Below are 56927 nucleotides of genomic sequence, written 5' to 3' on the forward strand. Positions count from 1 at the left end.
GACGGAGACCGTGATGATGGCCTGCGGCATGCCCCAGATCAGCTGCGCGTTGGAGTACGCGAGGAAGCCGGCGCCGTTCCTGCCCGACTCCTCGCCGGCCGCGGTGGCGAGCTGGGTGACGACCAGGACGCCCGCCTGGTTGGCGAGGACGAAGAGGACCGTCCACTTCGCGAGCTTGACGGTCTTGCCGAGGCCGTGGCCCTTCCAGTCGAAACGGGGCCGGAAGCGGAAGCCCGCCTCGCGCAGGTACGGGATCATCGCGAGCGCCTGGACGACGAGGCCGAGCAGGGTGCCGATGCCGAGGAGGCGGATGCCCTCGTCGGGGATGGTCTGCACACCCATGTGGGACTCGGCGGAGGTGCCGTACACCCAGATGAACAGGCCGAAGGTGATGATCATGACGATGTTGTTGAGGACCGGGGTCCACATCATCGCGCCGAACTTGCCGCGGGCGTTGAGGATCTGGCCCATCACCACGTGCACGCCCATGAAGAAGATCGTGGGCAGGCAGTAGCGGGCGAAGGTCACCGCGACGCTGTTGGCGGCGGCGTCGTCGGCGATGGTGTTCGACATCAGCCGGATCAGCACCGGCGCCGCGAAGACGGCGGCGACGACGATCAGGCCGAGCGCCACCATGACGAGGGTGAGCAGGCGGTTGGCGTACGCCTCTCCGCCGTCCTCGTCGTCCTTCATCGAGCGGACGAGCTGCGGCACGAAGACCGAGTTGAGACCGCCGCCGACCGTCAGGATGTAGATCATCGTCGGCAGGGTGTACGCGATGGTGAAGGTGTCGCCGAGCAGCGCGGCACCGAGGGCGCCGGTGATGACCAGGGAGCGGACGAAGCCGGTGAGCCGGGAGACCAGCGTGCCGGCGGCCATCACGGCGCTCGACTTCAGCAGCCCGGAGGCGCGGCCGGTCTTCTTCGGCGCGGGAGCGGGCAGCGGGTCGGGCTCCGCGGCGGGGGCGGGCACCTGGCCCTGGCCCTGCTGGTCCCGGTAGAGGTGGGCGAAGGCGTCCTGTTCGGGCCGCTCCTCCTCGCTCGCCCGGGTCACCAGGTCGTCGACGCCGGTGAACTGGACCGTGCGGGCGTCGTCGCCGTACGGGAGGTGGCGGGACGGGCCGTCGGGCTCGGGCGCCGGGGTGTGGGCCCAGACCCGGGGGTCGGGGGCGTGGTGGGGCGCGGTCGGCTGCTGGTAGAGCGGCTGCGGTTCCGGGTACGTGCCCGGCGGTGGCGGCGGGTGGGCGGCGCGGTCGTAGAGCGCCTCGGTCACCGGGTCCTGCGCGGACAGGTCCTGCGCCCGGTAGGGGTCGTGGGCGTAGGCGTCCTGGACGTAGGGGTCCTGGGGGTACGGGTTCTCGGCGTAAGGGTTCTCGGAGGGCGCGGTGGCCGGGGGCTGCGCCGGGGCGGGGTACGGGTTCTGCCCGTAGGGGGCCTGTGCGTAGGGAGTCTGCCCCTGAGGGTTCTGTCCGTAGGGAGCCTGCCCGTACGGGGTCTGCTCGTGCGGGCTCTGCCCCTGAGCGGCCCTGCCCTGAGGGTGCTGGGGAGCCTGCCCGTACGGGTCCTGCTGCGGGTACCCGGGGTGCTGCTCCTGCCCGTGCGGCGGGGGCGGCGGTACGGGCTGCCCGTCGCGCGCGGGGGGTGCCGGGGGCGTACCGCCGGACGGCGCGGCGCCGCCCGCACCCTGGCCGCGGTCAGCGTCGTACGGCGCGTTCATGGATACCCCACCTCATCGTCCCCGGCCGACCGGCCACGACATCGCTCAACGGTCCACTTTCTCACTCGGGCCCGACGGGTCGCCGCTTTCGGGGCCGGTGTCCGTGTCCGGGTCACTCGGGTGCTCGGTTCCGCCCGCCGTGTCGGCGCCGGACCGGTCGTTCGCGGGACCGGGCGCGGCGAGCGCCTCCCCGGCCGGGGACTCCTGCCGCGCATCCGCCTCGGACGCCGGCACCGGGACCTTGACCGGCTCCGTCCCGCCCCCGGCTTCGGGGTCGGCTTCCAGGCCGGCTTCGGGGTCGGCCTCCGCCTCGGTCTCCGCGGCGCGGGCGGCCAGGCGCTTGCGCTGGCTGTACATGCGGACGCCGGCGAGGACGAGGAGCAGCACACCGCCGGCGATGACCAGCATCACCGTCGGGGTCATCTCGGAGACCTTCACGGAGAAGGTCATCGGCGAACCGTAGGGGGTGCCGTCCACGGTGTAGAGCTGGGCGGTCATCGAGACCTGGCCGTTGGCGTTGGCCGAGGCGGGGAACTTCACCGACTGGCTGTGCCCGGCGCGGACCGTGATGGGCAGCTCGGCCGAGGTCTCGCCGTCGACCTTCAGACGGGTGCCGTTGCTGGACGTCAGGCGCAGGACCAGCCCCTCCACGTCCTGGAGCAGCTTGTTCTGCACCGTGACGGGGATGGTGGCGCTGCGGCCGGAGAGGGTGAGGTCGGACTTGTCGACGAGCAGGACGCCCTTGGTGAGCCGCTGGAGGACGTCCTCGACCTCGACCCGGTAGATCGCCGCCTCGCGCGCGCGCCCGCGCCAGGAGGCGGACATCTCGCGGTTGATGGCGTTGCCGACCGGCGGGACGACCCTCGTCGCGTCGGTGAGGATGACCTTGAAGTCGTCCAGTTCGTCGCGGGTGGTCTTCATGTCCCGGAACGCCTGCACCGGCAGCTCGCTGTCGCGGAGCTTCTTCGGGTACTGCGAGGCGCGCGGCACCGTCGTGGAGGCGTCCGGGTCGGGCTTGGCGGCGGCCGCGGCGACCAGGTCGAGCGGCTGGGTCCAGCGCTTGGCGCCGAGACCGCGTACGGCGGAGGCCATCGCCTGGGCCTGGGCCACGCTCGGCCGGCGCTGCGGGGCGACGACGACGCTGCGCTGGTCCTGCGGCTGCTCCAGGGTGATGGCGAGGGTCTGGGCCAGGAACTCCTGGACGGCCAGCGTCGAGGTCTCGGCCCGGACCATGTCGCCCTGGAAGGCCGTCGACAGCTCCGCGTCGCTCACCACCGCCGTGGTCCCGCCGCCGAGGGGGCGGGCCGCGGTCGGCGTGTACGGGAGGCCGTCGTCCTGGATGCTGTCGCTGCGGGCGATCACCTTGCGGGCGCCGGCCGAGGTCGCGACCGCCATGATCGACGGGTCGACGGCGCCTTCGACGGGCCAGGCGAAGTCGGTGGCGGGCTGGACGTGGAGGATCGTCTCCACGGTCGGTCCGGCCAGCTGCGTCGCCGACTGGAGGTGCTGCAACGAGCCGGGGACGGTCTTGCCGCGGTGGGCGAGGGAGGCGAGGTCGGGATCGGCGAAGGGCAGCGCGACGACCTTGCGGCCCTGCACCGCCTTCTCCAGCATGCCGAGCCAGCGCTCCGCCAGCTTTCTGTTCGCCTCTGTGCCGGCCGTGTGCCCGGTGCCGTCCTTGACGCGGTAGCCGTTGGCCATGGCGTCGACGGAGGCCAGCAGGTCCGGGTCGATCACCCAGGTGACCGGGAGGCCCTGGCCCAGCGTGACCAGCTCGTCCAGCCGGCCGCCGGGGCGGAGCTCCTCGGCCAGGTCGTCGTCCTGGAAGACGGGGGTCTGCTGGTCGTCCGAGGCGGTGTCGGCCGAGATGTGGGCCGAGGACATCAGCGGCCAGAGGTACGTGACCTGGGTGCGCTTGTCGGTCGGCTCGGGCTGGTACGGCAGGAAGGTCCGTTCGATGCCGAGGACGCGGTCGTACTGCTGGTCCGAGGTCTGCCCGGTGAGGGAGACGCCCAGCTGGTAGACACCGCCCTCGTCGTCGAGGTCGAGCTTCGAGACCGGCACGGAGATCCGGAAGTCGCGGCTGACCCCGACGTCCAGCCGGGGGATGTCGATCTCGGGGACGGCGTCCAGCGGCCGCGGGTCGCTGTCGGAGCGGAAACCCTTCCGCCGGGCGACCTGGTCGATCTCGCTGCGGCTCTCCATCCTCGGGCCGACCCGAAGGTTGACCGTGGCGTCCGTGATGGCCCGCTTGCCTCGGTTGGTCAGCGTCCCGGTGACGGTGACGGTGTCCCCCTCGACCGGGGCGCTCGGCGCGAGCGTGTCGATGGACACATCGACGGTGCGGGAGACCGGGCCTTCCTCGGCTGCCTGAGCCGACGCCGAGGGGTTCTGGAGGAGGCCGGCGAGGAGCGGTGCTCCGACGGCGACGGTGAGGGTGCGCCGCAGCCATCGGCGGGCAGGGGAGCGACCGGTTCCCTGGAAAGCTGCCGCCTCAGCCACGCGTTCGCCCGTCCTCGTCGTTGTCGGTGGTGCCGGTGATGCCAGTGGTGCCCGGTTGCCGTGTCCAGGCATGGTAACGAGGCACGGCGGGGCCGAGTGCCGGGGACTCCTCCAGCCGATGACCCCCGAGAGGACTGTTTTCACAGGAACCCCACAGGCGCCCCGGGCCCGGACCGGACGGGGCCGCCGGGAAAACGGGGGCGTCGGGACGGAGCGGTGCCCGTACCCTTTTCTGTTGTGCCGAACGCCAACGAAGACACCTCGACCGAACTGAGCCAGGTGCAGCGCCGCGCCGTCAGCGAACTGCTGCGCGTGTCCCCTGTAGCCGACGACCTCGCCCGCCGCTTCCAGGAGGCCGGATTCCGCCTCGCCCTGGTCGGAGGCTCGGTACGGGACGCCCTCCTCGGCAGGCTCGGCAACGATCTGGACTTCACCACGGACGCCCGCCCCGAAGACGTCCTGAAGATCGTCCGCCCCTGGGCCGACGCCGTCTGGGAGGTGGGGATCGCCTTCGGGACGGTCGGCTCGCAGAAGGACGGCTACCAGATCGAGGTCACGACGTACCGCTCCGAGGCGTACGACCGCACCTCCCGCAAGCCCGAGGTCTCCTACGGCGACTCCATCGACCAGGACCTCGTCCGGCGTGACTTCACCGTCAACGCGATGGCCGTGGCGCTCCCCGAGAAGGAGTTCATCGACCCGTACGGCGGCCTGGAGGACCTCGCGGCCCGTGTGCTGCGGACCCCGGGCACCCCGGAGGAGTCCTTCTCCGACGACCCCCTGCGCATGATGAGGGCGGCCCGCTTCGCCGCCCAGCTCGACTTCGAGGTCGCTCCCGAGGTCGTCACGGCGATGACGGAGATGGCGGACCGGATCGAGATCGTCTCGGCCGAGCGCGTGCGGGACGAGCTGAACAAGCTGCTGCTCGCCGCGCACCCGCGCAAGGGCCTCGGCCTGCTCGTCGACACCGGTCTCGCCGCGCACGTCCTCCCCGAGCTGCCCGCGCTGCGGCTGGAGAGCGACGAGCACCACCGGCACAAGGACGTGTACGAGCACTCCCTGACCGTCCTCGACCAGGCGATCGACCTGGAGGAGGACGGCCCGGACCTGGTGCTGCGCCTCGCCGCGCTCCTCCACGACATCGGCAAGCCGCGCACCCGCCGCTTCGAGAAGGACGGCCGGGTCTCCTTCCACCACCACGAGGTGGTGGGCGCCAAGATGACCAAGAAGCGCATGACCGCGCTGAAGTACTCCAATGAGCTGGTCAAGGACGTCTCGCGGCTCGTGGAGCTGCATCTGCGCTTCCACGGGTACGGGACGGGCGAGTGGACCGACTCGGCCGTACGCCGCTACGTCCGCGACGGCGGCCCGCTCCTCTCCCGCCTGCACAAGCTGACCCGCTCGGACTGCACCACGCGCAACAAGCGCAAGGCGACCGCGCTCTCCCGCGCCTACGACGGCCTGGAGGACCGCATCGCCCAGCTCCAGGAGCAGGAGGAGCTGGACTCGATCCGTCCGGACCTCGACGGCAACCAGATCCAGCAGATCCTGGAGATCAAGCCGGGGCCGGCCGTCGGGCAGGCGTACAAGTTCCTGCTGGAGCTGCGGCTGGAGAACGGGCCGATGGAGTACGAGCAGGCCGTGGCCGCGCTCAAGGAATGGTGGGCCGCGCGCGACTGACGCGCCATGTTTCACGTGAAACACCGGACGGGGGGCGCCACCGCGGCCCCGCCGGTGCTTCACAGCCGGTGTTTCACGTGAAACATCACCCCCGGGCGCGTTCTCCGCGCAGCAGCAGCGCGATGGCCGCGTACCCGGCCGCCACCAGAGCGATCAGCAGCGGAGACCGGCCGTCGGGCGGCAGCATCAGGGCGGCGACCCCGGCCGCCGCCACGAAGGCGACGTTGAAGAGCACGTCGTACAGGGAGAAGACCCGCCCTCGGAAGGCGTCGTCCACGTTCGTCTGCACCACGGTGTCGGTCGCGATCTTCGCCCCCTGGGTGATGAGCCCCAGGACGAACGCGGCGACGAGGAAGGGCGTGGGCGCGAAGGGCAGCGCCAGCACCGGTACGAGGACGGCTGCCGCGCCCGCGCACAGGGTCATCCAGCCGAAGGGCCCGAACCGCCCCACCGCCCAGGGCGAGAGCACCGCGGCGGCGAAGAAGCCGGCGCCGGAGGCGGCGACGGCGATTCCCAGCAGCCCCAGCCCCTCGGACTCGGTGGTGCTCCAGGCGTACCGGCAGAGCATGAGCACGGTCACGAGCAGGGCGCCGTAGCAGAAGCGCATCAGCCCCACGGCGGTGAGCGCCCGGGCGGCCGGGCGCCGTTCCGAGAGATGGCGCAGCCCGGCGGCGAGGCCCCTGGCGGTGGTGACGACGGCCGTGGAGATCCGGGGGGAGACCTGGTCCGGGTCGGGTCCGAGCAGCGCCCGGGGGATCCGCAGCGAGGCGAGCGCGGCGCAGAGGTAGAGGACGGCGCCGAAGGCGACCACGGCCGCGTCGGAGTCGTCGGCCAGCAGCCGGACGCCGAAGGCGAGGCCGCCGCCGACGGTGGCGGCGAGGGTGCCGGCGGTGGGCGAGAGCGAGTTGGCCACGACGAGCCGTTCTTCGTCGACGACCCGGGGCAGCGCGGCGGAGAGCCCCGCGAGGACGAAGCGGTTGACGGCGGTGACGGAGAGGGCGGAGGCGTAGAAGAGCCAGTCCGGGACGGAGGCGAGGATCAGCACGGCGGTCCCGCCGGCGAGCAGGGCGCGGAGGAGGTTCCCGTACAGGAAGACCTGGCGGCGCGGCCAGCGGTCGAGGAGGACTCCCGCGAAGGGGCCGACGAGGGAGTACGGGAGCAGGAGCACGGCCATGGCGGAGGCGATGGCGGTCGCGGATGCCTGTTTCTCGGGGGAGAAGACGACGTACGTGGCCAGGGCCACCTGGTAGACGCCGTCGGCGCACTGCGAGAGCAGCCGGACGGCGAGCAGGCGACGGAAGTCGCGCAGGCGCAGCAGTACGCGCAGATCACGTACGACGGACATGGCAGCAAGACTCACATACGGCGAGGGTCCCCGGGCAGTGCCGCGGGGACCCTCGTCAGGTGAAACGCATCGGACCTCGGAGGGTCAGCGCTCGACCTCGCCCTTGATGAACTTCTCGACGTTGGCCAGGGCCTCGTCGTCGAAGTACTGCACCGGCGGGGACTTCATGAAGTACGAGGACGCGGAGAGGATCGGGCCGCCGATGCCGCGGTCCTTGGCGATCTTCGCGGCGCGCAGGGCGTCGATGATGACGCCGGCCGAGTTCGGGGAGTCCCAGACCTCGAGCTTGTACTCCAGGTTCAGCGGGACGTCGCCGAAGGCGCGGCCCTCGAGGCGGACGTACGCCCACTTGCGGTCGTCCAGCCAGGCCACGTAGTCCGACGGGCCGATGTGGACGTTCTTCTCGCCCAGCTCGCGGTCCGGGATCTGCGAGGTGACGGCCTGCGTCTTGGAGATCTTCTTGGACTCCAGGCGGTCCCGCTCCAGCATGTTCTTGAAGTCCATGTTGCCGCCGACGTTGAGCTGCATCGTGCGCTCAAGGCGGACACCGCGGTCCTCGAACAGCTTGGCCATCACGCGGTGCGTGATGGTCGCGCCGACCTGCGACTTGATGTCGTCGCCGACGATCGGGACACCGGCCTCGGTGAACTTGTCCGCCCACTCCTTGGTGCCGGCGATGAAGACCGGGAGGGCGTTGACGAAGGCGACCTTGGCGTCGATGGCGCACTGGGCGTAGAACTTCGCCGCGTCCTCGGAACCGACGGGCAGGTAGCAGACGAGGACGTCGACCTGGCGGTCCTTGAGGATCTGGACGACGTCGACCGGCTCCTCGGCGGACTCCTCGATGGTCTGGCGGTAGTACTTGCCGAGACCGTCGAACGTGTGGCCGCGCTGGACCGTGACGCCCTTGCTCGGGACGTCGCAGATCTTGATGGTGTTGTTCTCGCTGGCGCCGATGGCGTCCGAGAGGTCGAGGCCGACCTTCTTCGCGTCGACGTCGAAGGCGGCGACGAAGTCGACGTCACCGACGTGGTACTCGCCGAACTGGACGTGCATCAGGCCGGGCACCTTGGTCGCCGGGTCGGCGTCCTTGTAGTACTCGACGCCCTGCACCAGCGACGCGGCGCAGTTGCCCACGCCGACGATGGCTACGCGAACCGAACCCATTCCGGTTGCTCCCTGTGTGATCGTGGAAGCCCTGCTGTCGCAGGGTTTCACTTGGTGGTGTCATCGGACGGATCCGGCCGGGTACTGCCCCCGTGCCGGGGCAGGCCGCCCGTCTCTCCAGAATCGTTGTCGTGCGGAACGTCGGGGCCGGGGCGCTGGTCGCGCCCCGCCCGTTCGCTCTCGATGAGCTCGTTCAGCCAGCGCACTTCGCGCTCCACGGACTCCATTCCGTGGCGCTGGAGCTCAAGCGTGTAGTCGTCGAGGCGCTCGCGCGTCCGGGCCAGCGAGGCGCGCATCTTCTCCAGGCGCTCCTCCAGCCGGCTGCGGCGGCCTTCGAGGACCCGCATCCGCACCTCGCGCTCGGTCTGGCCGAAGAACGCGAAGCGGGCGGCGAAGTGCTCGTCCTCCCAGGCGTCGGGGCCGGTGTGGGAGAGGAGCTCCTCGAAGTGCTCCTTACCTTCCGGCGTCAACCGGTAGACGATCTTGGCCCGGCGTCCTGCGAGTGACGAGGCGAGGGCCTCCTCGGGGGCGCTGCCCGGTTCCTCGATCAACCAGCCGTTGGCGACCAGCGTCTTGAGGCAGGGGTACAGCGTCCCGTAGCTGAACGCCCGGAAGATGCCGAGCGAGGTGTTGAGGCGCTTGCGCAGCTCGTAGCCGTGCATGGGGGCCTCGCGCAGCAGGCCGAGAACGGCGAACTCGAGGATGCCGGAGCGTCTGCTCATCCGTCGCCTCCTCCGTCCTGCGGTCCGCCCTGGGAAGTCTTTATGCCGTGCTGATGTATCGACTCGATACATCATGACGATAGAACGGCCCGAGAGGTCCGACAAGTAGGAGTGCCGTGACCGGCGTCACATCGTCAATTCACCGTGTGCGACTTGCCTGATTTGGGGTGAACTCCGGCGCAAGAGGGGTTTTGGCCGTGCGTAGTCTGTGCGGCATGCACACCACCGGGAACCAGGAGCCGCGCTGGGGCGTCAGTGCAGCGGGTGACCGGCTGCGATACGAAAGGGGCCTTCCATGGGCTCCGGTCGTGCGCATTTCGGGGGGACCGGAACTCAACTGCCGCTTCCAGGCGTACACGCCTGCCCGAGGAGTAGTCGTTCGATGAGCGAGCACCGTCGCAGAATGCCGTCGCAGGAGCCGCCGACGGGCGGCCGCGCGGCGGCACGACGCGCCGCCCAGCAGCCGGCCGGCCGCAGGTCGGCCCCGGCCCATGACACCGGTACGGGGACGCCCCCGTACGGATCGCCGGCCCCCTACGGGGCTTCCGGCGCGTACGGGGGGGCCGAGTCGTCCTCCCACGGGGAGGAGGCGCGTCCGTACGGCGGCCGCGCGGAGGCCCGGCGCGCCGCCCAGCGGGGCGGTCGCCGACGCGCGCCCGCGGCCGGTCCGGGTGGACCGAACGGGCCCGGTGGCGGCGGTGGCCGTCGCGGTGGAGGCGGCGGCGGTGGCGGCCGTGGTGGCGGCCCGGGCGGTCGTCCGCCGGGCAAGAAGCGGATGATCGACTACCCGCGCCACGACAAGGACGGCTGGCGTCGCTGGATGCCGTCCTGGAAGCTCGTGACGGGTACGTTCCTGTTCTTCTGCGCGCTCCTCATGGGCGGCGCGGTCATCGCGTACTCGCAGGTCGTCATCCCCAAGGTGGACGCCACCGCGACCTCGCAGAACAACATCTACTACTGGGCCGACGGCACCCGCATGGTCGCCACCGGCGCGGGCCAGAACCGCCAGATCGTCGGAATCGACCAGATCCCGAAGGTCATGCAGGAGGCCGTGATCTCGGCCGAGAACAAGACCTTCCGGGACGACTGGGGCGTCGACCCGATGGGCATCGGCCGCGCCGTGTGGAACATGGCGAAGGGCGGCGAGACCCAGGGTGGCTCGACCATCACCCAGCAGTACGTGAAGAACGGCCTGCTCGCCGACCAGTCGCAGACCCTCTCCCGGAAGGTGAAGGAACTCTTCATCTCCATCAAGGTCGGCAACGAACTCGAGAAGCCCGACATCCTGGCCGGCTACCTCAACACCGCCTACTACGGCCGCGGCGCCTACGGCATCCAGGCCGCCTCCCGCGCGTACTTCAACAAGGACGCCAAGCACCTCAACGCCTCCGAGTCGGCGGTGCTCGCCTCCGTGCTCAAGGGCGCCACGTACTTCGACCCGGCCGGCTACCCCGAGGTCGACCCCGAAGCCAGCCCGGCGAACAACCTGGCCCGCCTCACCGAGCGCTGGACCTGGATCCTCGACGAGATGGTCAAGGACCAGAAGATCGGGGCGGACGAGCGGGCGAAGTACACGACACTGCCGAAGATCCAGAAGCCGAAGCAGGACGCGCAGCTGAGCGGCCAGATCGGCTACCTGGTCGCCACCGCGAAGGCCAACTTCCGCAGCAAGTACGACATCAGCGCCGAGGCTCTGGATCTGGGCGGATACGAGATCCACACCACCTTCGACAAGAAGAAGGTGAAGGCGATGGAGGACTCGGTCAAGAAGATCTACGACGAGTACATCGACGAGAAGAAGCGTCCGGACGACGACACCCACGTCGAGTTCGGCGGAGCGTCCGTGGACGTCAAGAGCGGCAAGATCGTGGCGCTCTACGGTGGCCAGGACGCGACCAAGCACTACACCAACAACGCCGACACCACCGGTGCCCAGGTCGGTTCGACGTTCAAGCCCTTCGTGCTCGCCGCCGCGATGAAGGACGGCGTGCGCGACCCGGAGGGCGACCCGGTGCAGGGCCCCTCCACGCGGACCCTGGTCGACCCCGACAAGAGCCGCTACAACGGCAAGGACGACCTCAAGGTCCGCGACTACCGCGGCGAGATCTGGCACAACGAGGAAGGAGCGGAGTGGAAGCAGAACAACGAGGGTGACACGAGCTACGGCAACATCACCCTTCGCAAGGCCATGGTCGTCTCCGCCAACTCCCCCTTCGTGCAGCTCGGCATGGACGTCGGCATCGACAAGGTGCGTGACATGGCCATCGCCGCCGGTCTGCGTCCCGACTCCCTGGTGAAGGGCGAGGTTCCGTCCTTCTCGCTCGGTATCTCCAGCCCCAGCGCGATCCGCATGGCCGGCTCCTACGCCACCTTCGCCAACCAGGGCGAGCGCAACGAGCCGTACTCCGTGACCAAGGTGCTCAAGCAGGGCCAGGTCATCTACCAGCACGATGCGGCGCCGATGCAGGCGTTCTCCACTGCCATCGCCTCCAACATCACCGACGTGCTCCGCAGCGTCGTCGAGGACAAGGGCGGCACGGGCAAGAACGCCGCTATTCCGGGTCGCCAGGTGGCCGGCAAGACCGGTACCACCGACAAGAACAAGTCGGCCTGGTTCGTCGGCTACACCCCGCAGCTCTCGACGGCGATCGACATGTACCGCTTCGACGACGACGAGACGAAGAAGGGCCGAGAGTTCCTGGAGATGTACGGCACGGGTGGCCAGGACTCGATCCACGGTTCGTCCTTCCCGTCGCAGATCTGGAACGACTACATGACGGACGCCGTGGCGGACCTGCCCGTCGAGGAGTTCCCGGAGCCGGAGAAGCTGCCGGACGCCCAGGCGGTCTACGGCGGTGGCGCCACGCCCAAGCCGACGCCCACCCCGACGCCGACCGAGACGGCGACGCCGACCGAGACGGCCACCACCGCTCCGACGACGACTCCCCCGCCGACGCCCACCGACACGGGCCGTCCGACCACCACCAAGCCGACGCCCGGCAAGACCACCTGCGGTATCTGGGACGGCTGGGACTGCAACGACAACGGCGGCGGCAACAACAACGGCGGCACCGGCGGCACGACCGCTCCGACGCCCACGGACACGGGGACGTCGACGCCGACGGAGTCGACCACCGCACCGGGAGGCTCCGACAGCGGGGGCAACGGGAGCGGCGGCAACAACGGCGGCGGCAACAACGGTGGCGCCGGCGGCGACAGCGGCGGTGACACCGGCGGAGAGCCCTCCGAAGGAGCCACCGGAGGCGGCAGCATCTTCGACTGAGGTCGCCGGGGCTCCGACCCGAAGGACGGGACCCCGGCGCGGCGAGGGCCGCCGCGACCACTCCGGACAGCACGTACGGAGTGGTCGCGGCGGCCCTCCGCGTTTCACGTGAAACATGCGGCCCGGCCACAGCGGCACCCGTGTTTCACGTGAAACACGGGTGCCGCTGCCGGTTCCCGCCCCGGGCACACGATTCCCGACCCGGTCGCAGGGCCGGATTCCCAGGGGCGTACGGCAGGATGTCACCCATGCCGAGCCTGAAGAAGACGAGCGGTCCCCTGGACGGGCCCGCGGAGCCGGACGGAGCGCGCGGGGAGAAGCCCCCGACCGTCGCCCCCACCCGGCGCGACGAGGTGGCCGCCGCGGGCAGCGAACTCATCGGTGGCCGCTACGGGCGCCGCGCCCTGCCGGGCAGCGGTCCCGCAGGCGGGCAGTTCACTCCGGTGCGGGTGATCGCCCTGGTGGCCATCGGCATGTTCGCCCTCGGCATGGTGCAGAAGCTGCCCTGCTACAACTGGGCCTGGTTCCGCGGCACCACCTCCCAGTACACCCACGCCTGCTACTCGGACATCCCGCACCTGTTCGCCGGTCGCGGCTTCGCCGAGGGCCTGGTGCCGTACTTCGACCGGCTCCCCGGCGACATACCGTTCCTGGAGTACCCCGTCCTGACGGGCCTCTTCATGCAGGTCGCGGCTTGGCTGACGCCCGGCGGCGAGCTCCAGGGCCAGGAACAGGCGTACTGGCTCGTCAACGCCGGCCTGCTGATGGTCTGCGCGGCCGTCCTCGCCGTCTGTGTGGCCCGGACGCACCGCCACCGCCCCTGGGACGGCCTGCTGGTCGCCCTGGCGCCCTCCGTGGCCCTCACCGCCACCATCAACTGGGACCTGCTGGCCGTGGCGCTCACCGCCGCCTCGATCCTCATGTGGTCCCGCTCCCGGCCGCTGGCCGCCGGCATCCTGCTCGGCCTCGCCGTCGCCGCCAAGTTCTACCCGCTCCTGCTCCTGTGGCCCCTGCTGCTGCTCTGTGTACGCGGCGGGCGGCTGCGGGCCTTCGGCACCGCGCTGCTCGGCGCGGTGGGCTCCTGGCTCGTGGTGAACCTGCCGGTGATGCTCCTCGCGTCCGACGGGTGGAAGCAGTTCTACCTCTTCAGCCGCGACCGGAACGTGGACTTCGGCTCCATCTGGCTGCTCGTCGGCCAGCGCAGCGGCACGCCCATCCCGCCCGAGCGTGCCAACCTGTACGCGCTGCTGCTCCTGGTGCTCGCCGCCGGCGGCCTCGCCTGGCTGGCCTTCGCCGCCCCGCGCCGGCCCCGGCTCGCCCAGCTGGCGTTCCTGATGGTCGCCGCGTTCGTCCTCACCAACAAGGTCTACTCGCCGCAGTACGTGCTGTGGCTGGTGCCGCTCGCCGCGCTCGCCCGGCCGCGCTGGCGCGACTTCCTGATCTGGCAGTCCTGCGAGGTGCTGTATTTCCTCGGGATCTGGATGTACCTGACGTTCACCGGGAGCGGCAGCAAGCAGGGACTGCCGCTCGACGGCTACCACTTCGCGGTCGTGCTGCACCTGCTGGGCACGCTGTACCTCTGCGTCATGGTCGTACGGGACGTCCTCGCGCCCGAGAAGGACCCGGTCCGGCGCGACGGCTCGGACGACCCCTCGGGCGGTGTCCTGGACGGGACCCCGGACACCTACGCCGTGGGCAGGGCGGCCCATCCGGCCCGGCACGCGGCCCCGGCGCCCGAGACCGGCGGACAGGAGTTGCTGGTGACATGGGGAACCCCCGGGGCCGAGGGCTCCCGGGGGTGACCGCAGGGCGCGGCCGTACGGCGTGACCGTACGGCCGGCCCGTCGCCTCAGCGCTCGACGAGCCGGTCGTACTGCGTCGTAGTGTGACGCAGGTGCGCGGTGAGCTCGTCGCCGACCTGGGGCTCCTGCGCGTCGGCCGGCACGAAGAGGATCGACACCTGCATGTGCGGCGGCTCGGCGAACCAGCGCTGCTTGCCCGCCCAGACGAACGGCGACAGGTTCCGGTTGACCGTGGCCAGACCGGCCCGCGCCACGCCCTTGGCGCGCGGCATCACGCCGTGCATCGCCTTCGGGGCCTCCAGGCCCACGCCGTGCGAGGTGCCGCCGGCGACGACGACCAGCCAGCCGTCCGAGGCGGCCTTCTGCTGGCGGTAGCCGAAGCGGTCGCCCTTGGCGACGCGGGTGACGTCCAGGACCGAACCGCGGTACTCGGTGGCCTCGTGGTCGCCCAGCCAGAGCCGGGTGCCGATCCGGGCGCGGAAGCGGGTCTGCGGGAACTGCTGCTGGAGCCGGGCCTGCTCCTCGGCCCGCAGGTGGCTCACGAACATGGTGTGCAGCGGCAGCCGGGCGGCGCGCAGCCGGTCCATCCAGGAGATGACCTCCTCGACGGCGTCCGTGCCGTCCGGGCGGTCGAGCGGCAGGTGCAGGGCGAAGCCCTCCAGGCGCACGTCCTCGATCGCGGAGGCGAGCAGCGCGAGCTCCTCCTGACGGACGCCGTGCCGCTTCATCGAGCTCATGACCTCGATGACGACGCGGGCGCCGACCAGGGCGTGCACGCCGTCCACGGAGGAGACGGAGCGGATCACCCGGTCGGGCAGCGGCACCGGCTCCTCGCCGCGCCGGAACGGCGTGAGGACCAGCAGGTCACCGCCGAACCAGTCCTTGATCTTGGCCGCTTCGTACGTGGTCCCCACCGCGAGCATGTCGGCGCCGAACCGGGCCGCCTCCTCGGCGAGGCGCTCGTGGCCGAAGCCGTAGCCGTTGCCCTTGCAGACCGGGATCAGACCGGGGAACTGGTCGATCACGGTCTTCTGGTGCGCCCGCCAGCGAGCGGTGTCGACGTAGAGGGAGAGCGCCATGGCCGGCCCGGAACCTTTCTGATGGCTGCGGTGGGGTGTCGGAGATGTGTACGAAACCCGCGGAACTATGAGGGTACGCAAGCTCCGCGGGGAGCGTCAGCGGCGCGACATGTAGATGTCCAGCGCCTTGTGCAGGAGCTTGTTCAGCGGGAAGTCCCATTCGCCGACGTACTCCACGGCCTCGCCGCCGGTGCCGACCTTGAACTGGATCAGGCCGAAGAGGTGGTCGGTCTCGTCGAGCGAGTCGGAGATGCCGCGCAGGTCGTAGACGGTCGCGCCCATCGCGTACGCGTCGCGGAGCATCCGCCACTGCATGGCGTTGGACGGGCGGACCTCGCGGCCGATGTTGTCGGAGGCGCCGTACGAGTACCAGACGTGGCCGCCGACGACGAGCATGGTCGCCGCGGAGAGGTTCACGCCGTTGTGCCGGGCGAAGTAGAGGCGCATCCGGTTGGGGTCCTCGCTGTTGAGGACGTTCCACATGCGCTGGAAGTACGAGAGCGGGCGCGGCCGGAACTTGTCGCGGACCGCGGTGATCTCGTACAGGCGCTGCCACTCGGCGAGGTCCTCGTAACCGCCCTGGACGACCTCGACGCCGGCCTTCTCGGCCTTCTTGATGTTGCGGCGCCACAGCTGGTTGAAGCCCTTGAGGACGTCGTCCAGGGAGCGGTTGGCCAGCGGGACCTGGAAGACGTAGCGGGGCTGCACGTCGCCGAAGCCGGCGCCGCCGTCCTCGGCCTGCTGCCAGCCCATCCGGCGCAGCCGGTCGGCTACCTCGAAGGCCTGCGGCACGACCTCGGTGGCCTGGACGTCCTTGAGGCGCTTGACGTCCGGGTCCTGGATGCCGGACTTGATCGCGGCCGCGTCCCAGCGGCGGATGACGACCGGCGGGCCCATCTTCACCGAGAAGGCGCCCTGCTGCTTGAGGTGGGCCAGCATCGGCTGGAGCCACTCGTCGAGGTTGGGGGCGTGCCAGTTGATGACCGGGCCCTCGGGGAGGTAGGCCAGGTAGCGCTTGAGCTTGGGGAGCTGGCGGTAGAGGACCAGGCCGACGCCGACGAGCTCGCCGTTCTTGTCGAACCAGCCGAGGTTCTCCGAGCGCCACTCGGTCTTCACGTCCGCCCACGCCGGGACCTGGCAGTGGCTCGCGCCGGGCAGGGTCTGGATGTACGCCAGATGCTGCTCTCGGCTGATGGTCCTCAGGGTCAGGCTCATGCGGGGCGCTCCTCGGCAGGTGTGTCCCCATCGGTCAGGGGCTCCGGCTCTCGCGCCGAAGCCTACTGTGACCGGGGAGCGCCCCGAAGGGCCGCGTGGGCCCTGACGTGCTCTGCGTCGTCCGACCGGTCAGCTGATCACGCCTCCGAACAGCCCTCCGTGGGCCATGCCGAGGAAGAAGCCCACCGCCGAGGCGCCGAGGCCGATGATCAGGAAGAAGCGTTCGCGGGTGGTGACGGAGATGAACTGCCCGTAGGCCCCGGTCAGGATGCCGATCAGGCCCGACCACGAGCTGAGCAGGTGCAGGTTGTGGAACTGCGCCGTGACGAAGGACAGGATGCCCAGCGCCAGCGTGACGGCGAGCAGCGTGTCCACGAGCGGGTGCGGCTTGCCGTCCGTCGCGAAGAGGGAGTGGCCGGGGTCGGGTCGCATTGCCTGTGCCATGGGGCACCTCCTGGCGTGCCGTGCGGAGGGCGGCGCATCCTAGCGCCGCCGACGTCCGATGTGTACAGATTGCGTCCCCTCCCCGCCGGATTTCAACCGCAAGGCGATGTGCAGGTACTCTGTACGGTCTGCGCCGGTGTCTGCCCTGGTACTCCCAGCTGGGACGCCGTCGCATCACGCATCACGACCCTCCTGCCACGGAACGACCGTGGCCGCTGAGTCCAAAGGAGGTGGGTTCCACATGCGTCACTACGAGGTGATGGTCATCCTCGACCCCGATCTCGAGGAGCGCGCTGTCTCCCCGCTGATCGAGAACTTCCTCTCCGTCGTCCGTGAGGGCAACGGAAAGGTCGAGAAGGTCGACACCTGGGGCCGTCGTCGTCTCGCCTACGAGATCAAGAAGAAGCCCGAGGGCATCTACTCGGTCATCGACCTGCAGGCCGAGCCTGCGGTCGTCAAGGAGCTCGACCGCCAGATGAACCTGAACGAGTCGGTCCTCCGGACCAAGGTCCTCCGCCCCGAGACCCACTGAGCTTCCGCTCAGAGGTAATCGGGTCCGAGTAGCAGCAAGCAGCCAGAAGCAATCCCGCCGAGAGGTTCACCCATGGCAGGCGAGACCGTCATCACGGTCGTCGGCAATCTCGTCGACGACCCCGAGCTGCGCTTCACCCCGTCCGGTGCGGCGGTCGCGAAGTTCCGCGTCGCGTCCACTCCCCGTACCTTCGACCGTCAGACCAATGAGTGGAAGGACGGCGAGAGCCTGTTCCTGACCTGCTCGGTCTGGCGTCAGGCGGCGGAGAACGTCGCCGAGTCCCTTCAGCGCGGCATGCGCGTCGTCGTGCAGGGCCGGCTGAAGCAGCGGTCCTACGAGGACAACCAGGGCGTCAAGCGCACGGTCTTCGAGCTGGACGTCGAGGAAGTCGGTCCCAGCCTGCGTAACGCCACGGCCAAGGTCACCAAGACCACCGGCCGCGGTGGCCAGGGTGGTGGCGGCGGCTTCGGCGGCGGCGGTGGCCAGCAGGGCGGCGGCGGCTGGGGTGGCAACTCCGGCGGCGGCGGCCAGCAGGGCGGCGGCGGTGCTCCCGCCGACGACCCGTGGGCCACCGGTGGCTCCTCCTCCGGCGGCGGCGGCCAGCAGGCCGGCGGCGGCGGTGGCTGGGGTGGCAACTCCGGCGGCGGCTACTCGGACGAGCCCCCCTTCTAGGGACCCCCTTCCGGTCCGTCCGGAAGAGGCCCTGGGGGCAGCTCGTACCCCACACTTCTTGATCACACAGGAGAAACACCATGGCGAAGCCGCCTGTGCGCAAGCCTAAGAAGAAGGTCTGCGCGTTCTGCAAGGACAAGACCGCGTACGTGGACTACAAGGACACGAACATGCTGCGGAAGTTCATTTCCGACCGCGGCAAGATCCGTGCCCGCCGCGTGACCGGCAACTGCACGCAGCACCAGCGTGACGTCGCCACGGCCGTCAAGAACAGCCGTGAGATGGCGCTGCTGCCCTACACGTCCACCGCGCGATAAGGGAAGGGTGACCGAAAAATGAAGATCATCCTCACCCAGGAAGTCTCCGGCCTCGGTGCGGCCGGCGACGTCGTCGAGGTCAAGGACGGCTACGCTCGCAACTACCTGGTCCCGCGCGGTTTCGCGATCCGCTGGACCAAGGGTGGCGAGAAGGACGTGGCGCAGATCCGCCGCGCCCGCAAGATCCACGAGATCGCGACCATCGAGCAGGCCAACGAGGTCAAGGCCAAGCTCGAGGGCACGAAGGTGCGCCTGGCCGTTCGCTCCGGCGACGCCGGCCGTCTCTTCGGCTCCGTGACCCCGGCCGACGTCGCCTCGGCGATCAAGTCCGCCGGTGGCCCCGAGGTCGACAAGCGTCGCGTCGAGCTCGGTTCGCCGATCAAGACCCTGGGCTCGCACCAGGTGCTCGTGCGTCTGCACCCCGAGGTCGCCGCGAAGCTCGGCATCGAGGTCGTTGCCGCGTAACGCTGCGCTCAGCAGTTCTGCGCTCCGACGCAGAAGGAAGGGCCGCACTCCTGACGGAGGGCGGCCCTTCCGCCATGTTTCACGTGAAACACGCGCTTGAGGCACATTGCTGTGATTGCGGCTGTTTCACGTGAAACAGTGCCTCGGTCAGCGGGTGGCGCCAGTGACGATCCAGCGGCCGGAACGCATCCGGAACCACAGCGTGCCCATCCGGACGGCCATCATCAGCGTCATCGCCCACCAGAGGGCGGTCAGCCCGCCGCCGAACACCGGCACCAGCAGGGCGACCGGGGCGAAGACCGCCAGCGTGAGCAGCATGGCCCGGGCGAGGTAGGGGCCGTCACCCGCGCCCATGAGGACCCCGTCGAGGACGAAGACGACCCCGGAGATCGGCTGCGAGAGGGCCACGACGAGCAGGGCCGGAAGCAGCGTGGACTGCACGGCGGGGTCGCCGGTGAAGAGCGGGATGAAGAGCGGGCGGGCCAGGACGAGCAGCAGGCCGAGGACGACTCCCGAGACCACGCCCCACTGGACCATGCGGCGGCAGACCTGGCGGGCTCCGTCGGCGTCGTCGGCGCCGAGGTAGCGCCCGATGATCGCCTGGCCGGCGATGGCGATGGCGTCCAGGGCGAACGCCATCAGGCTCCACAGGGAGAGGATGATCTGGTGGGCCGCGACCTCGGTGTCGCCCAGGCGGGCGGCCACAGCCGTGGCGATCATCAGGACGGCGCGCAGCGAGAGTGTACGGACCAGCAGGGGGACGCCTGCCTGGGCGGAGGCGCGGATGCCGGTGACGTCGGGCCGGAGCGAGGCGCCGTGGCGCCGTGCGCCCCGGACGACCACGACGAGGTACGCGGCGGCCATGCCGCACTGGGCGATGACCGTGCCCCAGGCGGAGCCCGCGATGCCGAGTCCGGCGCCGTAGACCAGGCCGATGTTGAGGACGCCGTTGACCGCGAAGCCGCCGATCGCCACGTAGAGCGGGGTCCGGGTGTCCTGCAGGCCGCGCAGGACGCCGGTTGCCGCCAGGACGATCAGCATGGCGGGGATGCCCAGGATCGAGACACGGAGGTACGTGGTGGCGTACGGGGCGGCGGTGTCGGAGGCACCGAAGACCTCGACGAGCCACGGAGCCGTGGGGAGGGTGACCGCGACGACGGCGAGGCCGAGCAGGAGCGCCAGCCAGATGCCGTCGATGCCCTGCCGGAGGGCGGCGGGCAGGTCGCCGGCGCCGACGCGTCGGGCGACAGCCGCCGTGGTGGCGTAGGCGAGAAAGACGAAGATGCTGACGGCGGTGGAGAGCAGAGCGCCCGCGATGGCGAGGCCCGCGAGCTGGGGGGTGCCGAGGTGTCCCACGATGGCGCTGTCCACCATCAGGAAGAGCGGTTCGGCGACGAGTGCGCCGAAGGCCGGCAGGGCGAGCGAGAGGATCTCGCGGTCGTGCCGGCGCAGTGCGGCCTTGGTGCTCGTGGGGGCCTGGGTCATGGGGTCAATGTAATCGTCCACAGGTAAGTGATGCAATGCATCTGTGATCCTTACTTTTGAGGGGATCGGGGCTTCGGGTGTGGGCTGTTTGTTCTGATCGTGGCCCAGGGGGAAAAGTTTTTCTCCCCCACAGCCCGTGGATGGAAAAGCAGCAGGTCAGGGCGGTAGTGGGGTGGGGGTTATGAGTTTGTCCACATGGCTGTCCCCCGGTCCGTGCACAGGATCTGGTGGCTTATCCACAGCATCTCGGCCTTCACCCACAGAGCCTGTGGATAACCAGATTGGCTGATGCCCCTCGCGGGCCTACCGTGGACCGGCGCCCGACGCGCCAGAAGCGGACGCAAAGCCACTCTTTGATCAAGGCCGTGGCGTAAGAAGGAGTGGCACGGCGAGGTCCGCGGAGCGGACGGGAAGAGGTGGCGGGTGAGCGTTCCCGAGCCCATGGACGACCCCTGGGGCGACGGCGGACCGAGCGACCGGCTGCCCGTCCGCACCCGTGGTGAGGGGCGTGGCGAAGGTCGCGGTGAAGGTCGCGGCGAGGGCCGCGGACGTGGCCGGGGCCGCGACGAGCAGCACGAGCGCGGCAGCGACGGGCCCTGGGACGGTGGACTCTCCGGTTTCGAGAGGGTTCCCCCGCAGGACCTCGACGCCGAGCAGTCCGTGCTCGGCGGCATGCTGCTGTCCAAGGACGCCATCGCCGACGTCGTGGAGATCATCAAGGGCCACGACTTCTACAAGCCCGCTCACGAGACCGTTTTCGGCGCGATCCTGGACCTTTACGCGAAGGGCGAGCCCGCCGACCCCATCACGGTCGGCGCCGAGCTCACCAAGCGCGGTGAGATCAACCGCGTCGGCGGCGCCTCCTACCTGCACACCCTCGTCCAGTCGGTGCCGACGGCGGCGAACGCCTCGTACTACGCGGAGATCGTCCACGAGCGGGCCGTGCTGCGCCGGCTCGTCGAGGCAGGCACCAAGATCACGCAGATGGGATACGCGGCCGACGGCGACGTCGACGAGATCGTGAACTCCGCCCAGGCGGAGATCTACAAGGTCACCGAGCAGCGGACCACGGAGGACTACCTCCCGCTCGGCGACATCATGGAGGGCGCGCTCGACGAGATCGAGGCGATCGGCTCCCGAAGCGGCGAGATGACCGGTGTACCCACCGGCTTCAGCGACCTCGACTCGCTCACCAACGGACTCCACCCCGGCCAGATGATCATCATCGCGGCCCGTCCCGCCATGGGTAAGTCGACCCTCGCCCTTGACTTCGCCCGCGCCGCGTCGATCAAGCACAATCTGCCCAGCGTCATCTTCTCCCTCGAAATGGGCCGCAACGAGATCGCGATGCGTCTGCTGTCGGCCGAGGCCCGGGTCGCCCTGCACCACATGCGCTCCGGCACCATGACCGACGAGGACTGGACCCGGCTCGCCCGCCGTATGCCGGACGTCTCCCAGGCGCCGCTCTACATCGACGACTCCCCGAACCTGTCGATGATGGAGATCCGCGCCAAGTGCCGTCGGCTCAAGCAGCGCAACGGCCTCAAGCTCGTGATCATCGACTACCTCCAGCTGATGCAGTCCGGCGGTTCCAAGCGGCAGGAGAGCCGTCAGCAGGAGGTCTCCGACATGTCGCGAAACCTCAAGCTCCTCGCCAAGGAGCTGGAGCTCCCGGTGATCGCGCTCTCCCAGCTGAACCGTGGCCCCGAGCAGCGCACCGACAAGAAGCCGATGGTCTCCGACCTCCGTGAGTCCGGCTCCATCGAGCAGGACGCCGACATGGTCATCCTGCTCCACCGCGAGGACGCGTACGAGAAGGAGTCCCCGCGCGCCGGCGAGGCCGACATCATCGTCGGCAAGCACCGTAACGGTCCGACGGCCACCATCACCGTCGCCTTCCAGGGCCACTACTCGCGCTTCGTGGACATGGCACAAACCTGATCGTGCCGGGGTGGGGCGGCGGGGCATGATCGGTCGCATGACCTCAACCTTCGAAGCCCTGCTCCCTACTACCGAGCGTTCTCTGCTGCACCGTGTGGCGCGCGCCCAGAACGAGGGTCGCGCGCCTTCCTTCGTGGGCGCCGTCGCGCGCGGGGGAGCGATGGTCTGGAGCGGTTCCCGTACCTGTGTCGACGGGCACGTCCCGGACGCCGACACGCAGTACCGGATCGGATCGATCACCAAGGTGTTCACCGCCGTCCTCGTCCTGCGGCTGCGTGACGAGGGCTTGATCGGCCTCGACGACCCGCTGGAGAAGCACCTGCCCGGTACGGGGGTGGGCGAGGTGACCATCGCGCAGCTTCTCGGCCACACCGCGGGGCTCGCCGCGGAGACCCCCGCGCCCTGGTGGGAGCGGACACCGGGGACGACCCGGCCCGAGCTCTCCGACGTGCTGGGGGAGACGCCCTCGCTCCGTCCGACCGGCCGGAGCTTCCACTACTCCAACCCCGGCTACACCCTGCTCGGCTCGCTGGTCGAGGCGGTGCGCGGGGTGTCCTGGGAGGAGGCGCTGCGCACCGAGATCCTGGAGCCGCTGGGGATGGACCGGACGACGGGGGATCCGGTAGCTCCGCACGCCGGGGGCTGGGCGGTGCATCCCTGGGCGGATGTGATGCTGCCCGAGCCCTCCGAGGACCTGGGCGTGATGGCTCCGGCCGGGCAGCTGTGGTCGACGGCCGAAGACCTGTGCCGCTTCGGGGCCTTCCTCGCGGAGGGGCACGAGCGGGTGCTGAGCGCCGCCACCGTCGCCGAAATGAGGGTTCCCGCCTCCCCGTCGGCCGCCGGCGACGCGCAGATGGGGTACGGCCTCGGGCTCCAGCTCGCCCACGGGGAGAGCGGCACGCTCATCGGGCACGGCGGCTCGCTGCCCGGCTTCGTCGCCGGTCTCTGGGTGGACGTCTCGGAGGGCCTGGTCGGCGTGGCCCTCGCCAACGCGACGAGCGGCCCCCAGCCCGGGGTCGTCGCCGCCGAGCTCGTACGGATCGTGGCGGAGGCCGAACCGCGACTCCCCGAGCCGTGGCGCCCGCTGCCCGCGTCCGAGGTCGACCACGAGCTTCTGGCGCTGACCGGGCCCTGGTACTGGGGGACGTACTCCTTCTGCCTGCGACTCGGCGCGGAGCGAGGGGTGGTGCTGGAACCGCTGAGGGGCGCCGGTCGCAGCGCCAGGTTCCGGGCGCTGCCCGACGGCGGCTGGATCGGTCTGGACGGGTACTACGCGGGGGAGACCCTGCGGGTGGTGCGCCGCCCTGACGGCGGCGTCAGCCATCTCGACCTCGCCTCCTTCGTCTTCACGCGGGAGCCGTACGAGCCCGGGGGCGCGGTTCCGGGCGGGGTGGACGAGAAGGGCTGGCGCGGGCTCTGACCGAGCCGTGATCGATTCCGGATGACGAACGCCCATGTTTCACGTGAAACATGGGCGTCCGCGACAACATGCGTTCTCGGGCAAGGAGGAGTCAGAGGGCTCGCTTGAAGCCCACGTGGCTCGCCTCGAAGCCGAGCCGTTCGTAGAAGCGGTGGGCGTCGGTGCGGGTGGCGTCGGAGGTCAGCTGCACCAGCACGCACTCCAGGCGCCGGGACTCCTCGACCGCCCATTCGATGAGCAGCGTCCCCAGACCGCTGCCGCGTTCCCCGGAGTGGATGCGCACTCCTTCGATGATCGACCGGGTGGCGCCGCGCCGGGAGAGGCCGGGGACGACCGTCAGCTGGAGGGTGCCCACGACCATCCCCGCGCGCGCGGCGACGACGAGGTGTTGGTTCGGGTCGTCCGCGAGCCGGGCGAAGGCGGCGAGGTACGGCGCCGGGTCGTCCGGGGACTCCCGCTGGGCGCCGAGGGGGTCGTCGGCGAGCATCGCGACGATCGCGGGCACGTCCTCGGCGGTTGCGGGACGGATCTCAAGATCGCTCATGCCCGCAGCGTACGGTCCGTGGACGGGATCACGGGCGCCGGCGGCTCAGACCGTGGCGGGTTCGCCTTCGAGGACGCGGACCAGCGGGGCCAGTTCCGGGTTCTTCGCGGCCTCGTCCAGAGCCTCACGCAGGGCCCGGTCGTTGGTGGGGCGGGCCTCGGTGAGGAGCTGCCGGCCTGCCTCGGTGACGTCGGTGTAGATGCCGCGCCGGTCGGTCGCGCAGAGGTAGCGGGTGAGCAGGCCCCGGTCCTCCAGGCGTGTGACCAGCCGGGTGGTGGCGCTCTGGCTGAGTACGACGGCGTCGGCGACCTGCTTCATCTGAAGGTGTCCGCCGGGCCCGTCGTGCTGGCGGCTGAGCACGTCGAGGAGCGAGTACTCGCGGGCGCTGAGGCCGTGACCCGACTCCAGGGCGCGTTCGACGTGGGACTCGATGCGCCCGTGCAGCAGAGAAAGGGCGCACCAGCGCTGGGCGAGCCCGGTGAGGGCGGGGTCCGTCGCGGTCATGTTCTCTCCTCGTCCCTCTTCTCGCCGGTGGAGTCGCTCGCGGTCCAGGGTAGTCGATGACCCGCAATAGTGCGCGTCTGCAAGTATTTGCGTCAGCCCGCCGCGACGGTGAGAGGGGCGAAGCGGCGGGTGGCGTCGCCGGGGAGGTCGGGTGCGGAACGGATCATCACCGCGTTGCTGATGACCGGGGCCAGTCCGTTCTCCTTGAGCCAGGTCAGGAGCTCGCCGTGCCGGAGGTCGACGTCCGTGCGCAGCGGGCGCTCGGTGGCGGCGGCCAGCGAGGCCACCAGCGCCTGGGCGGTGGCGGTGTCACGGGCGATCAGCGGGCCGACGACATGGGTGTCCATGTTGGGCCAGGCCGCGGCGAAGCCGGTGATCGTGCCGTCCTCGACGGCGACCCGCAGGTGGTCGGCGAAGGCCGGGAGCCGGGTGATGAGCGGCGTGCGGTCGAGGCCGAAGATCTCCGTGTCGAGGCGGAGGATCTCCTGAAGGTCGTCGGCGGTGGCCGGGCGGACCGGGATGCGCGGGACGGGCCCGGCGGCCGAGAAGCGGCCCTTCAGCATCTCCGCCCGCCCGATCTCGGTGAAGCCGAGTCCTTCGTAGAGCGGCTGCCCGTTCGCGGTGGCGTGGAGCGTCAGGGGGGTCTCGCCGGACTCCGCCAGGACGTGGCGCATCAGCCGGCGCCCGACGCCCCGGCGGGCGTAGCGCTCGGCGACGAGGACCATGCCGATGGCCGCGAGCTCGGGGCCGTAGGAGGTGACCACGCAGCAGGCGAGCAGTCCGTCGCCGGCGGGGTCGTCGATGCCGTACCCGGTGCCCGCGGTGAGCAGCAGGCCCCACTTGTGTTCCTCGCGGAGCCATCCGCGGTTCTCGGAGAGGTCGGCGCAGGCCAGGAGGTCGGTGGGGCCGAGACGCCGGACGGGGAGCTGCGCGAGGTCTGTGGGGGAGAGTGGCATGACGGCCAGGCTGTCCGACGGGGTGATCTTCCGTCCAGAGGTTTTCAGGGGATGTTTCACGTGAAACGCTCCGCGACCTGGGCTGTTTCACGTGAAACGCTCTGCTGCCACGGCGCGCGCCGAAAGAGTGGAGCCTAGTCCGCAACCCGGTCCTTTGGCCCGAGAACGCCGCTTTCCGCCCGAAGCCCTTCCGGCTGCCGCATGCTGCGAGCACGGAAGCCGGCTGCGTGAGGCGAGGCACATGATGGATGGTCCGACCAGCACGACCGACGGGACGGGGGCCCGAATAGCGGAACCCTCGCCCGATGCGGTGCTCGTCCGCCGCACCCTGGAGGAGATCGCCCCGGTCGCCGACAAGGTGACGTCGTACTTCTACGCGCTGCTCTTCGTCCGGAACCCCGCCCTGCGCGACCTCTTCCCGGCGGCGATGGACACCCAGAGGGACCGCCTGCTCAAGGCCCTGCTCACGGTCGCCGAGAGGATGGACGACAGCGCCTTCCTCGGCGAGTACCTGGGCCATCTCGGCCGGGGGCACCGTAAGTACGGGGTCGAAGCGGCCCACTATCCGGCGGTCGGGGAAGCCCTGATCGGCGCGCTCGTCCGGTACGCGGAGCGGAGCTGGGACGCGGAGACCGAGGCGGCCTGGGTCCGGGCGTACACGGCGATCTCGCAGATCATGATCGACGCCGCCTCCGAGGACGAGGTGCAGGCCCCCGCCTGGTGGCAGGCCGAGGTGGTCTCCCACGATCTGCGGACCCCCGACATCGCCGTCATCACCCTGCGGCCGGACGCGCCCTACCCCTTTCTCGCCGGGCAGTACACGACGCTGGAGACGCCCTGGTGGCCGCGCGTCTGGCGGCACTACTCCTTCGCCTCCGCGCCCCGCCCGGACGGACTGCTCACCCTGCACGTCAAGTCCGTCCCGGCCGGCTGGGTATCCCAGGCGCTGGTCCACCGGGCCCGGCCCGGGGACGTGCTCCGGCTGGGTCCGCCGGCCGGCTCGATGACGGTCGACCACGCCACCGACACCGGACTGCTCTGCCTCGGCGGCGGCACCGGCATCGCGCCGATCAGGGCGCTGGTGGAGGACGTCGCCGAGCACGGCGACCGGCGGCCGGTCGACGTGTTCTACGGGGCTCGCAGGGGGCACGACCTCTACGACATGGACACCCTGCTGCGGCTCCAGAAGACCTTTCCCTGGCTCGCCGTCCATCCCGTCACCGAGGCGCAGTGCCCGCTGCCGGAGGCGGTCCGGGAGACGGGCCCCTGGAACGAGCGGGACGCGTACTTGTCGGGTCCGCTCGGCATGGTCCGCCAGGGCATCGACGTACTGCGCGGCTCGGGGGTCCCCTCCGAGCGGATCCGCCACGACTTCATGGCGGAGCTCGCCGCGGTGGGGGCCGGATCAGCCGAGGTCGGGGGCGTGCATGGCGCGCACGCCCTCGATGTTCCCGTCGAGGTAGTGGCGCAGTGAGAGCGGCACCAGATGGACGGCGGCGATCCCGACCCTGCTGAAGGGCACCCGGACGATCTCGTACTCGCCGACGGGTTCGTCGACCTCGGGGCCGTGCCGCAGGCCGAGGTCCATCGACTCCAGCCGGCAGACGAAGAAGTGCTGGACCTTCACGCCGGAGACCCCGCCATCGACGATGTGCTCGACGGTGTCGACGAAACAGGGGACCACATCGACGATCTTGGCGCCGAGTTCCTCGTGCACCTCGCGGTGCAGGGCCTCGACGACGGTGGAGTCGGAGGGTTCGACGCCGCCACCGGGCGTGACCCAGTACGGATCCACGCCCGGTTTCGTACGCTTGATGAGGATGAGGTCGTTTCCGTCGAGCAGGATGGCGCGTGCGGTGCGCTTGACCACGGGCCGTTCAATCATGGGAAGAAAATGGCCCGTTCCCGCCGGGCTGAAACTCACCACTCCCCCGCAGCCCGCACCAGTTCCTCGTGCGCCCGCGCGATGTGGGCCAGCGCGAGGGTGCCGGTCCGGGCCACCAGGAAGTAGGTCCGCAGCGGCGGCACCGGCGGATCGAGCAGCGTCACCAGCCGTCCCCGCTCCAGCGCCTCCTCGCAGAGGTAGCGGGGCAGTACGGCCAGCCCGGCCCCGGCGGCCGCGGCCTCCCGGACGGCCCGCAGGTCGGGGGCGATGACGGTGGCCGCCGCGGCCGGCGTGGTCTCGAAGACGGTGGACCAGTAGCGGGCGGCGAAGGGCAGCGACTCGTGCACCTCGACCACCGGGAGCTGTTCCAGGACGACCGCTCCGGTGGTGAGCAGCACCTCGGGGGAGAGCCGGGCGGCCCAGCGAGGGGCGGCGACCAGGACGAGTTCCTCGTCGCAGAGCGGGGTGGCGGTGAGCGGTCCGCCGCGCGGCCGTGCGGTGGTGAGGGCCAGGTCGTGGTGGCCGGCGGCGAGTCCGTCGAGCAGCTCCTCCGCGTTGACGACGAAGGAGGCCCGGAGGGCGAGGCCCTGGGCGACGAGCGGGGCGAGCGCGGGCAGGGCGCGCAGGGACGTGAACTCCGGGGGCCCGGCGACGTGGAGGGTACGGACCCCGCGCTCGGCGTCGAGCCCGGTCTCGGCGATCTCGACGAGCGCGTCCAGGTGCGGCGCGGCGCGGTGGGCCAGTTCGTCGCCGATGGTGGTCGGGGTCACGCCGCGTGCCTGCCGCAGGAAGAGGGGCCGGCCGAGCTGCCGCTCCAGGGTGCGGATCTGGCTGGTGACGGCGGGTTGGGAGAGGCCGAGGAGCGCGGCGGCGCGGGTGAAGGAACCGGCCCGGTGCACCGCGACGAACGTGCGCAGCAGGGCCAGATCCATGTGCGCCCCTCCCCGGCCGGCCGTCCGTCATCGCAGGATCGTCCCACTATAAATATGTCGATAGGCCGCTGTCGCTCACGTGATTGGACACTGACGCACAGTCAACTAGCCTTGTCCGGGCGGGTTCCGCTGAGGGCCGGGGGCGTTCCGAGCCACGAGGGGGGAGGCTCGGAGCGCCCCGGTCCGAGCCCTCCGGCCATGCCCTCCGGCCCTGCTCCCCGAGCCTGCCGGGCCCGTCTGCGCGGCTGTCCAGCTCCCGTGAACCCAGCTCACTGAGCCGTCAGCCGTCAGCCGTCAGCCGTCAGCCGTCAGCCGTTACCCCGCCTTGCGCGCCGCGTCGAGCGCCCTCAGTACGTCGGCGATCAGGTCCTCCGGGTCCTCGGCGCCGACCGAGAAGCGGATGAAGCCCTCGGCGACGGCGTCCCCGCCCCAGCGTCCGCGGCGCTCCGCCGACGAGCGCACCCCGCCGAAGCTGGTGGCGTCGTCGACCAGGCGCAGTTCGTCCAGGAAGCGCTCGGCCCGGCCGCGGCCCGCGAGCTCGAAGGAGATCACCGAGCCGAAGCGGCGCATCTGCCGGGCGGCGACCGCGTGCGAGGGGTCGTCCGGGAGCCCGGGGTGGCGCAGCCCGGTCACGTCGGGGTGCTCGGCGAGGACCCGGGCGAGCTCCAGGGCCGTGGCGCACTGGCGGTCGATCCGCAGCTGGAGGGTGGCCAGGGAGCGGTGGGCGAGCCATGCCTCCATGGGCCCGGGGATGGCGCCGACGACCTTCCGCCAGCGCCGTACCTCCGCGGCCCGCAGCGGGTCGCGGCAGCTGACGTGGCCGAGCAGGATGTCGCCGTGGCCCGTCATGCCCTTGGTGTCGCTGGCGACGGAGAAGTCGGCGCCGAGTTCGAGGGGGCGCTGGCCGAGCGGGGTGGCGAGGGTGTTGTCGACGGCGACGAGCACGCCGCCGGCGTGCGCAGCGGCCACCAGACGGCGGATGTCGCAGACGTCGAGCCCCGGGTTGGACGGGGTCTCGATCCACAGCAGCTTGGCGCCGTCGAGGACGTCGAGCTGAGCGTCGCCGCCGGTCGGGGCGGTGCGCACCTCGATCCCGTACGCGCGCAGCTGCTCGTGGAGGAGCGGCAGGGCCTGGTACCCGTCGGTCGGCAGGACGACGGCGTCGCCGGCGGAGAGCTGCGAGAGCAGTACGGCGGAGATGGCGGCCATGCCCGAGGCGAAGACCACGGTCTCGATCCCGGACTCGCCGGGCGACTCCAGGGTGCTGATGGCCTGTTCCAGATGGGTCCAGGTCGGGTTCTCGTCACGCCCGTAGGTGTAGGGGCCGGTGGGCTCGCCCGGGAGGTGGAAGTGGGCGGCGAAGACCGGTCCCGGCAGGGTCGGCTCGTGCTTGACGGGCTCGGGCAGTCCGGCCCGTACGGCGAGGGTCCCGTCACCGGGGCCCTCGCCGTTGTGGTGCTGTTCCTGGGGGCTCACGGGTTCACCGGGTCCTTTCCTCGATCTCGTCCCCCGAAGTCTCCCCCTCGGCTCCCCCCGGAGTCTCCCGGGGGTTGCCCCCTGAGTCCGTCCGGTGGATCAGGGGCGGGCAGCGCCCGGGTCGGCGTTCCGGGGGGCAGGGTCCAGGTCGGCGTTCCGGACGGTCTCCCCGAGTCCGGCCCGGATCGCGGCGAGGAGTCCCGCGCTCGCGGCCTCGGCCATCTCCAGGCACTCCTCGAAGCCCTGCCGCCCGCCGTAGTAGGGGTCGGGGACGTCGAGCGCGTTCCCGGCGGCGGGGTCGTACGAGCGGAGCAGCCGGACTTTCGCTGCCTCGCCGGGAGTGCGGGCGAGGCGGCGGAGCTCCCGGAGGTGACCCTCGTCGAGCGCGATCACCAGATCGAGGGCCGGGAACCAGGAGGCACGGAACTGCCGCGCGGTGTGGGCGGAGGTGTAGCCGTTCTCCTCCAGAACGGCGACGGTACGCGGATCCGCACCGTCGCCTTCGTGCCAGCCGCCGGTGCCCGCACTGTCCACCTCGACCGCATCACCGAGGCCGGCCTCCTCCACGCGCGCGCGGAACACGTGCTCGGCCATCGGCGAGCGGCAGATGTTGCCGGTGCAGACGAAGCAGACGCGGTAGGTCATGGCGGCCACTCAGTCCCCGTCGGGGAGCACCACGTTGAGCGCCCACGAGACGACGGAGATGATCAGGCCGCCGAGGACGGCGGTCCAGAAGCCCTCCACGTGGAAGCTGAGGTCGAACTGGTCGGCCAGCCACGAGGTGAGGAGCAGCATCAGGGCGTTGACCACCAGGGTGATCAGGCCGAGGGTCAGAATGAAGAGGGGCAGCGTCAGCAGCTTCACGATCGGCTTGACCAGGAAGTTGACGAGGCCGAAGACGAGGGCGACGAGCAGCAGGGTGACGATCTTCTTGCCCGTGCTCTCACCGGTCAGGGTGATGTCCTGGAGAAGCCAGATGGCGACGGCCAGGGCGCCCGCGTTGGCGAGCGTCTTGACTACGAAATTCTTCATGTGTCTGATCGTGGCAGACACGATCGGACCAAGGGCAGGGGCGAACGGCAGTGAAGGCATTCCGGCTGGACGAACTGGAGGCGGAGCGCGCCGCAAACCAGGGGGCGTACCTGCAGTTCCTGCGCGAGCGGAACATGTCGGTCGGGCTGTACGCGCTCGACGCGGGCGAGCTGGACCCGCAGTCGCCGCACGGTCAGGACGAGGTGTACTTCGTGGTGTCCGGGCGGGCGGCGATCACGGTCGGGGACGAGACGACGCAGGTGGCGCGGGGCAGCGTGGTCTACGTGCCGGCCGGGGTGCCGCACCGCTTCCACCACATCAGCGAGGATCTGCGCGTGCTGGTGGTGTTCTCTCCGCCGGAGGCCTGAGACCGCCGGAGGCCTGTGACCGCGTGAGGCGTGAGGCCGCGCTGGGGCACGAGGGCACGGGGGCGTAAAGGTGCGGTCCGGTGCGCACGGTTCCAGGCGTTCTCGGGGCCGGTCCCCCGGGTCCCCCTAGGGGGCGGATCAGGGGAGAGCCGGGGCCCGGGGAGCCCCTGCGGCGCGGGGTGTCCGCCTAGCCTGGAGGTGTCCGGGACGGAGGGTTCCGGTCGGGGGAATCGAGAGCGAGGGAGAGAACCATGGCCGTACAGGAGATTCTCGCGGGACTGCCGTGGTGGGTGAAGTGGATCGCGATACCCGCCCTGGTCCTGCTTGTCTTCGGCGGATTCATCACCAGCGTCCTCACCTTCGTGATCGGTCTGCTGTTCAAGGTCCTGCTGTTCGTCGCGCTCGTGGCCGGACTCATCTACGCCGTGCGGAAGTTCGGCTCCTCGTCGAAGTCGGACCGCGACTGGTAGCACAAGCTACTCATCGGTATTCAGTGCCTGCCGGGCGTTAGCCCGGCAGGGGGAACGCGCTGGTGGAAACAGGTGGGGGCGAGGACGAGCCACTAGAGTGGCAGATCTCCGCCGAGTAGGGGACTACGGGCGTAGATCTCCGGCAGACCAGCGGTTTCCCGCTCGTCCCTGAGGGGTCCGGTCCATCGGACCCCATCGGTGTCCCAGGCCCGGCGGGTGCGCGGGGGCGGCCCCCGCGAGCGGGTGCGACGCATCCGTTGTCACGCCTGGGGGTGACCTTTGGCCATGGCTACGCAGACAGCTGCGCCGACCCTGATCGGCTCGGTACAACGGGCGCTGAGACTTCTGGAGGCCGTGGCCTCCCACGCGGACGGTGCCCCCGCCAAGCAGCTCGCCCGGGAGACGGGTCTCCCGCTGCCCACGACGTACCACCTTCTCCGCACCCTGACGCACGAGGGCTATCTGCTCCGCGAAAAAGGCGCGTTCTATCTGGGCGAGGCAGCCGCCCGTCTGGCCGGCGGCGGGGCTGTGCAGAATCGTCGCACCAAGATCGAGGACTCCCTTGCCCACTGGCGGGACGAGATCGGTGTGCCGATCTACTTCGCCGTCTACCGCGAGGGAGAGATCGAGCTCGTCGCCGTCGCGGACACTCCCAACTCCCCCGCGGTCGAGGAATGGGCCGACTTCCGGGAGACCGGTCACGCGCACGCCATCGGGCAATGTCTGCTCAGTCAACTCGATCTGAGAACTCGTCAAGAGCACCTCGATCGACACCCGGTGGAAGCGATCACTCCGTACACGGTGCGTAATCAACGGATGCTTTTGGAGCGTTTGGGCGGTTTGGGGCGAATGGAGCCCCTGGTAGAGCGTCAGGAATATGCATTGGGCACGGTCTGCGCCGCAATCCCCCTCACTGTGGGCTCCACAGCGGCCACTCTGGCCATTTCCCTCCCTCTTCACCAGGAAGAACGGTTGCTCCCAGCAGTCGAGCGACTACGTACGGAGATCGGAAAGCTCTTCAGCTCGCTCGCCTTCTCTATCAGTATCTGAAAAATCACTCCTTGTGATCTGCTAGCGCGTACAGCACGATTGCGTCAAGAGGGCCACGGGGGATCATTCCTGGCCGTTTCGGTCACAGCTTTCAGCAGCTGTGTTTACACAACTGCTCCATCTACGTGCGGGGTACATGATGCGAGAGTCGGTTCAGGCCGAGGTCCTGATGAGCTTCCTCGTCTCGGAGGAGCTCTCCTTCAAGATCCCGGTCGAACTGCGATACGAGACCCGGGATCCCTACGCGGTGCGGATGACCTTCCATCTTCCCGGGGACGCGCCCGTGACGTGGGCGTTCGGCAGGGAGCTGCTGCTCGACGGGATCAACCGCCCGAGCGGCGACGGCGACGTGCACATCGCCCCGACCGAGCCCGAGGGACTGTCGGACGTCTCCATCCGGCTCCAGGTGGGTGGAGACCGCGCCCTCTTCCGCGCCAGCGCCCCGCCGCTCGTCGCCTTCCTCGACCGTACGGACAAGCTCGTCCCGCTCGGTCAGGAACAGACGCTCGGAGACTTCGAGGACAGCCTGGAGGCCGCGCTCGGCCGGATCCTCGCCGAGGAGAGCGCGGGCCCGGCCTGACCGGCGCCCTCCGTGCGCCTGACGCCGGCACCCGTTCCGTATGGCTGAAAGCGGCGCCCCGAGCCGTACTCCCGCTGTCGGAGCCGCCGATCCGTACTCCCGATCCGCACTCCCGATATGGGTGCCGGCGCCCGATCCGGACGGCTGGCACCGGCATGCCCGACCCACAAGGCCGCTGCCGGCGCGGAAGGGTTCCGTACGGTCGTGGCGCGCGCGTCACTTGGCGCGGCGTCGCCGTCCGCCGCGGCCCGGAGTCCGGCCGCCGACCTCCTCCGCCGGGCGGTCGGCCGACACCACCAGCGCCGCGAGCGCCGTCGTGACCGGCACCGAGGCGACCAGACCGATCGATCCGACCAGGGTCCGGACGATCTCCTCCGCCACCAGCTCGCTGTTGGCCACCGTCCCCATGCTGCTCTGCGCGATGGTGAAGAGCAGAAGCAGCGGGAGTGCGGCACCGGCGTAGGCCAGGACCAGGGTGTTGACCACCGAGGCGATGTGGTCGCGCCCGATCCGGATGCCGGCCCGGTAGAGCGCGCGCGGACCCATCCGGGGGTCGGCCTGGTGGAGTTCCCAGACCGCCGAGGTCTGGGTGACGGTCACGTCGTCCAGGACGCCGAGTGAACCGATGATCACACCGGCGAGCAGGAGGCCGGACATGTCGATCTCCGGGTAGAGACCGTGGATGAGTCCGGTGTAGTCGTCGGTGTTGCCGGTGAGCGAGGCCCAGCCGATGAAGAAGGACCCGAGCAGCCCGATCAGCAGCAGCGAGATCAGGGTGCCGAGGACGGCGACCGAGGTGCGGGCCGACAGGCCGTGGCACATGTAGAGCGCGATCAGCATGATCGCGCTCGATCCGACCACCGCCACGATCAGCGGGTTCGACCCTTCGAGGATCGCGGGCAGGATGAAGAGCGTGAGCACCAGGAAGCTCACCGCGAGAGCGATCAGGGCCATCACGCCCCGCAGCCGTCCGACCAGTACGACCGCGAGCGCGAAGATTCCGGCGAGGACCGCCATCGGCACCTTCCGGTTCACGTCCGTGACCGAGTACTGAAGGTCCTTCGGGGCGTCGGGGGCGTAGGCGACCACCACGCCCTGTCCCTCGTCGAGCTGCCGCGGAGCGTCCGGCTGCACGATCTCGGTGAACCGGCGCCCCTTGTCGGCACCGCTGGTGACCTCGATCGTCGCCTTCTCGCACTGCCCCTGCTGCCCGTTGATCGCCTCGCGGCCCTGTGGGGTGGTCGTGTCGCCGGTGGGGGGCACCTGCGCCGCGTTCACGTCCTTGCAGTCCACCTGCTCGACCGCGACGACCTTGCCCTGCTCGGTCTGCCGGTCGAAGCCGACGCCGGTCCGCTCGTGCGCCGGCGTGCCGCCGGGCCAGAGCACCGCGAGACCGACGACCACGGCGGTGGCGAAGGGGATGAGGACGGCCGCGATGACCCTGCGCAGATGACGGGAGACGGGCGCCGCGGGCCCGTGACTGTGGCTGTGCCCATGTCCGCCGTGGCCCTGCCCGCCGGGTCCGTGTCCCCCGGGGCCATGTCCCCCGTGCCCGGGCCCGTGCCCATTTCCAGGCCCATGGCCGGAGCCGCGACCACCGCCTGCGCCACCGCCCGGACCACCGCCTGGACCGCCCGGACCACTGCCCGGACCACCGCCTGGACCGCCCGGACCACCGCCCGGGCCGGTGCCGTTCCTGTGCTCGTTCCCGTGGTCGTGGCCGTGCGGATCGGGGGTCTGCTGCGAGGAAGTCACCGACCGATCATCGCAAGAACGAAGGGGGCCCACTGTTCAGCACGCCCGGGAGGGCGCTAGCGTGGTGGCACCTTTGCACACGCGGGAGCTCGGAGCACCGGGCTGAGAGGGCGCTGATCACCGTACGCGGACACGTACGGGAGGAGGCTGCGCCGACCGCCGAACCTGTTACCGGGTAATGCCGGCGTAGGGAGATTCGGTCTCATGACCATTCAGGATGCACGCACGCCTGCCTCCGACCAGAACGACGCCGACGGCGAGCGCACGCCGGGCTGGCACAAGGGGTACGTCGAGGGCTCCCGCCCCGACATCCGGGTACCGGTCCGCCAGGTGCACCTCACCAACGGCAAGGACGTGACGCTGTACGACACGTCCGGTCCGTACACCGACCCCGCCGTCGACACCGACGTGCGCCGGGGCCTCCTCCCGCTCCGCGAGAACTGGATCATCGCGCGCGGCGACACCGAGGAGTACGCGGGCCGCCCGGTCCGCCCCGAGGACGACGGCATCAAGCACACCTCGCCGCGCGGCGGTGGGCTGAAGAACCTCGACGCGGTGTTCCCCGGCCGTCCGCGGCTGCCCCGCCGGGGCCGCTCCGGGCAGGCCGTGACCCAGCTCGCGTACGCCCGCCGGGGCGAGATCACCCCGGAGATGGAGTACGTCGCGATCCGGGAGAACGTCTCCCCCGAGGTCGTCCGCGAGGAGATCGCGGCGGGGCGCGCGGTGCTGCCGGCCAACGTCAACCACCCGGAGATCGAGCCGATGATCATCGGCAAGCGGTTCCTGGTGAAGGTCAACGCCAACATCGGCAACTCCGCGGTCACCTCCTCCATCGAGGAGGAGGTGGAGAAGATGACCTGGGCGACCCGCTGGGGCGCCGACACGGTCATGGACCTGTCCACCGGCCGCAACATCCACACCACCCGCGAGTGGGTGCTGCGCAACTCCCCCGTGCCGATCGGCACCGTGCCGCTCTACCAGGCCCTGGAGAAGGTCGACGGCAGGGCCGAGGACCTGACCTGGGAGATCTACAAGGACACGGTCATCGAGCAGGCCGAGCAGGGCGTGGACTACATGACCGTGCACGCCGGCGTACTCCTGCCGTACGTGCCGCTCACCGCGCGCCGCAAGACCGGCATCGTCTCGCGCGGCGGCTCGATCATGGCCGCCTGGTGTCTCGCGCACCACAAGGAGAACTTCCTCTACACGAACTTCGAGGAGCTCTGCGAGATCCTGGCGGCGTACGACGTCACCTACTCGCTCGGAGACGGCCTGCGTCCCGGCTCGATCGCGGACGCCAACGACGCGGCGCAGTTCGCGGAGCTGAAGACGCTCGGCGAGCTCAACACGATCGCCAAGCGCCACAACGTGCAGACGATGATCGAGGGCCCGGGCCACGTCCCGATGCACAAGATCAAGGAGAACATCGACCTCCAGCAGGAGATCTGCGAGGAGGCGCCGTTCTACACGCTCGGCCCGCTGACCACGGACGTCGCGCCCGCGTACGACCACATCACCTCCGGCATCGGCGCCGCGATGATCGCCTGGTGGGGCACGGCGATGCTCTGCTACGTCACGCCCAAGGAGCACCTGGGCCTGCCGAACCGCGACGACGTGAAGACCGGCGTCATCACGTACAAGATCGCGGCCCACGCGGCGGACCTCGCCAAGGGCCACCCGGGCGCCCAGGAGTGGGACGACGCGCTCTCCGACGCGCGCTTCGAGTTCCGCTGGGAGGACCAGTTCAACCTGGCCCTCGACCCGGACACCGCGCGGGAGTTCCACGACGAGACGCTGCCGGCGGAGCCCGCGAAGACGGCTCACTTCTGCTCGATGTGCGGCCCGAAGTTCTGCTCGATGAAGATCTCGCAGGACATCCGCCGTGAGCACGGCGGAACCCAGGAGGAGATCGAGGCCGGCATGGCGGAGAAGTCCGCCGAGTTCGCCGCCGCCGGCAACCGGGTCTACCTGCCCATGGCCGAGTAGCGGCCGGTGCTCCGGCCGGGCGGCGGCTCGCGCCCCTGGCCGGAGCGGCTGCTCGCGCCACCCTGATCCCCGGCCCGCGGTCCACGGGGGGACCGCGGGCCGGTTCGCGTCACGGTGCCGGGGCCGGCGGCGGTGCCGGCGCCGCGGGCGGCGGGTCGGGGGTGGGCGTGATGGAGGGTGCGGGTTCCGGGGCGGTCGTGATCGAGGGTGCCGGTGCGGGTTCGGGGGTGGGTGTCGGTTCGGGGGTGGTGAGGGCGGCCTGGAGGAAGGGGACGACGCCGCGTTCGAGGAGGGCGTGGCGCCAGGCGGCGCGGGCCCGGGTGAGCTCGTCGTCGGGGGCGTGGGTCTCGGCGGGGCTGTTGCGGAGCGCGGTGAGCAGCAGGCCGGCGCCCGCGCAGAGCAGGCCGGCGGCGGCGAGGGCGCCGAACACCAGGCCCGCGGTGAGCAGCGTGGTGCCGAGGGCGGCGGCCGGGGCGAGCAGGTGCACCACGGTGCCGACCAGGAGGAAGATCACGGCGGCGGTGCCCGCGAGGACCGGGACGAGGGTGGTGAGGACCGCGACGGCGCCCGGAGACTCGTCGGGTGCGGGGGTCCGCGGGCGGTTGGACGCGACGCGGTTCTGCTCGCGCACCTTGACGAAGTGCTCGTACTCGCTCGCCGCCGCGGCGGTGATGAGCGCTGTCGCGTTCAGCGCCATCACCCGGAGCTGGGCGGCCGTCAGCCGCGTGCCGGTTCGGGCGAGTTCCGGCCGTTCCGGCGCGGTGCGCAGTGCCTCGTCGAGGACGCGCTCGTACTCGGCGCGGTCCTCGGTCAGCAGGTGCGGAGCCACGTTCATGTGCATCCCCCGATGCTCGGTGGGCCGGGACCGGCCGTGGAGAACGGCGGTCCGGGCGGAAGCGGAGGAGAGCCTGCCTACCTAGGGAGACCGATGGTAGGGCCGTGAGCGGGCGTGCTGACAGGGGGTTTCCGGAAATCGCCTGTACCGGATGCGCTGGGTGAGAGTCAGTCCCCCAGCGGGAGTTGGACGACCAGCAGCTTTCCGGCCATGGTGACGCCGCCGTCCATGGCGATCGCGAGCCCGTCGGCGTAGACGTGCGGGCCCTCGACGGCCGGGCGGGAGTCCTCCTCGCCGTCCTCCGTGCCGACCTGGCCGAGGAGGTACGGGATCGGGCTGTGGCCGTGCACGATCCGGGAGCCGCCGTAGGTGCCGAGCAGCTCCTGGACGGCCTGCGGTCCGCCCTCGTCGCGGAAGGCGAAGCGCTTGGTGAACTTCCGGAAGAGGTCCCAGACCTCGTCGGCGTCGTTGCGCCGGATGATCTCGTGGACGGTCTCGTTGACGTCCTCGATGGTCTGGCCGTAGTCGAGGTACGCGGTGGTGTCCGAGTGCAGCAGCAGGTGGTCATCCTCGTGGACGACGGCGTCGAGCCGGGACATCCACTGGAGGTGGACGTCCTGGAGGCGGTCCATGTCGTGCTTCTGCCCGCCGTTGAGCAGCCAGGCCGCCTGGAAGGTGGCGGTGCCGGCCCCGGAGTTGACGGGGGTGTCGCCGAAGCGCTTGGCGCCGATGAGGAGCAGCTCGTGGTTGCCCATGAGGGCCTTGCAGTAGCCGCCGGCGGCGGCGGCCTCGGCGGAGAGCCGCATGACCAGGTCGATGACGCCGATGCCGTCGGGTCCGCGGTCGGTGAAGTCGCCGAGGAACCACAGCCGGGCGTTGCCCGCGGCCCAGCCGCCGTTCTCGTCGATCAGGCCCTGGGCGTGGAGGGCCTCGACGAGCTCGTCGAGGTAGCCGTGGACGTCGCCGACGACGAAGAGCGGGCCGGGGCCGTCACCGGTGGGTGCCGGTGCCGGTGCGGCGGCCGGGGCGACGGGGACCTGGACGGTGTCGCCGCGCTGGATGACGGGGAGGTCGCGCTCGGTGGGGGTGTAGCCGTCCGGGAACTCGGCGGGGTAGCCGGCGCCGGAGTGGACCTGGGTGACGCGGGGGAGCGGCACGGCGGGCGTGGGCGCGGGCGTAGGCACGGGCGCGGGCGCGGGCGCGGCGGGTGCGGCGGGTGCGGGCACGGGCGCGGCGGACGGTGCGGGTCCGCTGCGCGCGGGGTACGGGGCCGGTTCCGGGTACGGCGTGGGCTCCGGGTACGCGGCGGGCTCCGGGCGCTGCGCCGCGGCCGGTACGGGCGTCGGGACCGGTACGGCCGCCGGGGCCGGTACGGGCTCAGGGACAGACGCTCGGACAGACGTAGGGGCCTGTACGGCTGCCGGGGCGGGTACGGACGCCGGGGCGGGTACGGCCGCCGGGGCGGGTACGGGTGCCTGTGCCGGGGCTCCGAAGCCGACCGGCTCCGCGAACGCGGCCGCGCGGGTGCCCAGGTGGAGCGTGGGGTCCGCGGGCGCGGGAGGCCGCTCGGCCGTGTGGCCCTGTACGGGCACGCGGGCGTACGGCGGTACGCGGAAGTCACGCAATGTCGCCGTGCGTTCCACGGGATCCTGCCCGGCCCCCTGAGTCATCGACCCCTCCACCACCGTCGCGATGCCCTGCACATCGCGGACCGGCCTGGTCGGGGGGTCCGCGGTGTCGTGCGCCCATCATAGGAATGAGGGTCCGCCTGTGTGACGCACCAGGGGTGGTGAATCCGGGTTCGCTCCGGGTTCACCGGTTGTTTCGCCCGAATTGAGAAGGTCCAGTCCAGGGTCGGGCCCGGCGTGCGGCCGGTTTCGCCGTCTCCGCCCACGGGCAGAGGGCGGGACGGGGGCATTCCTCGCGGTCGTTCTGCTGTCGTGCGTCCGGCCGCTCCTTCGGCGCGGCCGGGGTCGGGCGGGTGCGATCGCACCCGCGCGTGCGGGTCAGTCCTTCGAGGGCGAGCGCGGCGGGCTGACGGTCGTCCGCGGCGAGCGGCGCTGCGAGGAGGTGCGGACGATGAGTTCGGTCGGTATCACCTGCTCGACCGGACCGTCGCTCTCGATCCCCTCGATGGCGTCGATGAGGAGCTGGACGACGGCGGTGCCGATGCGGCGCGGTTTGAGCGAGAGCGTGGTGATGGGCGGTTCGGTTGTGGCGTAGACGGTGGACTCGCTGCAGCACACGATCAGCAGGTCGTCGGGGACGCGCAGGCCGTAGCGGCGGGCGGCGGCGAGGAGGTCGGTGCCGTTGGGGTCGAACAGGCCGTAGACGGCGTCGGGGCGGTCCGGGCGGGCGAGCAGCCGGTCGGCCGCGACGGCGCCCGCGCACGGATCGTGCGCCGGATATGCCTCGTAGACGGGGTCCTGTCCGACCCGCTCGCACCAGTTGAGGTACGCGGTGGTCGAGAGACGGGTGTAGGTGTCGGTGGTGGTGCCGGTGAGGAGGCCGATGCGGCGGGCGCCGGCGTCGGCGAGGTGGTCGAGGAGGTCGAGGACCGCGGCCTCGTGGTCGTTGTCGACCCAGGCCGTCACCGGGAGCGTGCCGGCGGGGCGTCCGTCGGAGACGACGGGGAGGCCCTGGCGGACGAGCTCGGTGACGACCGGGTCGTGGTCGGACGGGTCGATGACGACGGTGCCGTCGAGGGCGACGTTCGACCAGACGTCATGGCGTGAGGTCGCGGGAAGGATGACGAGGGCGTAGCCGCGGGCGAGCGCGGCCGAGGTGGCGGCCCTGGCCATCTCCGCGAAGTAGGCGAACTCCGTGAAGGTGAAAGGTTCATCCCCGTACGTGGTCACGGTCAGGCCGATGAGTCCCGACTTGCCGGTGCGGAGCGTGCGAGCCGCCGCGGAGGGCCGATAGCCCAGCCGGTCGGCGACCTCGCGGACGTGCCGGCGGGTGGCGTCCGGGAGTCGGCCCTTGCCGTTGAGCGCGTCGGAGACAGTCGTGATGGAGACCCCGGCGGCGGCGGCCACGTCCCGGATGCCTGCCCGGCCCTGCCGGCTTCCCCGGGTCTGTGCCCGGCTCACCTGGTGCTTCCCTGCTGCTGTCATGGCGAGCCGATAGTAGGGCGATGAGGGGTGGGTGAGACGGCCGCATATGCAAGCGTTGACAGGCACGTTTCTGCATGGCTGAAGTGCGTCAAGAGGGCGGAAATCCAAGGCAGTTGAGGTGTTTCTCATGCGACTCGATGTCATCGGGCGGGATGGGCCTGGCGTGGGGTCGAGGTCTCGAAGAGGTCTCAACTCACCTCTACGGGGGACGCGCGCCACGGCGCTCGCCACCAGCGCGCGCCACCCAGTCGCGCGCCCCCTTGGTCGGAGCGGGGCGCGGAGGGCGTCGCGGAGGGGGCTGCGGAGGGGGTCGTGGGGCGGCGCCGAGGGGCGGCCGTGGGCGGTCGCGGGGCGGCCCAGCCGATGGGGCGAGGGGCAGTCGCGGGTCGGGCCGAGACGATGGGTCGAGGGGTGGCCGCGGGCGGGGCGCGGGTCCGGGCGCGGGGCGGATCCAGGGGCCGGCGCGGGGCGGGTTTTCCACAGCGTTGCAGGGCTGTTGTCCACAGCCCATTCGCAGCGGCCGGGAATCCTCATAAAGTGAGAAGCATTGGTGGTACGGACGGTCGAGGAGGCCACACTGTGAGCGAGACCAGCGGGACGAGCACGTCCACCCCGAAGCTGCGCGCCGAGCTGGACGGCATCCCCTCCTACAAGCCGGGCAAGCCGGCCGCGGCGGGCGGCGCGCTCGCCTTCAAGCTCTCCTCCAACGAGAACCCCTACCCGCCGCTGCCGGGCGTGATGGAGAGCACCCTGGCCGCCGCCGCGAACTTCAACCGGTACCCGGACCTCGCGTGCACGGTGCTCTCGGCGGAGCTGGCCGACCGCTTCGGCGTCCCGGTCTCCCACATCGCCACCGGCACCGGCTCGGTCGGTGTCGCCCAGTCGCTGCTCCAGGCGACCTCGGGCCCGGGGGACGAGGTCATCTACGCCTGGCGCTCCTTCGAGGCGTACCCGATCATCACGCAGATCGCCGGTGCGACCTCCGTGCAGGTGCCGCTGACCGACGGCGAGGTGCACGACCTCGACGCGATGGCCGCGGCGATCACCGACCGGACCCGGCTGATCTTCGTCTGCAACCCCAACAACCCGACGGGCACCGCGGTGCGCCGCGCCGAGCTGGAGCGCTTCCTGGACCGGGTGCCCTCCGATGTCCTCGTGGTGATCGACGAGGCGTACAAGGAGTTCGTCCGCGACGCCGACATCCCGGACGGCATCGAGCTCTACCGCGACCGCCCGAACGTGGCGGTGCTGCGCACCTTCTCCAAGGCGTACGGCCTGGCGGGGCTGCGGGTCGGCTTCGCCATCGCCCACGAGCCGGTGGCGGCCGCGCTGCGCAAGACGGCGGTGCCGTTCGGCGTGAGCCAGCTGGCGCAGGACGCGGCGGTGGCCTCGCTGCGCGCCGAGGACGAGCTGCTCGGGCGGGTCGGCTCGCTGGTGGCGGAGCGCGAGCGGGTCCACGCAGGGCTCGTGGCCCAGGGCTGGACCGTGCCGGACGCCCAGGCGAACTTCGTCTGGCTGCGGCTCGGCGAGCGGACCGTGGACTTCGCGGCGGAGTGCGAGCGGCACGGTGTGGTGGTGCGGCCGTTCGCGGGGGAGGGCGTGCGCGTCACGATCGGCGAGACCGAGGCGAACGACCTGTTCCTGAAGGTGGCGGAGGGTTTCCGCCGGGAGGCCTGACGGCCGGGAGCGCGTGGCTCGCCGGACCCTGACGGGTCAGGCGAGCTCGACGCGGATCGGGTCGCCGTCGCGGACGGTGGCCAGGACCCGCGGGTCGTCGTCGAGTGAGCCCAGCAGGTTGCAGGGGCTCGCGAGCCGGCATTCGTCGCCCCGGGAGATCGGGGTCGGTCCGTAGGGGAGGGCGAGGGCGTCGCCGTCGGTCCAGAAGGCCACCGTGCCGGGATCGACGACCTGGCGCGCCCCGTCCTCGCGGGGCACGGAGACCGGCGTGTCGAAGTAGACCTCCTCGCCCCAGGTACGGGCGGTGGAGACGATCGGCAGAGCCCCTACGAGCGCCGTGCTCGTGGGGGTTTCGTCGAGTGTGGCCGTGGTGTGCCCGGCCGGCCAACTGAGGCGTATCCGAAGGGTCATGGTCCGGATTCAACAATATGTTGAAGGCCTTGGGAAGGTGTGACCTTCGGTACAGCCCCCCACCCTCCAGTACGGATTTCGTATGAGTCATAATGCTTGTGAATGTGAACGCGTTCACAAGCGTGTCCCTGTTCATCCCGTAATAGGGGGGATCAAAGGGGCAAACTGCCGATGCAACCACGGCGATGTAAGGAGAAGACGCAGTGGACCTCGCTTTGGCGCCCGAGACTCTGGCGCGCTGGCAGTTCGGCATCACCACCGTCTACCACTTTCTCTTCGTACCGCTGACGATCTCCCTCGCCGCCCTCACCGCCGGTCTCCAGACCGCCTGGGTCAGGTCGGGGAAGGAGAAGTACCTCAAGGCGACGAAGTTCTGGGGGAAGCTCTTCCTCATCAACATCGCCATGGGTGTCGTCACCGGCATCGTGCAGGAGTTCCAGTTCGGCATGAACTGGTCGGACTACTCCCGCTTCGTCGGCGACATCTTCGGCGCTCCGCTCGCGTTCGAGGCGCTCATCGCCTTCTTCTTCGAGTCCACCTTCATCGGCCTGTGGATCTTCGGCTGGGACAAGCTGCCGAAGAAGATCCACCTCGCCTGCATGTGGATGGTGTCGATCGGCACCATCCTCTCCGCGTACTTCATCCTGGCCGCCAACTCCTGGATGCAGCACCCGGTCGGCTACCGGATCAACGAGGACCGGGGCCAGGGAGCCCGCGCCGAGCTCACCGACTTCTGGGCGGTGCTCACCCAGAACACCGCGGTCACCCAGTTCTTCCACACCATGACGGCCGCGTTCCTCGTCGGCGGCGCCTTCATGGCCGGCATCTCCGCCTTCCACCTGGCGCGCAAGCGGCACGTCGCGGTGATGCGGACCTCGCTCCGGGTCGGCCTGATCACGCTGATCATCGCCGGCCTCGGCACCGCCATCAGCGGTGACGTGCTCGGCAAGGTCATGTTCAAGCAGCAGCCGATGAAGATGGCCGCCGCCGAGGCGCTGTGGGACGGAGAGGCACCAGCCCCCTTCTCGATCTTCGCCTACGGCGACGTCGAGAAGGGGCACAACAAGGTCGCCATCGAGATCCCCGGAATACTGTCCTACCTCGCCAACGGCGACTTCGACTCGTACGTCCCCGGCATCAACGACATCAACAAGGCCGAGCAGGAGAAGTACGGCCCCGGCGACTACCGGCCCAACATCCCGGTCGCCTACTGGGGCTTCCGCTGGATGATCGGCTTCGGCATGGCCTCGCTCGCGATCGGCGTCGTCGGACTCTGGCTGACCCGCAAGAAGTTCCTGCTCGCCCCCGGACTGAGGACCGGTGAGGACGAAGTGCCGAACCTCGTCCTCTTCAAGAACAAGGCGCTCAGCCCGAAGATCGGGAAGTGGTACTGGATCGTGGCCCTCTGGACCATGGCCTTCCCGCTGATCGCCAACTCCTGGGGCTGGATCTTCACCGAGATGGGCCGTCAGCCCTGGGTGGTCTACGGCGTGATGAAGACCAGCTCTGCCGTCTCCCCCGGTGTCTCCCAGGGCGAGGTGCTCACCTCGATGATCGTCTTCACCACGCTCTACGCGATCCTCGCCGTCATCGAGGTCAAGCTCCTCGTGAAGTACGTGAAGGCCGGCCCGCCCGAGCTCACCGAGAACGACCTCAACCCGCCCACCAGGATCGGCGGGGACACCCGCGACCCCGACCGGCCCATGGCCTTCTCGTACTGAGGCTCAGGAGATCGAGGCATGGAACTCCACGACGTCTGGTTCGTACTCATCGCCGTCCTCTGGACCGGCTACTTCTTCCTGGAGGGCTTCGACTTCGGAGTCGGCATCCTCACCAAGCTGCTCGCCCGGAACCGGCCCGAGAAGCGGGTGCTCATCAACACCATCGGACCCGTCTGGGACGGCAACGAGGTGTGGCTGCTGACCGCCGGCGGCGCGACCTTCGCCGCCTTCCCCGAGTGGTACGCGACCCTCTTCTCCGGCTTCTACCTGCCGCTGCTGATCATCCTGGTCTGCCTCATCGTCCGGGGTGTCGCCTTCGAGTACCGGGCGAAGCGGCCCGAGGAGAACTGGCAGCGCAACTGGGAGCAGGCGATCTTCTGGACCTCCCTGATCCCCGCGATCCTGTGGGGCGTGGCCTTCGGCAACATCGTCCGGGGCGTGAAGATCGACCGGAACATGGAGTACGTCGGCACCTTCTGGGACCTGCTCAACCCGTACGCGATCCTCGGCGGACTCGTCACGCTCACCCTCTTCACCTTCCACGGCGCGGTCTTCGTGGCGCTGAAGACGGTCGGCGACATCCGCACCCGGGCCCGGGCCCTCGCGGTGAAGCTGGGCCTGGTCACGGCGGTGCTCGCGCTCGCCTTCCTGATCTGGACCCAGGTCGACACGGGTGACAGCTGGAGCTTCGCGGCGATGGTGATCGCGGCCGTCTCGCTGGTCGGCGCGATCGGCGCGATCAAGGCGGGACGCGAAGGCTGGTCGTTCGCGCTCTCGGGGGTGACGATCGCCGCCGCCGTCGCGATGCTGTTCCTGGCGCTCTTCCCGAACGTCATGCCGTCGTCGCTCGACCCCGCGTGGAGCCTGACCGTCACCAACGCCTCGTCGAGCCCGTACACGCTCAAGATCATGACGTGGTGCGCGGCCATCGCCACGCCGCTGGTCCTGCTCTACCAGGGCTGGACCTACTGGGTGTTCCGCAAGCGGATCGGCACCCAGCACATCGCCGACGCCGCCCACTAGGGCACCCGCCGGCGCTGCCAGGGCCGGCGGCGCCCGGGCCCGCGAGGGCCCGGGCGGCTTTCCTCCAGGGGGCATGTTTCACGTGAAACAGATGCCCCGGGCGCTTCTTCCAGAGGGGCATGTTTCACGTGAAACCGATCGACCCGCGTCTGCTCCGGTACGCCCGCGCGACCCGCGTCTTCCTCGTCGCGGTCGTCGTCCTCGGCCTGGTCGGGGCGGCGTTGGTGATCGCCCAGGCGATGCTCATCGCCGAGGTCGTCGTGGGGTCCTTCCAGAAGGGCCTCTCGGTTTCCGCTCTCACCACTCCCCTGCTCCTGCTCGCCGGGGTCGCCGTGGCGCGCGGGCTGGTCTCCTGGCTCACCGAGCTCGCCGCCCACCGGGCGAGCGCGGCGGTCAAGTCCGAACTCCGCGGCCGGCTCCTCGAACGCGCCACCGCCCTCGGACCCGGATGGCTCGGCGGACAGCGCACCGGTTCGCTCATCGCGCTCGCCACCCGGGGCGTGGACGCGCTCGACGACTACTTCGCCCGCTACCTGCCCCAGCTCGGCCTCGCGGTCGTCGTCCCCCTCGCGGTCCTCGCGCGGATCGTCACCGAGGACTGGGTCTCGGCCGCGATCATCGTCGTCACCCTGCCGCTCATCCCCGTCTTCATGATTCTGATCGGCTGGTACACCCAGGCCCGGATGGACCGGCAGTGGAAGCTGCTCTCCCGGCTCTCCGGCCACTTCCTCGACGTCGTCGCCGGCCTGCCCACGCTCAAGGTCTTCGGCCGTGCCAAGGCTCAGGCCACCTCGATCCGAGCCATCACCGCCGACTACCGGCAGGCGACCATGCGCACCCTGCGGATCGCCTTCCTCTCCTCCTTCGCCCTCGAACTGCTCTCCACGCTCTCGGTGGCGCTCGTCGCCGTCACCATCGGGATGCGGCTCGTCCACGGCACCCTCGACCTCTACACCGGGCTCGTCATCCTGGTCCTCGCCCCCGAGGCGTATCTCCCGCTGCGCCAGGTCGGCGCGCAGTTCCACGCGGCGGCGGAGGGGCTCGCCGCGGCCGAGGAGATCTTCGACGTCCTGGAGACCCCGGTCCGCGAGGGCGGTACCAGGATGGTTCCGTCCGGAGCCCGCCTCGAACTGGACCGGGTGACGGTCCGCCACCCGGGGCGCGCCGAGCCCTCGCTCGCCGCGGCGACCCTCACCGTCGAGCCGGGGGAGACGGTGGCCCTCGTCGGGCCGAGCGGCGCGGGGAAGTCGACGCTGCTCGACGTCGTCCTCGGCTTCACGGAGCCGGAAGCGGGCGGAGCCGTACGGGTCGGGGGCGTGGATCTGGCGGAGCTGGACCTGGACGCCTGGCGGTCGCGGATCGCGTGGGTGCCGCAGCGGCCGTACCTCTTCGCCGGGACCATCGCCGAGAACGTGCGGCTCGCACGGCCGGAGGCCGGTGACGAACAGGTGCGGAAGGCGCTGCGGGACGCCGGGGCGGACGGGTTCGTGGCCGGGCTGCCCGAGGGGATCGGGACCGTGCTCGGAGAGGACGGGGCCGGGCTGTCGGCCGGCCAGCGGCAGCGGCTCGCGCTGGCGCGGGCCTTCCTCGCGGACCGGCCGCTGCTGCTGCTCGACGAGCCGACAGCGGCGCTGGACGGGGAGACGGAAGCCGGGATCGTCGACGCCGTGCGGCGGCTCGCCGTGGGGCGGACGGTGCTGCTGGTCGTCCACCGGCCGGCGCTGCTGGCGGTGGCGGACCGGGTCGTGACGATCGGGGCGCCGGGCGAGCGCGCGGAGGCCGCCGGCGAGGTGGCCGTCGCTGTGACGGCTGCCGGAAAGACGGCTGCCGACACGGTGGCCGCCGAACGCACTTCGGCCCTCGGCGCGACCGTGCCCGTGCCGGACGCGGTGCTCGCCGCCGCGGAGCCCGTACCCGCGGCCGGGCAGGGGGTGCTCGCGCGGGTGCGGGCCATGGCCGGTGGGCTCAAGGGCCGGATGGGGCTCGCGCTGCTGCTCGGCAGCCTGGCGCTCGGCTCGGCCGTCGGACTCATGGGCGTCTCCGGATGGCTCATCTCGCGGGCCTCGGAGCAGCCGCCCGTGCTGCACCTGATGGTCGCGGTCACCGCCACCCGGGCCTTCGGCATCGGGCGGGCCGTCTTCCGGTACGCCGAGCGGCTCGTCTCGCACGACGCCGTGCTGCGGATGCTCGCCGAACTCCGGGTCTCCGTCTACGCCCGGCTGGAGCGGATCGCCCCCGCCGGACTGCGCCGCGCCCGGCGCGGCGACCTCCTCGCACGGCTCGTCCACGACGTCGACGCCCTCCAGGACTACTGGCTGCGCTGGCTGCTGCCGGCCGGTGCCGCGCTCGTCGTCGGGCTCGGCTCGGTCGGCTTCACCGCCTGGCTGCTGCCCGAGGCGGGCGCCGTGCTCGCGGTGGGCCTCCTGGTGGCGGGCGTTCTCGTGCCGCCCCTGGGTGCCGCGCTGGCCCGCCGGGCCGAGCGGCGGCTCGCCCCGGCGCGCGGAGCGCTCGCGACCGCCGTGGCCGATCCGCTGCGCGGCTGCGCCGAGCTGACCGTGGCCGGGGCGCTGCGGGACCGGCTCGGCCGGGCCCGGGCGGCCGACCGTACGCTCACCGGCATCGCCTCCCGCCAGTCCGCCGCGGCGGCGCTGGGGGCCGGGCTCTCGGCGGTGGTGTGCGGTCTCACGGTGGTGGCCGCCGCCTTCGTCGGCGTGCAGGCCGTCCGCGACGGGCGGCTCGACGGGGTCGCCCTCGCGGTCGTCGTCCTCACCCCGCTCGCCGCCTTCGAGGCCGTGACCGGGCTGCCGCTGGCCGTGCAGTACCGGCAGCGGGTCAAGCACAGCGCCGAGCGGGTCTTCGAGGTGCTGGACGCGCCCGTCCCCGTACACGAGCCGGCTGTGGCCGTCGCTCCCCCGGCCGGGCCGTTCCCGCTCGAACTGGCCGGGCTCTCCGCCCGGTACGCCGGGCAGGACCGGCCCGCGCTCGACGGCTTCGCGCTCACCCTGGACGCCGGGCGGCGGGTCGCCGTCGTCGGAGCCTCGGGCTCCGGCAAGACCACGCTCGCCCAGGTGCTGCTGCGGTTCCTGGACGCCGAGCGGGGCTCGTACCGGCTGGGCGGGGTCGCCGCGACGACGCTCGACGGCGACGACGTCCGGCGCTTCGTCGGACTGTGCGCGCAGGACGCGCACCTCTTCGACAGCTCCGTACGCGAGAACCTGCGGCTCGCCCGGACGGACGCGAGCGACGAGGAGTTGTGGGAGGCGCTGCGCCGGGCCCGGCTCCTCGACTGGGTGGACGGCCTGCCCGAGGGACTCGACACTCTCGTGGGCGAGCACGGCTCGAAGCTCTCCGGCGGGCAGCGGCAGCGGCTCGCGCTGGCCCGCGCCCTCCTCGCCGACTTCCCGGTCCTCGTCCTCGACGAGCCGGCCGAGCACCTGGACCTGGCCACCGCCGACGCGCTCACCGACGACCTGCTGCGCGCCACCGAGGGGCGTACCACCGTCCTCATCACCCACCGGCTGCGCGGGCTCGACGCGGTCGACGAGGTGGTGGTCCTGGACGGCGGCCGGACCGTGCAGCGCGGACCGTTCGCCGAGCTCGCCGCCGAGGAGGGGCCGCTGCGGCGGATGCTGGAGCAGGAGAGGGAGACCGATCTCCTCCTCGACGGCATCGCGGCGATCCCCGCCGACCGTCCGACTTTTCTCTCCAAATAGGACTAACTAGGCTCAGGGCATGACCGCCGCCGCCACGCCCGATTCCCCGGACCCCCTGGTCGCCGCCACCGAGGCCACCCGCAGTCTCCAGGGGCTGTCCACGGAGCTGACCGCCCGCGTGCCGCAGCTGCTCGAAGCGATGCGGTCGGTGGGCACCGGGCTGGAACTCCACACCACCCTCGACCGGATCTGCGAGACCGCCGCCCAACTGGCCGACGCCCGTTACGCGGCCATCGGGGTCGTGGACGAGGAGGGCAAGGGCCTCTCCGACTTCGTCACGTACGGCGTCGGCGACGACGTGGCCCGGCGCATCGGCCGCCGCCCGGACGGACACGCCGGGCTGCTCGGCGCGCTCATCCGCGACCCGCGGACCATCCGGCTGGCCGACCTCTCCGCCGACCCGAGGTCGGCCGGCTTCCCGCCCGGCCATCCGGTCATGCGGACCTTCCTCGGTGTCCCCATCCGCGTCCAGGGCGAGATCTTCGGCAACCTGTACCTCGCGGAGAAGCGGAGCGGCGAGGAGTTCAACGACTACGACGAGCACATGGTCCGGGTCCTCGCCACCGAGGCCGGCATCGCCATCGGCAACGCCCGCCTCTACGAGGCCGCGCGCCAGCGCGAGCGGTGGATCGACGGTTCGGTCGCCGTCACCACCGCGCTGCTCTCCGGTGGCGACGCCGACGACGCCCTCGCCGTCGTCGCCGAACAGGCGCGGCGGCTCGCCGACGCGGACGCCGGGATCGTGCTGCTGCCGGCGGAGGACGGGGGCCTGGAGATCGTCGCCGTCTCCTCGCCACGGCGCACGAAGTCCCTCGGGGTGGTGATCCCGCCGGAGAGCCAGGTCGTGGAGCTGCTCCTGGAGGGCGAGGCGGTCTTCGTCCAGGACGCCTCCACCGATCCGCGCATGATCAGCCGGCTGACCTCGCCGTACGGGCCCAGCATGCTGCTGCCGCTCCAGAGCGGGGGCCGGGTCCTGGGCGCGCTCGCGATGCCCCGCGCCCGGGGCGCCCGCCCGTTCTCGGAGGCGGAGCGGACCCTCGCCACCCAGTTCGCCTCGCAGGCCGCGCTCGCGCTGATGATGGCCGAGGCACAGCGCGACCGGGAACGGCTCGCGGTCTTCGAGGACCGCGACCGGATCGCCCGCGACCTGCACGACCTCGTCATCCAGCGCCTCTTCGCCACCGGGATGATGCTGGAGAGCGCCCAGCGGAAGGCGGTCGTGCCGGCCGTCCAGGAGGGCGTCGGCAAGGCCGTGGACGAGCTGGACGTGACCATCCAGGAGATCCGTACGGCGATCTTCGCGCTCCAGCAGGGCCCGGCGGAGGCCCCGTCGGGGCTGCGCACGCGCGTGCTGCGGGAGATCAACATGGCGGCGGTGCCGCTGGGCTTCAAGCCCGCGCACCGGTTCCTCGGCGCGATCGACGCCACCGTCGGCGAGCTGACCGGCAAGAACCTGATCGCCGCTCTCCGCGAGGCGCTCTCGAACGCCTTCCGGCACGCCGGGGCGAGCCGGATCGAGGTCGTCGTCGACGCGACGGTGACCCTGCCGGACGGTTCGCCCGGGGTGCGGCTCATGGTCGCGGACGACGGCGTCGGCCTGCCGGAGGGCGGTCGGCGCAGCGGTCTGCGCAACCTCGCCCGCCGCGCCGAGTCCCTCGGCGGCGCGAGCTGGTGCGGCCCGGGCCTGGCCGAGGACGGCGGCGGTACATCGGTGGTGTGGGAGGCGCCGCTTTAGCGGGGGCCGGGCGGAGGGCCCGTCGGACGCTCATGGCGGGGCAGTGGTGGGCCGCCGCCGAGAGAGGGCGCCGCGGGCGGGCGGGTGCTAGAGGGGGTCCGCGGGTGCCGGCCGGGTCGGAGCGGTCGGCTGGGTGGGCGCGGTCGGCTGGGTGGGCCGGGCCGCGAGGGCTTCGGCGACGAGCTGCTCGATGACGACGGCGACGCCGTCCTCGTTGTTGCCGACGGTGCGGCCGGAGGCGGCGGCGATCACCTCGGGGTGGGCGTTGCCCATCGCGTACGAGCGGCCCGCCCAGCTCAGCATCTCGATGTCGTTCGGCATGTCGCCGAAGGCCGCCACCTGGTCCGCCGTGATGCCGCGCTCCGCGCAGCAGAGGGCGAGCGTCGACGCCTTGGACACACCGAGGGCACTGATCTCGATGAGCGCGGTGGGGCTGGAGCGGGTGAAGGAGGCCAGGTCCCCGGCGGCCTCCCGGGCCGTCGCCAGGAAGACGTCGGGGTCGAGGTCGGGGTGCTGGGCGAGCAGTTTCAGCACGGGAGCGGCGGCGCCCGGCGTCTCCTCGTAGAGGAGCTTCTCGGCGGTGGCGACGGTGGCGCCGGGGTCGAGGAAGAAGGGCGGGTACAGCGGCTCGTAGTGGATGCCGGTGGTCAGTTCGACGGCGAAGCTGGTGCCGGGGGCCGCGGCCCGCAGGGTCCGTACGACGTCGAGGGCCTCGGGCCGGGGCAGCGGCCGGACCTCCAGGAACGTGCCGCCCGCGTGCAGGTCCACGACGGCCGCGCCGTTGGCGCAGATGGCGAGGCCGTGGCCGTGGACGTGGTCGCTGACCACGTCCATCCAGCGGGCCGGGCGGCCGGTGACGAAGAAGACCTCGATCCCCGCCCGCTCGGCCGCGGCCAGGGCGGCGACGGTGCGCTCGGAGACGGACTTGTCGTCGCGCAGGAGGGTGCCGTCGAGGTCGGTGGCGATGAGCCGGACGGCGGGTCGGGAGGAGGGCCGGGGAGAGGTCACCTCCCCATGGTGCCGCACCGGACGCACGTGCGTGCGGGTCCCTGCACATTTGAGTGGGGCGGGGTGGGTGCGGGCGGGTGCGGGTGCGGGCGGGGGTGGGGTGAGACGGGGGGGCGCGGATGTGGGTGCGGGTGCGGTCGCGGTGCGTGGGGCGGCTCGGGGAGCGTGGGGCGGGCCGGGGCGCGTGGGGCGGGCCGGGGCTCGTACGTGCCGCCAGGGTGAGCGGGGGCTCGGGGCGCCCGAGGAGCGCTCGGGGCCGCCCGACGTACGCTCGGGGCATGAGCCTGCGTCTGAGCACCGTGATCCTGCCTGTCGACCGCTGGCACGAGGGCGGCCGCGCCACGTGGCAGCGCGCCGAGGAACTCGGCTTCCACGCCGCGTACACCTACGACCACCTGTCCTGGCGCAGCTTCCGGGACGGCCCGTGGTTCGGCGCCCTGCCGACCCTCACCGCCGCCGCGACCGCCACGGAGCGCCTGCGCCTCGGCACCCTCGTGACCTCGCCCAACTTCCGGCACCCGGTGACCCTGGCCAAGGAGCTGATCTCGCTCGACGACGTCTCCGGCGGCCGGGTCACCCTCGGCATCGGTGCCGGCGGCAACGGCTTCGACGCCACCGCGCTCGGACAGGAGTCCTGGACGCCGAAGGAGCGGGCCGACCGCTTCGCCGAGTTCGTCCCGCTGCTCGACCGGCTGCTCACCGAGGACGCGGTGACAGAGAGCGGCACGTTCTATTCGGCCGACGAGGCGCGCAACATTCCCGGCTGCGTGCAGCGCCCCAGGCTGCCGTTCGCGGTGGCGGCGACCGGCCCGCGCGGGATGCGGCTCGCCGCGCGGCACGGGCAGGCGTGGGTGACGACGGGTGACCCCAAGCTGTACGAGACGGGTACGGCGGCCGAGTCCGTGGAGGCCCTGCGCGGCCAGGTCGAGCGGCTCGGCAAGGCGTGCGCGGAGATCGGCCGGGACGTGGCCGAGCTCGACAAGATCCTGCTCACCAGCTTCACGCCCGAGAAGAACACGGTGCTCGACTCCCTGGAGCGCTTCGTGGACTTCGCCGGGACCCACCGCGACCTCGGCTTCACCGAGATCGTCATCCACTGGCCGATCCAGGACTCGGACTTCGCGGCCGATCAGGCCGTCTTCGAGACCATCGCCACGGAGGCCCTCGGCCGCCTCGGCTGACCCGGAGGTCCCGCCGCCGGTATGGGGCGGGGCCTCCCGCATACTCCTGCCATGCCCTCGCCCGCACCCCCGAGCCAGAACCCGAGCCAGAACTCGAGTTCGAGCCCGAGCCCTGGTTTTGGCCTCGGTCCGGGTCCGGGTCCGGTACCGAGCCCGGTGTCCCTTCCGCCCGGTCCTCTGGTCGACGGCGTGCCCGAATGGCGGCGCATCGGCGCGGCGGCCTGGTCGGCGGCGGGGCCCGGTCGGTGGGCGCGGCCGCTCTGGTCCGTGCTGGCGCTGCTGGTGGCGGTGGCCGCGGCGTTCGTCACGGAGCCGATGCCGGTGTGCAGCGACGCGGCCCCGTGCGGCCCGGACTGGATCGACCCGGCGCAGACGGCCCTGGCCATCGGCGTGCTGTGCTGGAACGCCCGGCTCCCCGAACTCACCCTCGTCGCCGCCCCGCCGCTCGCCTTCCTTATAGCGGCCGAGCAGTTCCCCGCCCCCGGGACGGCCTCCGGGGTGGCGAACGCGGCGGTGCTCGCCGCTCTCGCCTTCTGCTGGGCGGCCGCGTGCGACCGCCTGAACGCCCGTCGTCGGCAGCGCAGGGTCTTCGAACGGGCCTCCGGCGCGGTCATCCGCACTCTCGGTCCCGTCAGCCTGCCACTGCCTGGGAAGGGCCGGCTGGTCGGAGGGATGGCCCTGTGCGCCGTCGCCGTCGCCGCCACGCTCATGGGCCTGCGCGGTGTGCACGTCGACGAGGACCGGGCGGCCCGGGCGACGCGTACCGAGGCCGAGGTCACGAGCCGTACGGACGTATCGGTACGGCTCCGCACCCACGACGGGCGCCGGCTCGACATCGAGTCCATCTACCCCGAGGATCACCGCCTCGGCGCCACCGTCACGGTGCTGGAGGACGGCTCGTGGCGGCGCCTCGTCGCCGAACCGTACGACGCCTTCGGCTGGCAGCTGCTCGCCCTGGTCGCGGCGGTGCCGGGCATCTTCCTGTCGGCCGCCGGATTCCGCGCCCTCCACCGTTGCCCGGTACGGCGACGGGTCGGGCTGCCCGCTCTGCGTGTGCGGGTGGCGGTCGACGGGGAGGGCAAGGTGCGGGTCCACGGCCTCGGCGAGGCCGGAGTGCGCAGCCCTCTGTTCTCCGTCGACATGGCCTCCTACAGCGTCCTCGACGACGACGACGGTGACGGTGACGACGGCGAAGGCGGCGGCGAGGGCGGGAAGGGCGGGGCGTACGACCCGGGCGACGACGTGGACGTCGAGCCGCTCGCGTTCGGCGTTCGCCGCGACGCCGTGCTGATCGGCGCTCCCTACGAGGGCGCGGAACTGGTCCTCGTCCTGCCCACCGGGGACGGCGGCCCCCACCCGGTCGTCCTCCTCGCCACCGCCCGGCTGCTGTGGGGAGAGGGACGGGTCAGCTGAGTTCGCCGAGGCGGGGCCCTTCCGTCAGCGGAACCGGCTGCTGAGCCACGGGGTGAGCGTCACCGAGGGGACGAGCTCCTTGTAGGTGCTGCCGCCGGGGACGGGGACGATCAGCCACTGCCCGGGCGGGAAGAACCGTCCCTTCACATGGGCCAGGCCGGTGTGGATCGCCCGGACGAAGCCGGGGACGGCGTCCCTCGGCACGTCGGCGAACTCGACGCCGTCCACCGTGATCCGGGCGTCGCCCTCGGGATAGAGCTGCACCGAGACGTAAGGGGAGCCGCCGAGCTCGATGAACGCCTCGTGCGGCAACGAGCCGTCCTCGTCGAGCGCGTTGAAGGCTCCTGCCGAGGTCCGGCGCGAGGTCTGGTCCGCGCCGATGTCGTCGGTGACCGTGATCTCCAGGTGGAACTCCTCCGCGACCGCACGGACGGCGGTCACGGCGGCCTGGGTGCTGGGCAGGTGCGGGTGCGGGTGCGACATGGCTTGATCATGCCTCAGCCGCGCACGGGTGCCTGGCGTCGCCCGTGAGCCATGGCGTGGGCGGCCCCGTGGCGGGGGCCATGTGGGGCGTGGAGCCTTCCCCGTCAGGCGGGGAAACGGATGTACTCCGCCGGTACGGCCGCCGTCAGCCAGACCCCGTTGGCGCTGACCCGGAACTCGTGGCCCGCTCGGTGCATCGCGCCGGAGTCCACACTCAGCACCACAGGCCGGCCGCGTCTCGCCCCGACCCTGGTGGCCGTCTCGCGGTCGGGGGAGAGGTGCACGTCGTGGCGTGCCATGGGACGCAGCCCCTCGGTCCGGATCGCGGGAAGCCGGTCGGCGACCGTACCGTGGTAGAGGTACGTCGGCGGTTCGGCCGCCGGCAGGTCCAGGTCGACGGTGATCGTGTGGCCCTGGCTGGCCCGGATCCGGGTGCCCTCGACGGCGAACCGCTTCTTGTCGTTGGTGGCGACGACGTGGTCCAGCTCCGCGCGGCTGATCGGGAAGCCGTGGCCGGTCGCGGCGGCGAGCAGGGTGTCGATCTCCGTCCAGCCGTGCTCGTCGAGCGTCAGCCCGATCCGCTCGGGCTGGTGGCGGAGGTGCTTCGACAGGTACTTCGAGACCTTCACCGTGCGGCGTTCGTCCATCGTTCTTCCCCGTTCAGGTTTGATCCACAACCAAAGTGATTTATCCACAGGCCAGTTGACGATTCTGTGGACAACCGCTCTGAAGAATCAAATGGTTTAGTGAACTGTGGGAGAATTAAGGGCATTTACCGTCAATGTGTCCAATGTCCTTTTGTTGAGCTCGCGTTCGGTGGCAGCCGTCACGAAGGTCGCGATGTTCTCCGTGCCAACCAGCTTCTGTACGGCCCTGATCGTGTCGGCCGGGATCTGCACCGGTCGGGGCTCGTCGTCCCGTGCGGGCGGCGCTTCGGGGGAGAGGTGGATCTGGAGGTGACGGGTCGCCAGAATGCGCATGGCTCTGGCCAGTTCCGCGTCCACGGTCTGCTGGGCGAGCGGGCGGAGGCGCCGGACCATCGTGGCCGCCTCGGCCGCGTCGGAGTCCGTCGGAGGGCGGTGCTCCAGGTATCGGGCGAAGACGTGCTCGGTGGTGAACTCCAGGAAACGGCCCGCTATGTGCTCGACCTGCTCCCGAAGTTCCCGCAGGTGCCCGGTGATTGCCGAAAGGGGGACGCCGGCCGCGTACAACTCCACCGCCACCGCCAGCTCTTGAGGACTCGGGACCAGATACTCCTCGGCATCCCGGCCCGGGATCCGTTCCAGCAC

General features: G+C 71.1%; 48 protein-coding genes and 1 riboswitch (2 of these 49 cut by a window edge). Of the genes, 22 read left to right on the forward strand and 26 right to left on the reverse strand.

From position 1 onward, the window contains the following. Nucleotides 1-1716, reverse strand: the 5' portion of a protein-coding gene (murJ, locus tag ACFYT9_RS04495) for a murein biosynthesis integral membrane protein MurJ (RefSeq protein ID WP_389160893.1). 714 nt of this gene lie to the left of the window's left edge; 1716 of the gene's 2430 nt are visible here — the first part of the coding sequence; it begins with the start codon at nt 1714-1716; its stop codon lies beyond the left edge, outside the window. A 45-nt stretch (nt 1717-1761) separates the two neighbouring features. Further along, nucleotides 1762-4218 carry a DUF6049 family protein gene (locus ACFYT9_RS04500; protein WP_389160895.1) on the reverse strand — a complete coding sequence of 819 codons (2457 nt, stop codon included), beginning with the start codon at nt 4216-4218 and terminating at the stop codon, nt 1762-1764. Nucleotides 4219-4455: 237 nt separating this feature from the next. Here ACFYT9_RS04500 and ACFYT9_RS04505 point away from each other — a divergent pair, with 237 nt between their 5' ends. Beyond that, on the forward strand, nt 4456-5898 hold the full coding sequence (locus ACFYT9_RS04505) for a CCA tRNA nucleotidyltransferase (protein ID WP_376598439.1): 1443 nt from the start codon (nt 4456-4458) through the stop codon (nt 5896-5898). Between the two features lie 85 nt (nt 5899-5983). Here ACFYT9_RS04505 and ACFYT9_RS04510 read toward each other — a convergent pair whose 3' ends face one another. The 3 genes from ACFYT9_RS04510 to ACFYT9_RS04520 form a co-directional block, all read right to left on the reverse strand. Beyond that, nucleotides 5984-7243, reverse strand: a complete 1260-nt coding sequence (locus ACFYT9_RS04510) for an MFS transporter (RefSeq protein WP_389160897.1) — start codon at nt 7241-7243, stop codon at nt 5984-5986. Nucleotides 7244-7327: 84 nt separating this feature from the next. Further along, complete coding sequence (locus tag ACFYT9_RS04515; protein ID WP_376598443.1) at nt 7328-8410, reverse strand: inositol-3-phosphate synthase; 1083 nt, start codon at nt 8408-8410, stop codon at nt 7328-7330. A gap of 47 nt (nt 8411-8457) precedes the next feature. Beyond that, the gene (locus ACFYT9_RS04520; protein WP_376598444.1) at nt 8458-9132 is read right to left on the reverse strand and encodes a helix-turn-helix transcriptional regulator; all 675 of its coding nucleotides are present in this window, start codon (nt 9130-9132) and stop codon (nt 8458-8460) included. A gap of 382 nt (nt 9133-9514) precedes the next feature. Between ACFYT9_RS04520 and ACFYT9_RS04525 the strand changes: the two genes are divergently transcribed. Both ACFYT9_RS04525 and ACFYT9_RS04530 read left to right on the forward strand, forming a co-directional pair. Next, nucleotides 9515-12415, forward strand: a complete 2901-nt coding sequence (locus tag ACFYT9_RS04525; RefSeq protein ID WP_389160900.1) for a transglycosylase domain-containing protein — start codon at nt 9515-9517, stop codon at nt 12413-12415. A gap of 248 nt (nt 12416-12663) precedes the next feature. Further along, nucleotides 12664-14217 carry a glycosyltransferase family 87 protein gene (locus tag ACFYT9_RS04530; protein ID WP_389160902.1) on the forward strand — a complete coding sequence of 518 codons (1554 nt, stop codon included), beginning with the start codon at nt 12664-12666 and terminating at the stop codon, nt 14215-14217. 47 nt (nt 14218-14264) lie between these two features. Here the strand turns inward: ACFYT9_RS04530 and ACFYT9_RS04535 are convergent, their stop codons facing one another. The 3 genes from ACFYT9_RS04535 to ACFYT9_RS04545 form a co-directional block, all read right to left on the reverse strand. Then, the gene (locus ACFYT9_RS04535; protein ID WP_387272058.1) at nt 14265-15296 is read right to left on the reverse strand and encodes an alanine racemase; all 1032 of its coding nucleotides are present in this window, start codon (nt 15294-15296) and stop codon (nt 14265-14267) included. A gap of 96 nt (nt 15297-15392) precedes the next feature. Next, a complete protein-coding gene (locus ACFYT9_RS04540; protein ID WP_376603579.1) occupies nt 15393-16511 on the reverse strand; it encodes a lipid II:glycine glycyltransferase FemX in 1119 nt (372 codons plus the stop codon). 129 nt (nt 16512-16640) lie between these two features. Further along, a complete protein-coding gene (locus tag ACFYT9_RS04545; protein ID WP_376603577.1) occupies nt 16641-16955 on the reverse strand; it encodes a hypothetical protein in 315 nt (104 codons plus the stop codon). Nucleotides 16956-17196: 241 nt separating this feature from the next. Here ACFYT9_RS04545 and rpsF point away from each other — a divergent pair, with 241 nt between their 5' ends. From rpsF to rplI, 4 genes are all read left to right on the forward strand, one after another. After that, entirely contained in the window at nt 17197-17487 is a 291-nt protein-coding gene (gene rpsF / locus ACFYT9_RS04550; RefSeq protein WP_004950685.1) for a 30S ribosomal protein S6, read from the forward strand. A gap of 72 nt (nt 17488-17559) precedes the next feature. Further along, a complete protein-coding gene (locus tag ACFYT9_RS04555; protein WP_389160903.1) occupies nt 17560-18159 on the forward strand; it encodes a single-stranded DNA-binding protein in 600 nt (199 codons plus the stop codon). Between the two features lie 80 nt (nt 18160-18239). Beyond that, nucleotides 18240-18476 carry a 30S ribosomal protein S18 gene (rpsR, locus tag ACFYT9_RS04560; RefSeq protein WP_005315025.1) on the forward strand — a complete coding sequence of 79 codons (237 nt, stop codon included), beginning with the start codon at nt 18240-18242 and terminating at the stop codon, nt 18474-18476. A gap of 18 nt (nt 18477-18494) precedes the next feature. Further along, complete coding sequence (gene rplI, locus ACFYT9_RS04565; RefSeq protein WP_319011552.1) at nt 18495-18941, forward strand: 50S ribosomal protein L9; 447 nt, start codon at nt 18495-18497, stop codon at nt 18939-18941. A gap of 147 nt (nt 18942-19088) precedes the next feature. Here the strand turns inward: rplI and ACFYT9_RS04570 are convergent, their stop codons facing one another. After that, nucleotides 19089-20426: an MATE family efflux transporter gene (locus tag ACFYT9_RS04570; protein WP_389160905.1), complete on the reverse strand. Its 1338-nt coding sequence runs from the start codon at nt 20424-20426 to the stop codon at nt 19089-19091. 441 nt (nt 20427-20867) lie between these two features. Here ACFYT9_RS04570 and dnaB point away from each other — a divergent pair, with 441 nt between their 5' ends. Together dnaB and ACFYT9_RS04580 are read left to right on the forward strand one after the other, a co-directional pair. Beyond that, nucleotides 20868-22367, forward strand: coding sequence for a replicative DNA helicase (gene dnaB / locus ACFYT9_RS04575; RefSeq protein WP_376596839.1), 1500 nt, complete (start codon nt 20868-20870; stop codon nt 22365-22367). A 37-nt stretch (nt 22368-22404) separates the two neighbouring features. Continuing rightward, nucleotides 22405-23787 (forward strand): serine hydrolase domain-containing protein, encoded by a 1383-nt coding sequence (locus ACFYT9_RS04580; protein WP_389160907.1) that lies wholly within the window; start codon nt 22405-22407, stop codon nt 23785-23787. A gap of 91 nt (nt 23788-23878) precedes the next feature. Here ACFYT9_RS04580 and ACFYT9_RS04585 read toward each other — a convergent pair whose 3' ends face one another. The 3 genes from ACFYT9_RS04585 to ACFYT9_RS04595 all read right to left on the reverse strand — a co-directional run bounded on the left by ACFYT9_RS04585 (nt 23879) and on the right by ACFYT9_RS04595 (nt 25791). Further along, the gene (locus ACFYT9_RS04585; protein ID WP_389160909.1) at nt 23879-24331 is read right to left on the reverse strand and encodes a GNAT family N-acetyltransferase; all 453 of its coding nucleotides are present in this window, start codon (nt 24329-24331) and stop codon (nt 23879-23881) included. A gap of 45 nt (nt 24332-24376) precedes the next feature. Further along, nucleotides 24377-24835 carry a MarR family winged helix-turn-helix transcriptional regulator gene (locus tag ACFYT9_RS04590; RefSeq protein WP_376596800.1) on the reverse strand — a complete coding sequence of 153 codons (459 nt, stop codon included), beginning with the start codon at nt 24833-24835 and terminating at the stop codon, nt 24377-24379. A gap of 92 nt (nt 24836-24927) precedes the next feature. After that, a complete protein-coding gene (locus ACFYT9_RS04595; RefSeq protein WP_389160911.1) occupies nt 24928-25791 on the reverse strand; it encodes a GNAT family N-acetyltransferase in 864 nt (287 codons plus the stop codon). 241 nt (nt 25792-26032) lie between these two features. Between ACFYT9_RS04595 and ACFYT9_RS04600 the strand changes: the two genes are divergently transcribed. Beyond that, entirely contained in the window at nt 26033-27265 is a 1233-nt protein-coding gene (locus ACFYT9_RS04600; protein WP_389160913.1) for a globin domain-containing protein, read from the forward strand. On the opposite strand, the gene ACFYT9_RS04605 is transcribed toward ACFYT9_RS04600, so the two are convergent. From ACFYT9_RS04605 to ACFYT9_RS04625, 5 genes are all read right to left on the reverse strand, one after another. Further along, nucleotides 27197-27676 carry an NUDIX domain-containing protein gene (locus ACFYT9_RS04605; protein WP_389160914.1) on the reverse strand — a complete coding sequence of 160 codons (480 nt, stop codon included), beginning with the start codon at nt 27674-27676 and terminating at the stop codon, nt 27197-27199. The genes ACFYT9_RS04600 and ACFYT9_RS04605 overlap by 69 nt on opposite strands. Before the next feature lie 35 nt (nt 27677-27711). Next, on the reverse strand, nt 27712-28608 hold the full coding sequence (locus ACFYT9_RS04610; RefSeq protein ID WP_389160915.1) for a LysR family transcriptional regulator: 897 nt from the start codon (nt 28606-28608) through the stop codon (nt 27712-27714). A 315-nt stretch (nt 28609-28923) separates the two neighbouring features. Then, nucleotides 28924-30084 carry a cystathionine gamma-lyase gene (locus ACFYT9_RS04615; RefSeq protein ID WP_389160917.1) on the reverse strand — a complete coding sequence of 387 codons (1161 nt, stop codon included), beginning with the start codon at nt 30082-30084 and terminating at the stop codon, nt 28924-28926. 99 nt (nt 30085-30183) lie between these two features. Then, on the reverse strand, nt 30184-30729 hold the full coding sequence (locus ACFYT9_RS04620) for a low molecular weight protein-tyrosine-phosphatase (RefSeq protein WP_389160918.1): 546 nt from the start codon (nt 30727-30729) through the stop codon (nt 30184-30186). A 9-nt stretch (nt 30730-30738) separates the two neighbouring features. Next, a complete protein-coding gene (locus ACFYT9_RS04625; RefSeq protein ID WP_389160919.1) occupies nt 30739-31116 on the reverse strand; it encodes a phage holin family protein in 378 nt (125 codons plus the stop codon). A gap of 50 nt (nt 31117-31166) precedes the next feature. Here ACFYT9_RS04625 and ACFYT9_RS04630 point away from each other — a divergent pair, with 50 nt between their 5' ends. The 4 genes from ACFYT9_RS04630 (at nt 31167) to ACFYT9_RS04645 (ending at nt 33584) form a co-directional block, all read left to right on the forward strand. Next, nucleotides 31167-31484 carry a cupin domain-containing protein gene (locus ACFYT9_RS04630; RefSeq protein WP_376596816.1) on the forward strand — a complete coding sequence of 106 codons (318 nt, stop codon included), beginning with the start codon at nt 31167-31169 and terminating at the stop codon, nt 31482-31484. Nucleotides 31485-31735: 251 nt separating this feature from the next. Continuing rightward, a complete protein-coding gene (locus tag ACFYT9_RS04635; protein ID WP_376596818.1) occupies nt 31736-31954 on the forward strand; it encodes a DUF5326 family protein in 219 nt (72 codons plus the stop codon). Nucleotides 31955-32239: 285 nt separating this feature from the next. Next, on the forward strand, nt 32240-33004 hold the full coding sequence (locus ACFYT9_RS04640; protein WP_389160920.1) for an IclR family transcriptional regulator: 765 nt from the start codon (nt 32240-32242) through the stop codon (nt 33002-33004). Nucleotides 33005-33143: 139 nt separating this feature from the next. Then, a complete protein-coding gene (locus ACFYT9_RS04645) occupies nt 33144-33584 on the forward strand; it encodes an SsgA family sporulation/cell division regulator (protein ID WP_189981839.1) in 441 nt (146 codons plus the stop codon). 216 nt (nt 33585-33800) lie between these two features. Here ACFYT9_RS04645 and ACFYT9_RS04650 read toward each other — a convergent pair whose 3' ends face one another. After that, the gene (locus ACFYT9_RS04650) at nt 33801-35372 is read right to left on the reverse strand and encodes a YibE/F family protein (RefSeq protein ID WP_389160922.1); all 1572 of its coding nucleotides are present in this window, start codon (nt 35370-35372) and stop codon (nt 33801-33803) included. 38 nt (nt 35373-35410) lie between these two features. Next, nucleotides 35411-35549, forward strand: a riboswitch (TPP riboswitch). On the opposite strand from ACFYT9_RS04650, the gene thiC reads away from it, so the two are divergent. Further along, nucleotides 35544-37325: a phosphomethylpyrimidine synthase ThiC gene (gene thiC, locus ACFYT9_RS04655; protein ID WP_387272087.1), complete on the forward strand. Its 1782-nt coding sequence runs from the start codon at nt 35544-35546 to the stop codon at nt 37323-37325. Its footprint overlaps the riboswitch before it by 6 nt. A 109-nt stretch (nt 37326-37434) precedes the next feature. Here the strand turns inward: thiC and ACFYT9_RS04660 are convergent, their stop codons facing one another. The 3 genes from ACFYT9_RS04660 to ACFYT9_RS04670 form a co-directional block, all read right to left on the reverse strand. Beyond that, nucleotides 37435-38166: a hypothetical protein gene (locus ACFYT9_RS04660; protein WP_389160924.1), complete on the reverse strand. Its 732-nt coding sequence runs from the start codon at nt 38164-38166 to the stop codon at nt 37435-37437. A gap of 161 nt (nt 38167-38327) precedes the next feature. Beyond that, nucleotides 38328-39830 carry a metallophosphoesterase gene (locus tag ACFYT9_RS04665; protein WP_389160925.1) on the reverse strand — a complete coding sequence of 501 codons (1503 nt, stop codon included), beginning with the start codon at nt 39828-39830 and terminating at the stop codon, nt 38328-38330. A 336-nt stretch (nt 39831-40166) separates the two neighbouring features. Beyond that, the gene (locus ACFYT9_RS04670; protein WP_376596830.1) at nt 40167-41273 is read right to left on the reverse strand and encodes a LacI family DNA-binding transcriptional regulator; all 1107 of its coding nucleotides are present in this window, start codon (nt 41271-41273) and stop codon (nt 40167-40169) included. Nucleotides 41274-41852: 579 nt separating this feature from the next. On the opposite strand from ACFYT9_RS04670, the gene hisC reads away from it, so the two are divergent. Continuing rightward, nucleotides 41853-42950 (forward strand): histidinol-phosphate transaminase, encoded by a 1098-nt coding sequence (gene hisC / locus ACFYT9_RS04675; protein WP_389160927.1) that lies wholly within the window; start codon nt 41853-41855, stop codon nt 42948-42950. A 36-nt stretch (nt 42951-42986) separates the two neighbouring features. Here hisC and ACFYT9_RS04680 read toward each other — a convergent pair whose 3' ends face one another. Continuing rightward, a complete protein-coding gene (locus ACFYT9_RS04680) occupies nt 42987-43361 on the reverse strand; it encodes a cyclophilin-like fold protein (protein ID WP_387272093.1) in 375 nt (124 codons plus the stop codon). A gap of 203 nt (nt 43362-43564) precedes the next feature. On the opposite strand from ACFYT9_RS04680, the gene ACFYT9_RS04685 reads away from it, so the two are divergent. The 4 genes from ACFYT9_RS04685 (at nt 43565) to ACFYT9_RS04700 (ending at nt 51553) form a co-directional block, all read left to right on the forward strand. Next, nucleotides 43565-45082: a cytochrome ubiquinol oxidase subunit I gene (locus ACFYT9_RS04685; RefSeq protein WP_376596836.1), complete on the forward strand. Its 1518-nt coding sequence runs from the start codon at nt 43565-43567 to the stop codon at nt 45080-45082. Nucleotides 45083-45100: 18 nt separating this feature from the next. Beyond that, the gene (gene cydB / locus ACFYT9_RS04690; RefSeq protein ID WP_389160930.1) at nt 45101-46105 is read left to right on the forward strand and encodes a cytochrome d ubiquinol oxidase subunit II; all 1005 of its coding nucleotides are present in this window, start codon (nt 45101-45103) and stop codon (nt 46103-46105) included. Between the two features lie 128 nt (nt 46106-46233). Then, a complete protein-coding gene (gene cydD / locus ACFYT9_RS04695) occupies nt 46234-49818 on the forward strand; it encodes a thiol reductant ABC exporter subunit CydD (RefSeq protein ID WP_389160931.1) in 3585 nt (1194 codons plus the stop codon). Between the two features lie 19 nt (nt 49819-49837). Then, complete coding sequence (locus ACFYT9_RS04700) at nt 49838-51553, forward strand: GAF domain-containing sensor histidine kinase (protein ID WP_389160932.1); 1716 nt, start codon at nt 49838-49840, stop codon at nt 51551-51553. Nucleotides 51554-51640: 87 nt separating this feature from the next. On the opposite strand, the gene ACFYT9_RS04705 is transcribed toward ACFYT9_RS04700, so the two are convergent. Beyond that, nucleotides 51641-52561, reverse strand: coding sequence for a Cof-type HAD-IIB family hydrolase (locus tag ACFYT9_RS04705; RefSeq protein ID WP_389160934.1), 921 nt, complete (start codon nt 52559-52561; stop codon nt 51641-51643). A gap of 278 nt (nt 52562-52839) precedes the next feature. Between ACFYT9_RS04705 and ACFYT9_RS04710 the strand changes: the two genes are divergently transcribed. Together ACFYT9_RS04710 and ACFYT9_RS04715 are read left to right on the forward strand one after the other, a co-directional pair. Further along, entirely contained in the window at nt 52840-53742 is a 903-nt protein-coding gene (locus ACFYT9_RS04710; protein ID WP_387272103.1) for an LLM class flavin-dependent oxidoreductase, read from the forward strand. Between the two features lie 189 nt (nt 53743-53931). After that, on the forward strand, nt 53932-55155 hold the full coding sequence (locus ACFYT9_RS04715) for a hypothetical protein (protein ID WP_389160935.1): 1224 nt from the start codon (nt 53932-53934) through the stop codon (nt 55153-55155). A 24-nt stretch (nt 55156-55179) separates the two neighbouring features. Here ACFYT9_RS04715 and ACFYT9_RS04720 read toward each other — a convergent pair whose 3' ends face one another. The 3 genes from ACFYT9_RS04720 to ACFYT9_RS04730 all read right to left on the reverse strand — a co-directional run. Further along, nucleotides 55180-55638: a hypothetical protein gene (locus ACFYT9_RS04720; protein ID WP_389160936.1), complete on the reverse strand. Its 459-nt coding sequence runs from the start codon at nt 55636-55638 to the stop codon at nt 55180-55182. Between the two features lie 104 nt (nt 55639-55742). Continuing rightward, nucleotides 55743-56285, reverse strand: a complete 543-nt coding sequence (locus tag ACFYT9_RS04725; RefSeq protein ID WP_389160938.1) for an RNA 2'-phosphotransferase — start codon at nt 56283-56285, stop codon at nt 55743-55745. Between the two features lie 96 nt (nt 56286-56381). Beyond that, nucleotides 56382-56927 carry the 3' portion of a MerR family transcriptional regulator gene (locus ACFYT9_RS04730; protein ID WP_389160939.1) on the reverse strand. The gene runs 396 nt beyond the window's last position, so 546 of the gene's 942 nt are visible here — the last part of the coding sequence; its start codon lies beyond the right edge, outside the window; its stop codon occupies nt 56382-56384.

This window comes from Streptomyces sp. NPDC004435 (assembly GCF_042873895.1).
In the GTDB taxonomy this organism is placed as follows: domain Bacteria; phylum Actinomycetota; class Actinomycetes; order Streptomycetales; family Streptomycetaceae; genus Streptomyces.

Bases quoted from the DNA above. Each gene is read 5' to 3' on its own strand.
- ACFYT9_RS04510 (WP_389160897.1), bottom strand. From the start codon at position 7,243: ATGTCCGTCGTACGTGATCTGCGCGTACTGCTGCGCCTGCGCGACTTC.
- ACFYT9_RS04515 (WP_376598443.1), bottom strand. From the start codon at position 8,410: ATGGGTTCGGTTCGCGTAGCCATCGTCGGCGTGGGCAACTGCGCCGCG.
- ACFYT9_RS04520 (WP_376598444.1), bottom strand. From the start codon at position 9,132: ATGAGCAGACGCTCCGGCATCCTCGAGTTCGCCGTTCTCGGCCTGCTG.
- ACFYT9_RS04525 (WP_389160900.1), top strand. From the start codon at position 9,515: ATGAGCGAGCACCGTCGCAGAATGCCGTCGCAGGAGCCGCCGACGGGC.
- ACFYT9_RS04530 (WP_389160902.1), top strand. From the start codon at position 12,664: ATGCCGAGCCTGAAGAAGACGAGCGGTCCCCTGGACGGGCCCGCGGAG.
- ACFYT9_RS04535 (WP_387272058.1), bottom strand. From the start codon at position 15,296: ATGGCGCTCTCCCTCTACGTCGACACCGCTCGCTGGCGGGCGCACCAG.
- ACFYT9_RS04540 (WP_376603579.1), bottom strand. From the start codon at position 16,511: ATGAGCCTGACCCTGAGGACCATCAGCCGAGAGCAGCATCTGGCGTAC.
- ACFYT9_RS04545 (WP_376603577.1), bottom strand. From the start codon at position 16,955: ATGGCACAGGCAATGCGACCCGACCCCGGCCACTCCCTCTTCGCGACG.
- rpsF (WP_004950685.1), top strand. From the start codon at position 17,197: ATGCGTCACTACGAGGTGATGGTCATCCTCGACCCCGATCTCGAGGAG.
- ACFYT9_RS04555 (WP_389160903.1), top strand. From the start codon at position 17,560: ATGGCAGGCGAGACCGTCATCACGGTCGTCGGCAATCTCGTCGACGAC.
- rpsR (WP_005315025.1), top strand. From the start codon at position 18,240: ATGGCGAAGCCGCCTGTGCGCAAGCCTAAGAAGAAGGTCTGCGCGTTC.
- rplI (WP_319011552.1), top strand. From the start codon at position 18,495: ATGAAGATCATCCTCACCCAGGAAGTCTCCGGCCTCGGTGCGGCCGGC.
- ACFYT9_RS04570 (WP_389160905.1), bottom strand. From the start codon at position 20,426: ATGACCCAGGCCCCCACGAGCACCAAGGCCGCACTGCGCCGGCACGAC.
- dnaB (WP_376596839.1), top strand. From the start codon at position 20,868: ATGGACGACCCCTGGGGCGACGGCGGACCGAGCGACCGGCTGCCCGTC.
- ACFYT9_RS04580 (WP_389160907.1), top strand. From the start codon at position 22,405: ATGACCTCAACCTTCGAAGCCCTGCTCCCTACTACCGAGCGTTCTCTG.
- ACFYT9_RS04585 (WP_389160909.1), bottom strand. From the start codon at position 24,331: ATGAGCGATCTTGAGATCCGTCCCGCAACCGCCGAGGACGTGCCCGCG.
- ACFYT9_RS04590 (WP_376596800.1), bottom strand. From the start codon at position 24,835: ATGACCGCGACGGACCCCGCCCTCACCGGGCTCGCCCAGCGCTGGTGC.
- ACFYT9_RS04595 (WP_389160911.1), bottom strand. From the start codon at position 25,791: ATGCCACTCTCCCCCACAGACCTCGCGCAGCTCCCCGTCCGGCGTCTC.
- ACFYT9_RS04600 (WP_389160913.1), top strand. From the start codon at position 26,033: ATGATGGATGGTCCGACCAGCACGACCGACGGGACGGGGGCCCGAATA.
- ACFYT9_RS04605 (WP_389160914.1), bottom strand. From the start codon at position 27,676: ATGATTGAACGGCCCGTGGTCAAGCGCACCGCACGCGCCATCCTGCTC.
- ACFYT9_RS04610 (WP_389160915.1), bottom strand. From the start codon at position 28,608: ATGGATCTGGCCCTGCTGCGCACGTTCGTCGCGGTGCACCGGGCCGGT.
- ACFYT9_RS04620 (WP_389160918.1), bottom strand. From the start codon at position 30,729: ATGACCTACCGCGTCTGCTTCGTCTGCACCGGCAACATCTGCCGCTCG.
- ACFYT9_RS04625 (WP_389160919.1), bottom strand. From the start codon at position 31,116: ATGAAGAATTTCGTAGTCAAGACGCTCGCCAACGCGGGCGCCCTGGCC.
- ACFYT9_RS04635 (WP_376596818.1), top strand. From the start codon at position 31,736: ATGGCCGTACAGGAGATTCTCGCGGGACTGCCGTGGTGGGTGAAGTGG.
- ACFYT9_RS04640 (WP_389160920.1), top strand. From the start codon at position 32,240: ATGGCTACGCAGACAGCTGCGCCGACCCTGATCGGCTCGGTACAACGG.
- ACFYT9_RS04645 (WP_189981839.1), top strand. From the start codon at position 33,144: ATGCGAGAGTCGGTTCAGGCCGAGGTCCTGATGAGCTTCCTCGTCTCG.
- thiC (WP_387272087.1), top strand. From the start codon at position 35,544: ATGACCATTCAGGATGCACGCACGCCTGCCTCCGACCAGAACGACGCC.
- ACFYT9_RS04660 (WP_389160924.1), bottom strand. From the start codon at position 38,166: ATGCACATGAACGTGGCTCCGCACCTGCTGACCGAGGACCGCGCCGAG.
- ACFYT9_RS04665 (WP_389160925.1), bottom strand. From the start codon at position 39,830: ATGACTCAGGGGGCCGGGCAGGATCCCGTGGAACGCACGGCGACATTG.
- ACFYT9_RS04670 (WP_376596830.1), bottom strand. From the start codon at position 41,273: ATGACAGCAGCAGGGAAGCACCAGGTGAGCCGGGCACAGACCCGGGGA.
- ACFYT9_RS04680 (WP_387272093.1), bottom strand. From the start codon at position 43,361: ATGACCCTTCGGATACGCCTCAGTTGGCCGGCCGGGCACACCACGGCC.
- cydB (WP_389160930.1), top strand. From the start codon at position 45,101: ATGGAACTCCACGACGTCTGGTTCGTACTCATCGCCGTCCTCTGGACC.
- ACFYT9_RS04700 (WP_389160932.1), top strand. From the start codon at position 49,838: ATGACCGCCGCCGCCACGCCCGATTCCCCGGACCCCCTGGTCGCCGCC.
- ACFYT9_RS04710 (WP_387272103.1), top strand. From the start codon at position 52,840: ATGAGCCTGCGTCTGAGCACCGTGATCCTGCCTGTCGACCGCTGGCAC.
- ACFYT9_RS04720 (WP_389160936.1), bottom strand. From the start codon at position 55,638: ATGTCGCACCCGCACCCGCACCTGCCCAGCACCCAGGCCGCCGTGACC.
- ACFYT9_RS04725 (WP_389160938.1), bottom strand. From the start codon at position 56,285: ATGGACGAACGCCGCACGGTGAAGGTCTCGAAGTACCTGTCGAAGCAC.